Genomic DNA, 53,125 nt, shown 5'->3' on the forward strand with positions numbered 1-53,125 from the left:
CAGCGCGGCCTTCACTGCGGCCGGGATGCCGCGCAGCGACTTCAGCTTGGCCTTGTAACCGGCCAGCTCGGCGCGATTGGGCAGCTTGCCATGCACCAGCAGGTACGCGACCTCTTCGAACTCGCTGGTGGTGGCCAGGTCCAGGATGTCGTAGCCGCGGTAGTGCAGGTCGTTGCCGGTGCGGCCGACGGTGCACAGCGCGGTGTTGCCGGCGGCGGTGCCGGACAGGGCGACGGATTTCTTGGGCTTGAAGGGAACGCTCTCTGACATCTTCCTACTCCTCATCTTGATTTGGAGCCCCTCTCCCATTGGGAGAGGGGTTGGGGCGAGGGTTCGGCGGAGTCCGTGAGGTCGGAGCCATCCGGATTTCGCCGCACCCTCATCCGGCGCTTCGCGCCACCTTCTCCCGGCGGGAGAAGGGCCGGGGCTACTTCTTTGCGGAGAACAGGGTATCGAGCTTCTGCTCGAAGGCGTGGTAACCGATGCGGTCGTACAGCTCTTCGCGCGTCTGCATGGTGTCGACCACGTTCTTCTGGTGACCGTCGCGGCGGATCGCCTCGTAGACGTTTTCCGCCGCCTTGTTCATCGCGCGGAACGCCGACAGCGGATACAGCTGGATCGCAACGCCGACCGAAGCAAGTTCGTCGCGGGTGAACAGCGGCGTCTTGCCGAACTCGGTGATGTTCGCCAGCACCGGCACCTTCACCGCGTCGACGAAGCGCTGGTAGGTGGGCAGGTCGTAGGCGGCCTCGGCGAAGATGCCGTCCGCGCCGGCTTCGACGCAGGCGATGGCGCGCTCGATGGCGGCGTCCACGCCCTCGACCTGGATGGCGTCGGTGCGCGCGATCAGGAAGAAATCCGGATCGGTCTTCGCATCGGCGGCGGCCTTCACCCGGTCGACCATCTCGCCGGCCGACACGATTTCCTTGCCCGGACGATGGCCGCAGCGCTTGGCGCCGACCTGGTCTTCGATGTGGCAGGCGGCCGCGCCGGCCTTGATCAGCGTCTTCACGGTGCGCTCGATGTTGAACGCGCTGGGACCGAAGCCGGTGTCGATGTCGACCATCAGCGGCAGGTCGCAGACATCGGTGATGCGGCGCACGTCGATCAGCACGTCTTCCAACGTGTTGATGCCCAGGTCGGGCAGGCCCAGCGATCCTGCGGCGACGCCGCCGCCGGACAGGTAGATGGCCTTGTAACCGGCGCGCTTGGCCAGCAGGGCGTGGTTGGCGTTGATGGCACCGATCACCTGCAACGGCGATTCGGCGGCCAGCGCGGCGCGGAACTTGGCGCCTGCGGTCGGGTGGCTCATGCGACGGGACTCCTCTCGATCAGCGTGCCTGCCCGGCGTGATCGCCGGACGCCAGAGGTGCGCGAATGGTACGCCCCTCTTCGGGTCGCAAATCTGGCACCATCCGCCAGGTTGATCAATCTTGATCGAACGAATCAATATTTCCGCATGGCCGCCGCCACCGATCTGCTGTCCGCCCGCGATACCTGCCGCCTGCTCGGCATCAGCCGCGCCACGCTGTACGCCTACGTCAGCCGCGGCCTGCTGGAGTCCCGCCCCGGCAAGGATCATCGCAGCCGCCTGTACCTGCGCCAGGATGTGGAACGGCTGGCCCAGCGCAAGCAGGTGGGGCGTGGCGCGGCCCGTGGCGCCGCCCAGAGCCTGGACCGCGGGCTGCCGGTGCTGGAGACGCGCATCTCGCTGATCCGACCCGATGGCCCCTACTATCGCGGCCGCTCGGCGATCGCGATGGTGCACGAGGGCGCCACGCTGGAAGACGTGGCCCGCCACCTGTGGGACAGCAGCGCGGACGATCCTTTCGCGGCACCTTCGTTGACCCGATGGCCCGATGTGGTCGCGCCGCTCGCCGCCAACACCGTGCTGCCTCCGCTGGAGCGCGCGATGGCCGCCATCCCGTTGCTTGCGCTGGAGGTACGCCATTCCTTCAGTTCCGCGCCGCTCGTGCGCCATGAGATCGCCGCCGGCCTGCTGCGCCACAACGCCGCGCTGCTGGTCGCGCAGCCGCCGTCGGACGTACCGGTGCACCGCGTACTGGCGCAGGCCTGGCATCCCGGCGATGACGGCTTCGCCGAACTCGTGCGCGCCGCACTGGTGGTCTGCGCGGACCACGAACTCAATGTCTCCGCGTTCGCCGCACGCGTGGTCGCATCCACCGGTGCGCACCTGCACGCGACGGTATGCAGTGGGCTGGCCGCCTTGTCCGGCCCGCGCCACGGCGGCGCCACCGCTCGCGCGTATGCGTTGATCAGCGATGCACATGAGGCCGTGTCCGCACGCGCATTCATCGCCGAACGCTGGCAGCGCGGCGACGACCTGCCCGGCTTCGGCCATGCCCTGTATCCGCAGGGCGATCCGCGCGGTGCCGAACTGCTGGCGCGCGCACGCGAGCGCCATGCCGGCACGCGTGAAATGGCCGCATTGGAAAACCTCATCCTCGCCACCGAGGACGTCAGCGGCCTGCGCCCGAACATCGATTTCATGCTCGCCGCGCTTTGCCATCTCAACCGGTTGCCAGCCACGCCGGCCCTGGTGATGTTCGCCGCAGGACGCCTGGCGGGCTGGCTGGCGCATGCACTGGAACAGCAGGCACAGGGACGTCTGATCCGTCCGCGCGCACGCTATGCAGGCGTGACACCGCCAGCAACATCGCCATGATCTGCCCGCCATGCATGCACGCCTGCGTTTGACATCACCCGCGCATACGGGGACCCTGCCCTGGCCTGCTTTCCTCCTGTTGCCGCGATGCGCCCTGCCCTTGCCCTGTGCCTGCTGCTGACGATGATGACGCCGAACACCATCGCCCGGAACACCGATCACCCGTCCTCGCCAGCCACGGTGTCCACGCCCGTGCCGCCGCCTCCCGCATGGCTGCCCGCACTCGATGCGCTGTACGACGCCGAACTGCGCGTGGCCGGACTGGAGGACCGCACCTTCACTGCGGAACACTGGTGGTCGGTCGCCACACCGTTGCTGGAGCCGGGACGCGGCTTCCGCGTGGACGGGATCGGCCGCAGCGTGGAGGACCGTCCGCTGCAACATGTTCGTTGGGGCCAGGGCAAGAAGACGGTACTGCTGTGGTCGCAGATGCACGGCGACGAGAGCACGGCGTCGATGGCGCTCGCGGACCTGTTCCGCTTCCTCGGCGAACACCCCGACCATCCGTTGGTGAAGCAGCTGCAGGCGAATACCACGCTGCACGTCTTTCCCATCGTCAATCCCGATGGTGCCGCCCGCTTCCAGCGCCGCAACGTACAGGGCATCGACATCAACCGTGATGCGCGGATGCTGGCAACACCCGAAGCGCGCGCGCTGAAGGCGCTGCACGACCAGGTGAGGCCGATGTACGGATTCAACCTGCACGACCAGCGCGTGGGCTACCGTGCCGGCGATTCCGACCGCGGCACCGCCATCGCGCTGCTGTCGCCGCCGTACAACCACGCGGCCGATGTCAACGATGTGCGTACGCGCGCCATCGAGGTGGCCGGCGTCATCCGCTCCGCGCTGGAGCCCTATCTCGCCGGCCACATCGCGCGCTGGGATGAAACGTTCGATCCACGGGCGTTCGGCGACCTCACCACGCAGTGGGGCACCAGCACCGTGCTGATCGAGGCCGGCGGCATCGAAGGCGATGTGCAGAAGCAGCGCCTGCGCAAGCTGTACTTCCTCGGCCTGGTCGCGGCATTGGACAGCATCGCCAGCGGCAGCCATGCCGGCGTGTCGCCCGCGCTGTACCGCGACCTGCCGGAGAACGGCGATGTATGGCCGGACCTGCTGGTGCGCGGCGGTACGTTGTCCGTACCGGGACGCCCACCCGCCCGCGCCGACCTGCTGGTCAATTTCCGCAATCCCCTGACGGAAACCGACGGTGCCGTTGCCGATGTGGGCGACCTCGGTACGAAGAAGGCACGTCGCAGCATCGACGCACGCGGGCTGTTCATCGTGCCGATCCCGGGGCATGCCGGCGACCGCACGGTCATCGAAGCCAACGACGACGATGCCGAAGAGGCGCGGTCACCGTTGCCGCTCACGCCCGGCGCGACCGCACGCTTCGTGCTGAGTCGCGACCCGCAGGGCCGCGACGTGGTGTGGACACTGGATGGCAGCGTGGATCCGGCGACGCCTGCGCCGCCGGCCCGCTGACCTGCATCAGCTGCCGACCTCGGGCCCGCGCATCAGCGCGCGCCTCACCTCTTCCAGCGCGTTCGGGTCATCCAGCGTGGAAAGATCGCCAGGATCGGCGCCCTGCGCCAGCGCCTGCAGCGAGCGCCGCAACAACTTGCCCGACCGTGTCTTCGGCAACGCGTTGACGATGTAGACCCGCGCCGGACGCGCGACCGCGCCGAGGCTCTGCTCCACCATGCGACGCATGCCGTCGGCCGCCTGCACGCGCTCGTGCGGCTCGTCGGTGGCCTGCCGCAGCGTGGCGAACACCACCGGCACCTGCCCTTTCAGTTCATCCGCGACACCGATCACCGCCGCCTCCGCGACCGCGTGGAAGCCGGAGACGGACTCCTCGATCTCGCGCGTGCCCAGCCGATGACCAGCCACGTTGATGACATCGTCGGTGCGGCCAAGGATGAAGGTGTAGCCGTCCTCATCGCGGATCGCCCAGTCCAGCGAGCTGTACAACAGTTCCTTGAAATGACTGAAATAGCTCGACAGGAATCGCGCGTCGTCGTTCCAGATCGTCGTCATGCACCCCGGCGGCAGCGGAGGCTGCATCACCAGCACGCCCTTCCGGCCCGGCCCTACTTCTTCCCCCGTGGCCTCATCGATCACCTTCATCCTGTAGCCGAGGTTCGGGAACCCGGGCGAACCGAAACGCACCGGTTTCATGTCCAGCCCGGGCAGCAGCGTCAGCGCCGGCCAGCCGGTTTCGGTCTGCCAGTAGTTGTCGATCACCGGCTTGCCGATCGCATCGGTGATCCAGTGCGCCGTCGGCTCGTCCAGCGGCTCGCCCGCCAGGAACAGATATTTCAGCTCGGACAGGTCGTGCCGCTTGATGAAGTCGATGTCGTGCTTCTTCAGCACGCGCACTGCCGTCGGCGATGAGAACATCGTGCGTACACCGTACTGTTCGCACAAGGCCCACCAGATGCCGGCGTCGGGATTGATCGGCAGGCCTTCGTAGAGCACCGAGGTAGCGCCTACGATCAGGGGACCATACACGTTGTAGGAATGGCCAACGGCCCAGCCGACATCGGAGGTGGAGAACATCACCTGTCCCGGCCCGACATCGAACACGGTACGCATCGACAACGCCATCGCCACCGCATAGCCACCCACATCGCGCTGCACGCCCTTCGGCTTGCCGGTCGTGCCGGAGGTGTACAGCAGGTAGCTCGGTTCGTTCGACTCCAGCCACTCGACCGGTACGTCGACGTCGCCGACCTCGGCGCGCAACGCGGCGTAGTCTTCGTCGCGGCCCGCCACCTTCGGTTCGGCGGCATCCAGCCCGCGCGAGACGATCAGCACCTTGGCCGGCGGCGTGGCCGCCTTCGCGCAGGCTTCATCGACCAGCGCCTTGTACGGAATGACCTTGCCACCGCGGCTGCCGGCATCGGCGGCGATCAACAGCCTGGGTTGCGCGTCGTCGATCCGCAGCGCCAGGTTGTGCGCGGCGAATCCCCCGAACACCACCGAATGCACCGCGCCGATACGCGCGCACGCAAGCATCGCGAAGACCGCTTCAGCCATGTTGGGCATGTAGATGACCACGCGATCGCCACGCCCGACTTCGAGCCGCTTCAGCACGGCGGCGAACGCGTTCACTTCGCGATGCAGTTCGCGATAGGTCAGTTCACGCGTGACATCGGTTTCGGTGGACACCGCCACCAGCGCCAGCTGGTCGCCACGCTCGGCGAGATGCCGGTCCACCGCGTTGTAGCAGAGGTTGGTCTGCCCGCCGACGAACCAGCTCCGGAATGGCGGACGGGAATAGTCGAGGATCTGCTGCGGCGGCACGTGCCAATGGATGGCCTTCGCCTCCTCGCCCCAGAAGGCCTCGGGTTGCTCGATCGAGCGCCGGTAGACGTCTTCGTATGCCATGCGATCCTCCCAGATCCGACAGCCGGGACCAGCATAGACCCGCCCTGCCGCGGCCACCTTCCTACCTTGGTCGCATGGGACATTCCGTCGCACCCAAAAGAAAACGCCGGGCATGGGCCCGGCGTTTTCAGCACTGCGTGCGGCCTGCGGTCAGCCCAGCAGATGCGCCACACCGCTGCGCTCTTCTTCCAGCTCGCCCAGCGTCTTGTCGATGGCGGCCTGGCTGAAAGCGTCAACCGGCAGGTCCTTCACCATGGTGTACTCGCCGTTCTCGGTGGTGACGGCGAAGCCGAACATCACGCCTTCCGGGATGCCGTAGCTGCCGTCGGACGGGATGCCCATCGTCACCCACTTGCCGTTGCTGCCCAGCACCCAGTCGCGCACGTGGTCGATGGCGGCGTTGGCGGCCGAGGCGGCCGACGACAGGCCGCGCGCTTCGATGATCGCGGCGCCGCGCTTGCCGACCTGCGGGATGAAGGTGTTCGCGTTCCAGTCGGCGTCGTTGATCCTGTCCTTGAGCGACTGGCCGTTGACCGTGGCGAAGCGGTAGTCGGGGTACATGGTCGGGCTGTGGTTGCCCCACACGACCAGCTTGTCGATGTCGCCCACGGCCACGCCGGCCTTGTTGGCCAGCTGCGACAGCGCGCGGTTGTGGTCCAGGCGCAACATGGCGGTGAAGTTCTTCGCCGGCAGGTCCGGCGCGGACTTCATCGCGATGTAGGCGTTGGTGTTGGCCGGGTTGCCGACCACCAGCACCTTGACGTTGCGGCTGGCGACCTTGTTCAGCGCGGCGCCCTGGGCAGTGAAGATCTTGGCGTTCTCCAGCAGCAGGTCCTTGCGCTCCATGCCCGGGCCGCGCGGACGCGCGCCGACCAGCAGGGCCACGTCGGCGTCCTTGAACGCGACTTCCGGATCGTCGGTGCCGACCACGCCGGCCAGCAGCGGGAACGCGCAGTCTTCCAGCTCCATGATCACGCCCTGCAGCGCGGCCTGGGCCTTCTCCAGCGGCAGCTCGAGCAGTTGCAGGATGACCGGCTGGTCCTTGCCCAGCATTTCGCCGGAGGCGATGCGGAACAGCAGCGCGTAGCCGATCTGGCCAGCAGCGCCGGTGACGGCAACACGGACGGGGGTTTTCATGATGCGGATCCTCGGGGTTACGTAGGGCGGGCCCAGGCCCGCCGCGTGGGGGAAAGGTGGGCCAAGGCCCACGCGACGGTTACTTCAACTCGGCAAAGAATTCCTGGAAGCGTTGCAGCCCCGGCGCCAGCTGCGGCGTCGGACAGGTGTAGCTGATGCGCAGCGCGCGCGGCTCGCCGAACGCCGAGCCCGGCACGCAGGCCACGCCTTTGGCGTCGAGCAGCGCGTTGCAGAAGTCGACATCGTTCTCGATCTTCACGCCGTTGTGCGATTTGCCGAATGCGCAGCTGATGTCCGGGAACACGTAGAACGCGCCCTGCGGACGCGGGCAGACCACGCCCGGGATCGCTTCCATCGCCGCCAGCACCTGGTCGCGCTTGGCCTGGAACTCGGCGTTCTTCGCGACCGGCACGTCCTGCGGACCGGTCAGCGCGGCGATCGCCGCGGCGGTGACGACTTCCGGCACGTTGGTGATGTGGTTGGAGTTCATGGTCGTCAGCGCCTTGGCGACGACCTCGGGGCCCGCCATGAAGCCGACGCGCCAACCCGGCATGCCATAGGTCTTGGACAGCGAATCGACGAACACCGTGCGCTCGCGCAGTTCCGGCCGCGCCTGCACGAAATTGGTGTACGCCAGTCCGTCGAACAGCATGCGGTTGTAGATGTCGTCGGTGACGATCCAGGTGTCCGGATACTTCGCCAGCACGTCGGCCAGCGCGGCCACTTCCTCGCGCGTGTAGACCATGCCCGTCGGATTGGACGGGTTGTTGAACAGGAACACCTTGGGCGTGTGGACCGTCAGCGCTTCGTCGAGCTGCGCGGGCGTCAGCTTGTAGTCCTGGCTGGCCGGGCACGGCAGCGGCACCGCCTTCGCGTTGACGATGTCGGCGATGTCGGCATACGTGGTCCAGTACGGGGACGGATAGACGATGGTGTCGCCCTCGTCCAGCAGCGACTCGGCCAGGTTGTACAGGATGTGCTTGGCGCCGATGCCGGTGGACACGTTGGCGCGCGTGTAGCCGGTCAGGCCCAGTGCTTCGATGTGCTGCAGGAAGGCATCGAGCAGCGCATCGGTGCCGCGGTTGCTGCCGTACTGTCCGGAGTCTTTCGCCAGCGCATCGCGTGCGGCCTGATAGACATGGTCGCCGGGCAGGAAATTGGGGACGCCGATCGAGAAGCTGATGATGTCGCGGCCTTCGGCCTTGAGCTTCTTGGCCTTCTCGGCCACCGCCATGATCGCACTTGGCTTGGCGCGACCGATGCGCCGGGCAAGCAGGGGCATTGCACAACCTCGCGTGGAAACGGTTAGGGAGCGTCGCCGCCGTCTTTTTGCGGCGCAAAATGGTATCACGCCACCCCACTTTGACCGACTAGCCCATGGTCTACGTCGGCCGGGTCAGCACCCCGGCGTCATTGGTAGTCCACCACGTCGCCCAGGTCGTAGTTCTCGTCGAAATAGGCCTGCCACTGCGCGTAGGCGCCGCGCAGGCAGGCGGGGGTCTGGCAGGCGTCGAGTTGCCGGGTGGCGGCTTGGACCGTGCGGTCGCCGTCGGGGTAGCGATCGGCCAACTCCTTGAACTGCCGGCGCATGCCGGCATCCAGGGCACCGAACTCCTCGTGCCCGCAGACCAGCGCAGCGCGGACACTGCCGGCCGACGCGTCGGTATCGCACTCGGCGGGCGCGGGTGGCGCGTGGGCAGCCTCCACGGCCGCGGCGAGCTCGCTGCGATCGCGTTCGGTCAGCCGGCGCACGAAGCCCAGGTCATCGGTCTGGCCCGCGCCCCAGGTGATGCGCAGGGTGAAGCCGTTTCCGGCCGGGTCCGCCACCTTGCGCAGGGTCACCGTTTCGCTGGGCCCGGTCTCGGAGGTCAGGTGCAGGGCCAGCGTGCCGTTGTCCAGATCGACATCCTCGACCTTGCCATCCAGCCACGCACCGTCGCGTGCGATCCGCAGGCCCGTGTCCGGCTGCCACGCGATGGCGTACAGGGTTTCGGCATCGTCGCCTTCGCTGTGGTCCGTGCTCCAGAGGCCTTCCAGGCTCTGCTGGAAGCTCTCCGCCGATGCGTCGACGGCGGTCGCTGCGGCCGGATCGGTGGGCGGGATTGTGTCGTCGTTCTTGCAGGCGCCCAGCCCCAGGACGGTGGCGAGCAGCAGGGCCATGCGCGTTGCGCGCCGGCGGCGATCCTTCATCTGGAGCTCCTGACGGGGAAAGGGCCGGCCCATGTGGGCCGGCCCTTCATTCCATCACGCCGACAGGACGCGGTTCCACTCCGCCACGCGCTCGGCCTTGGCGGCCAGCACGGCATCGGCGTCGCCGTCGATGGTGACCTTGGTGATCAGGTCGCCCTGCTTCACCGCATCGACCACGTCCAGGCCCTCGGTGACCTTGCCGAACACGGTGTGCTTGCCGTCCAGCCACGGAGTGGGCACGTGGGTGATGAAGAACTGGCTGCCGTTGGTGCTCGGGCCGGCATTGGCCATCGACAGCACGCCGCGCTCGTGGCGCACGCCGTTGGTGGTCTCGTCCTCGAAGCGGTAGCCCGGGCCGCCGCGACCGGAGCCTTCCGGGCAGCCGCCCTGGATCATGAAATCGGGGATCACGCGGTGGAAATTCAGGCCGTCATAGAAGCCGCGCTTGGCCAGGTTGACGAAGTTGGCCACCGTCAGCGGGGCCTTGTCGGGATACAGCTCGATCGTGATCGGGCCGCGCGAGGTGTCGAAGGTGGCGGTCAGCTGACTCATGGAACGGTTCTCCAGGGGTGAAATGAGGAAACGGCAGGGTCCCGGCGCGGTCTCGCTCCGTGCCCACCCCGCGCTCAGGCGGCGGTGGCACAGGGAGGGGAAGCGCCAGGCCTGCCGCCCCAGCCAATAGTGGCCGGGGCTGCCAGGCGTGAAGCCGGCCCCCGTCATGCGGGTCCGGCCCTGTTGCCAGATCACGGCGCCGGGCGGGGATTTCAAGGGCAGGCCCCGGCGGCGGCGTTCATTACTGGCGTTTTTCGATAAATCAGGTGCTTAGCGCAACGCAGCCCGCTATAATACGCCGCTTCCTTTCCCCACTCTGAGCGCGCACGTTCGCGCCCCTTCGGCATGTCCATCCAAAACCTCCGCAATATCGCGATCGTCGCTCACGTCGACCACGGCAAGACCACCCTCGTCGACCAGCTGCTGAAGCAGTCCGGCACCCTCTCCGAGCGCACCGTGCTGGCCGAGCGCGTGATGGACAGCAACGACCAGGAAAAGGAACGTGGCATCACGATCCTGGCCAAGAACACCGCCATCACCTGGAATGGCAACCGCATCAACATCGTCGACACCCCGGGCCACGCCGATTTCGGTGGTGAGGTCGAGCGCGTGCTGTCGATGGTGGACACCGTGCTGATCCTGGTCGACGCGATGGACGGACCGATGCCGCAGACCCGCTTCGTGACCCAGAAGGCCTTCGCGATGGGCTTCAAGCCGATCGTGGTGATCAACAAGGTCGACCGCCCCGGCTCGCGCCCGGAGTGGGTCGTTGAGCAGGTGTGGGACCTGTTCGATCGCCTGGGCGCCACGCCCGAGCAGATGGACTTCCCGATCGTCTACGCGTCGGCCCTGAACGGCTACGCCGGCCTGGAAGACACCGTGCGCGGCGGCGACATGACGCCGCTGTACGAAGCGATCATGAAGCACGCGCCGAAGCCGGAAGTCGATCCGGATGGCGCCTTCCAGATGCGCATCAGCCAGTTGGACTACAACAACTTCGTCGGTGTGATCGGCATCGGCCGCATCCAGCGCGGCACGTTGAAGAAGAACATGCCCGTCGCCGTCATCGACCGCGAAGGCAAGAAGCGCCAGGGCAAGGTGCTGCAGGTGCTCGGCTTCCTGGGCCTGGAGCGCATCGAGCAGGACAGCGCCGAGGCCGGTGACATCGTCGCCATCTCGGGCATCCAGGACCTGACGATCTCCGACACCGTCTGCGCGCTGGACACCCCGGAAGCGCTGCCGGCGCTGACCGTCGACGAACCGACGATCTCGATGACCTTCCAGGTCAACAACTCGCCGTTCGCCGGCCACAAGGACCTGTCGGGCGGCAAGTTCCTGACCAGCCGCCAGCTGAAGGAGCGCCTGGAGCGCGAGACCGTGCACAACGTGGCACTGAAGGTCGAGCAGCTGGAAGACGCGGACAAGTTCCTGGTCTCCGGCCGTGGCGAACTGCACCTGTCGGTGCTGATCGAGAACATGCGTCGCGAGGGCTACGAGCTGGCCGTGTCGCGCCCGGAAGTGATCATCAAGGAAATCGACGGCCAGCTGATGGAGCCGATCGAGCAGCTCGTCGTGGACGTGGAAGAGACCCACCAGGGCGGCGTGATGGAGAAGCTGGGCGTCCGCAAGGGCCAGTTGAAGAACATGGAACCGGACGGCAAGGGCCGCGTGCGCCTGGACTACCAGATCCCGGCGCGTGGCCTGATCGGCTTCCAGAACGAGTTCAAGACCCTGACCCAGGGTTCGGGCCTGCTGTTCCATGTGTTCGACCATTACGGTCCGAAGGAACAGGGCGCCATCGCCAAGCGCCTCAATGGCGTGATGATCGCCAATGCGCCGGGCGCCACGCCGGCCTACTCGCTCGGCCCGCTGCAGGAACGCGGCAAGCTGTTCGCCGCCGAGGGCGACAACGTGTACGAAGGCCAGCTGATCGGCATCCACTCCAAGGACAACGATCTGACCGTCAACGCGATCAAGACCAAGCCGCTGACCAACATGCGCGCCTCGGGCAAGGACGATGCCATCCAGCTGACCCCGGCGATCAAGTTCTCGCTGGAACAGGCGCTGGACTTCATCGACGACGATGAGCTGGTGGAGATCACGCCGAAGGAAATCCGCCTGCGCAAGAAGTTCCTGACCGAGAGCGACCGCAAGCGCGCCTCGCGCGCCGCCTGATCGTCGCACCGCGCCTTGGAGACATCCGCGTACAACCCGGATCCCAGGGCGCACCCGGGCCTGCACGCCATCGCCCTGTTCGAGGGCGCCAAGGGCGTGCTGGCCCTGGCCTTCGCCGGCGGTCTGCTGGCGGTGGGTCCTGACCGCCTGCGCGAGAGCGTGCAGGCGGTGGTCACCCGCTTCATTCCCGACGCCGGCCCCGGCGTGGTGAGCCAGTGGCTCGACCGCATCAATCCCGAATCGATCCACGTCACCGTGCTGATCATCGCGGTGTACGCCGGCATGCGCCTGCTGGAAGGCTGGGGCTTGTGGCGCGCCCGCGCCTGGGCCTCGTGGCTGGGCTGCATCGGCTCGGCGGCCTACCTGCCGCTGGACATCTATGCCCTCTACCACCACCCCGGCTGGCACACCTGGGCGCTGCTGATCGTCAACCTGGTGATCGTCTGGGTGCTGTGGCGCGATATCCGGCGCCGCAAGCGGATTTGACGCGCGGGCCAGCGCCTGCGTAGCCTGCGGCAACTCCGTGAAGGTGTCCGCATGCGTCGATCCCTGCTGCCGCTTGGCCTGATGCTCGCCCTGGCAGCCTGCCAGCCGGCGACGCCGCCGGATGCAGCGGCACCGACCGCGCCCACCGATTTCATCTACGCCGAACTGGACATCGCCGACCTGCAGGCGCGCATGCAGTCCGGTGAACTGGACAGCCGCCGCCTGACGCAGGCCTATCTGGACCGTATCGCCGCCATCGACAAGGCGGGGCCGCAGTTGAACGCGGTGATCGAACTCAACCCCGATGCGTTGAAGGAAGCCGCCCTCCGCGATGTGGAGCGTCGCGCGAATGCGGCGCGCGGGCCCCTGCACGGCATCCCCGTGCTGCTGAAGGACAACATCGATGCGGTGCCGATGGCCACTTCCGCCGGCTCCCTGGCGCTGAAGGATTTCCGCCCCGGGAAGGATGCGTTCCTGGTGCGCCGCCTGCGTGAGGCAGGCGCCGTCATCCTGGGCAAGGCCAACCTGAGCGAATGGGCCAACTTCCGATCCATGCATTCCACCTCCGGCTGGAGCGGACGCGGCGGCCAGACCCGCAACCCGTACGCGCTGGACCGCAATCCGTGCGGCTCGAGCTCCGGCAGTGCCGTGGCGGTATCGGCCAACCTGGCGGCGATCAGCGTGGGCACCGAAACCGATGGCAGCATTCTCTGCCCTGCCGCGATCAATGGTGTCGTGGGGCTGAAACCCACGGTCGGCCTGGTCAGCCGGCAGGGCATCCTGCCGATCTCGCACAGCCAGGACACCGCTGGTCCGATCGCCCGCAGCGTTGCGGATGCGGCCCTCCTGCTGGCCACACTCGCAGGCCGGGATCCGGAAGACGCCGCCACGATGCAGGCCGCCTGGAACACCACGCTGGATTACAGCGCACGCCTCACGCCCGGCGCACTGAAGGGCGCGCGCATCGGCGTGCTGCGCAGCAAGGCAGCGATCCATCCCGACGCCGCAGCAGCCCTGGAAAGCGCCATCGAGGTGATGCGCGAAGCCGGTGCCGTCGTGGTCGATGCCGAGATTCCCACCGACGGGCAGTGGAACGCGGACGAACTGGAACTGATGCTCTACGAGTTCAAGCATGGCGCGGAGCGCTACCTCGCCGAACGCAATGCACCGTTGACCACGCTGACCCAGCTGATCGGCTACAACGAGCAATACCGGTTGTCCGAGATGCCCTATTTCGGCCAGGACCTGTTCGAGCGGGCCAACGCAAAGGGCGGCCTGGGTGAAGCCGCCTACATTGCCGCCCGCAGTCGCGCACGCCGGCTGGCGGGGCCGGAAGGCATCGACGCCGCGCTCAAGGCGCAGCAACTGGATGTGCTGGTGGCACCGACGACGGGGCCTGCCTGGCTGACCGACCACAAGGCCGGCGATCATTTCCCGGGGGCCGGGTACGGCGCCGCCGCCGTGGCGGGCTACCCCAGCCTCACCATTCCCATGGGCCACAGCGATGGCTTGCCGTTGGGGATCGTGTTCATGGGCCCCGCATGGAGCGAAGCGCGCCTGATTGCCCTGGGATACGACTACGAGCAGCGCACGCGGGCCCGCAAGCCACCGGAATACTGGCCCTCGCTGCCGCCCCGCACGACCCGTCGCTGAGGCGCATGCTGCCAATGTGAGTCATTCCGGACGCAAGAGTGCTTGCAGGCGCTCCGGGTTCGTGGCGTCATAGCCATCAACCAGCAGGCGGGGATTGCACGCGTGGAGTCAGGCGCGGACCGGGTATCGGAGCTGCGGGCCTTCAGTGGATCGGGATCCACGGCCCGCAGGCGGCAGCGCAACCTGAATTCGCTGGCGTGGGGCGTGCTGGTCATCGCCTGCCTGCTCTCGTTGTGGTCCGGGACGACAGCGTGGCAACAGGCACGCGACCACGCGCATGCGCGGTTCGACGCACGGGCCGACGCCGTCGCCACCGCCGTGTCCACCCACATGAACGCCTACGAAGACACCGTGCGTGCGGCGGCCGCCGTGCTGGAGGGGCGGCAGGACATCGAGCAGGACAGCTTCTATGCCTTCGTCGAGAAGCTGCAGGTGCCCACCCGGCAATCGGGCGTGCACGGGCTCGGCTTCGCACGCCGCGTGCGGATGGAAGAACGCGAGGCCTACGTCGCCGATCAGCGCACGCGCTACGGGGACGCGTTTGCGATCCATCCCGCCGGGGACCGCAGCGAATACGTCGTGATCGACCTGCTGTATCCCGATGTGCCTGGCATGCGCCCCCTGCTGGGCAAGGACGTGATGGCGGAGACCGTGCGCCGGGGCGCCATCGAAGCCGCGCGCGACACCGGCGAACTGGCCGCCGCCCCGCTGGTTGCACTGGGCGATGCCTCGAAGGGAAATACCGGACTGCCGGGCTTCCTGCTGTATGCCCCGGTTTATGCCGATTCTGTCGCCGCTCGCGGCGGTGTGGAGGCGCGCCGCAACCTGCTGCGCGGCTACGCCACCGCCGGCTTCGGCTGGCAACGGGTCATGGAGGACGCCATCGGTCGAACCGACGGGGACGAGTTCGACCTGCAGCTCCTCGCACTGGACCATGGCGACGAGCCGATCTTCCAGACCCGTACGTTGAGGGAGCGCTACGGAGAGGCGTGGAAACCCGCTTTCACCGCCCAGCGCGATCTCCATCTGCTGGGCAACGAATGGCGCCTGGTCCTGCATTCGCCGCCGCTGCGCCAGGCGCTGCCCGGCCAGGCATCCATCCTGCTGCTGACCCTGTGCGGGATCGGGCTGGGCTTGCTGCTCTTCCTGCTGTTGCACAACCTCGCACGCACCGAGCGTCGAAGCCGGGCACTGCTGGACGCCGTTGCCGATCACCTGCCCGCACTGATCGCCTACATTGACGGCGACGGCCGCTACGGCTTCGCCAATCGCGCATGCCGCGCCTGGTCAGGTACGCACGGGGCATGGAGCGAACGGCACGTGGAAGACGTGCACGCGACCGATCCCGAGTTCCTCGCGTCGCTCACGCGCGCCATGCAGAGCTGCACGCCGGACCATTGGATCGCGTGGGACGCCGACCTCGGGCAACCCCCGCGCCCGATGCACCTGTACCTGGTACCCGACGTCGAGTCCGGTTCGAAGATCGCCGGCTGGTACCTGATGGGCAATGACGTCAGCGAGCAGCGCCAGGCGCATCGCGAACTGGCGATGGCGCGCGACCACCTGAAGCGCGTCACCGACCGCCTGCCGGCGCTGATCGCGCAGTTCGATACGCAGCATCGCCTGGTCTTCCGCAACCGTGCGTTCGCCGAACAGGTCCGCTGGCGGATACCGCCACAGGCCGGCGTGCACATGCGGGACCTTTTCGGTGAGGAGGCGTACCTGCGGCGGATGCCGCAGATCGATGCCGCGCTCGGCGGGCGCGATGGCGAGTTCGAAAGCAGTTTCGCCACCGTCGACGGCACACGGAGCATGCACAGCTTCTACACGCCCGACATCGACGAGACCGGCAAGGTGTGCGGTTTCTTCGTCATGGCAATCGACATCACCGAGAAGGCGCGGCTGGAGCACGCGCTGCACAACGCGAACGAACTGGCCGAAGTGACGCTCACCGCCATCAGCGAGGCGGTCATCACCGTCAACGTCGAGAACCAGGTGACCTACATGAATCCCGCGGCGCAGTCCCTCTGTGCGTGGAGCCTGGAACAGGCGCTCGGCCAGCCGCTGGAACGCATCGCCCCGCTGGCGCTGGTGGAAACGCAGGATGCGCCCGACGAAGGGGCGCAGCCGCTGGGCCAGCCGGGCGATCTGCAGGTGCTGCGCCAGGACGGCACCCGCATGCTGGTGGAACGTTCGTTGTCCGCCATCCGCGACCGCGACGAGCGGCTGGTGGGCACCGTCATGGTGTTGCGCGACATCACCGAATCGCGTGCGTGGAGTTCGCGCATGACCTACCTCGCGCACCACGACGCGCTGACCGGGCTGCCGAACCGTCTGCAGCTCAACGAACGACTGAACCAGGCAATCACGCATGCGACCAACCACGGCAATGGCATTGCCGTGCTGTTCCTCGACCTGGACCTCTTCAAGCACGTCAACGACGCACTGGGGCATCACACGGGCGATGAACTGCTGCAGCAGGTGGCCCGCCGCATCCAGCGCAACATCGGCAACCTCGGCACGGTGTACCGCACGGGCGGTGACGAATTCGTGGTGCTGCTGCCCAACGTGGCCGCCCGGGACAATGTGCTGCAGGTCGCCGACCGTCTGCTCGCACTCGGCGGTACGCCCTACACCGTGGCCTCGCACGAACTGCACCAGGCCTTCAGCATCGGCATCAGCCTGTTCCCGGAAGATGGCTACGACGCCGCCACCCTGATGATGCGCGCCGACGCCGCCATGTACCTGGCCAAGCGCAACGGCCGCAACGCGACCCGCTTCTACACACGCGAGCTGGCGTCCAGCGTGGATGCTCGCATCGAACTGGAGAACAGCCTGCGCCGCAGCCTGCGCAACGGCGATCTCTCCCTGCACTACCAGCCACAGATCGATCGCATCAGCGGCCGCATCGTGGGCGTGGAAGGCCTTGCGCGCTGGCAACGCGGCGAGCGCCTCATGATGCCCGGCGAATTCCTGCCGATCGCCGAAGAGACCAACCTCATCGTCGACATCGATCAATGGGCCATCCGCGCCGCGTGCCGGCAGAACCGCATCTGGCAGCAGTCCGGCCTTCCGCCCATCCGGGTGTCGGTCAACATCGCCGCCGCCAATTTCGATACCGATGAGCTCGTGGACACCGTGACCGAGGCGCTGAAGGACAGCGGGCTGGCTGCCGAATTCCTTGAACTGGAGGTCACCGAAACCACGCTGATGCGCGACGTGCAGCGGACCGACCGCACGTTGCGCGCGCTGAAGGCATTGGGCGTGCGGATTGCCATCGACGATTTCGGCACCGGCTTCTCGAGCCTGAGCTACCTGGGCAACTATGGCTTCAACGTGCTGAAGATCGATCAGTCGTTCGTCCGCGACGTGGCGGAGCCCAACCAGGCCGCCATCACGCGCGCGATCATCAGCCTGGCCGCGCAATTGCAGTGCCGCACGATCGCCGAGGGCGTGGAAACACCGGAACAGGCGGCATGGCTGGCCGCCAACGGTTGCGACGAACTGCAGGGCAACTACTTCAGCAAGCCGGTGCCCGCTGCGGAGTTCGCACGCCTGTACGCACGCGGCAAGACCTGGCACATCCCGCAGGTGGCGCCCGCCATCCACGCCCACTGGTCGTGATGGCGGACGACGGCGGCGGGCCTATCGCGCCGTTGGCGTCGCCAGCTGGTTCTGCTTGCGCACGATGCACATCGCGATCTCCAGCGACTGCTCGTAGTTCAGGCGCGGATCGACAGTGGAACGATAGGCGCGCTCCAGATCCACGTCCGTGAGCTCCCGCGCACCCCCGGTGCATTCGGTGACGTCCTCGCCGGTCAGTTCCAGATGCACTCCGCCCAGGCGCGTGCCGGCCGCCGCATGCAGGTCGAACGACTGTTCCACCTCGCCACGCACATTGTCGAAGCGACGCGTCTTGAACCCGTTGCTCGTGCTTTCGGTATTGCCATGCATGGGATCGCAGACCCAGAGCACGCGACGGCCGTCGCGACGGACCGCGTCCAGCAAGGGCGGGAGCTTCTCGGCGATCTGCGCGGCGCCCATGCGATGGATGAAGGTCAGGCGACCCGCTTCGTCTTCCGGATTCAACACGTCAATCAGGCGCAGCAGCTGATCCGGCGTGACCGACGGACCGACCTTGATCGCGATCGGATTGCGCACGCCCCGCAGGTACTCCACATGCGCGCCATCCACCGCCGCCGTCCGCATGCCGATCCACGGATAATGGGTGCTGAGGTTGAACCAGCCCCACTGGCGGGGCACTTCGCGTGTCAGCGCTTCCTCGTAAGGCAGCAGCAGCGCTTCGTGCGAGGTGTAGAAGTCGATGCGGTTGAGGTTGTGCACCTCGGCGCCCGACAACGTCTCCATGAACCTTACCGCGTCACCGATCGAGGTGACCATGTGCTGGTATTCATTCGCCAGTGGCGAATAGCCCACCCAGTTGAGGTTCCAGTACTCCGGGTGGTGCAGGTCGGCGAAACCGCCGTCGATCAGCGCCCGCACGAAGTTCATCGTCATCGCCGAGCGCGCATGCGCCTTGATCATGCGGCGCGGATCGGGGCGGCGCGCTTCGGCCGTGAAGTCGGGCGCATTGACCACGTCGCCGCGATAGCTCGGCAAGCTGACGCCGTCGCGCGTTTCCATGTCGGCCGAACGCGGCTTGGCGTACTGGCCGGCGAAGCGGCCCACGCGCACGACTGGCAGGCGCAGGCCGTGCACCAGTACCAGGCTCATCTGCAGCAGCACCTTCAGCCGGTTGGAGATCAACCCGGATTCGCAGTCGCTGAAGTTCTCCGCGCAGTCGCCACCCTGCAGCAGGAAGCGCTTGCCTTCCTGCGCCTCGGCCAACTGCTTTTTCAGCGAGAAGATCTCCCACGACGTCACCAGCGGCGGCAACTGGCGCAACTCGCCGAGCGCCGCCTCGAGCGCGTCGGCATCCGGGTAAGTCGGCATCTGCATCGCCGTCCGCGCGCGCCAGCTGTCCGGCGCCCAATGGGGCGGCAAGGTGACGGCGCGCAGGTTGCGGTCGGACGAGTTCATGGCGGACTCCTGGGGGGCCACCATCGTGCCAGATTGGTGCGCCGCGTCAAATCAGCGGAAGGTCGAGGTCCTGCGCGCGCGGAATCCGATCCATAGCGCCCACACGGCCAGCAGCACGAACCACACCAGGCTCCACATCGGCATGGTCAGCCCAAGGAAACTCCAGTCGATGGTGCTGCAGTCTCCCTTGGCGGAGAGCACTTTCTGCACGACACCGAGCCAGGTGTTGTTCTCGATCATGTAGTCCCAGCCGGGACCGCAGCTTGGCATCAACGGCGGATACAACTGCACCCACACGTGCTTGCCCGCAATCCCGATGCCGGTGGCAGCACCGAGGAACGCCAGGAACCCGTAGACGCGCCGTCCCGTCGGGCGGCGGGGGCCATGCAGCGCGCCGAGCAGGAACAGTACGCCGGTCGCTGCAAAGGCGAGTCGCTGGAAGATGCAGAACGGACACGGTTCCAACTGGTGGACGAACTGCACGTACAGGGCATAGCCGAGCAGGCCCGCACAGATCGCGAAACCCAGGAAGCACTGCGCGCGGAAACTCCAGCGGAGAGGATTCATCGGCACCCATGACGTGAGGTCGTGCCCGCATTATCCATGCCCGCCGCCCCGCACGTCACCCTGCGACGTCCTGCCGCATCCGGGCCGGGTACGAAATGGCGCCTCAAAAACAAAAACCCCGGCGCTGGCCGGGGTTTCTGGTGTCCTGCAGGACGCGGAGCTTACTCGGCCGCCGCTTCCGGACGGTCGACCAGCTCGACGTACGCCATCGGGGCGTTGTCGCCGGCTCGGAAACCGCACTTCAGGATGCGCAGGTAGCCACCCGGACGCGACTGGTAGCGCGGGCCGAGCGTGGTGAACAGGGTGCCGACGGCTTCCTTGTCGCGCAGGCGGGCGAACGCCAGACGACGGTTGGCAACGCCATCGATCTTGCCGAGGGTGATCAGCGGTTCCGCGACGCGGCGCAGTTCCTTGGCCTTCGGCAGGGTGGTACGGATCAGGCCGTGCTTGATGAGCGAAGCAGCCATGTTGCGGAACATCGCTTCGCGATGGGCGCTGGTGCGGCTGAACTTGCGGCCGGCTTTCTGGTGGCGCATGGGTTGGATTCCTGGTGAATGTTGGGACGTTGGACTTCGTTGTCGCCATCCAGGCGCTGGAACAGTGGACTGCGGTTGGTCCTGACCGGCCATCCTTGACCGGAGTGCCGCGAGCCTTCAGGCCCGTCGACGAGGGTGCTGCTTCAGGGAGAATCCCGCGCGGACGCGGGAGCTCCGTATTGCTTCGATCAGCCGAGCATGCCGTGCTGGGCGACACCGGCCGGCGGCCAGTTCTCCAGCTTCATGCCCAACGACAGGCCGCGCTGCGCCAGGACTTCCTTGATCTCGGTGAGCGACTTCTTGCCGAGGTTGGGGGTCTTGAGCAGTTCGACTTCCGTCTTCTGGATCAGGTCGCCGATGTAGTAGATGCTCTCTGCCTTCAGGCAGTTGGCCGAACGCACCGTCAGTTCCAGGTCGTCGATCGGGCGCAGCAGCACCGGATCCACGCCGCTGGCAGCCTGCTTCGGCGCGCCGCGATCGCGGTGCGTGAAGTCGCCGAACACCGACAGCTGGTCGCTGAGGATGTCGGCGGCGGTGCGCACGGCTTCCTCGGCGTCGATCGTGCCGTTGGTTTCGATGTCCAGGACCAGCTTGTCCAGGTCGGTACGCTGCTCGACGCGTGCGGCTTCCACCGCATACGCGACGCGACGGACCGGCGAGAACGAGGCGTCCAGCACCAGGCGACCAATCGCACGGGTTTCTTCATCCGGACGACGGCGGGCGGCGGCCGGCTGGTAGCCGAAGCCGCGCTCGATCTTCAGGCGCATGTTCAGCGCCGTGTCCTTGGTCAGGTTGCAGATGACCAGTTCCGGGTTGAGGATCTCGACGTTGTGGTCGGTCTTGATGTCGCCGGCGGTGACCACGCCCGGGCCCTGCTTGGCCAGGCTGAGCGTGGAGGAGTCGCCGCTATGGATGCGGATGGCCACATCCTTCAGGTTCAACAGCACTTCCAGCACGTCTTCCTGCATGCCTTCGATGGTGCTGTATTCGTGCAGCACGCCATCGATCTCGACTTCGGTGATCGCGAAGCCGGGAATCGACGACAGCAGCACGCGGCGCAACGCATTGCCGAGCGTATGACCGTAACCACGCTCCAGCGGTTCGATGACCACTTTTGCACGATTGCCGCTCAGGCGCTCGATCTGCGGGCCGCGGGGGCGCAGCACTTGCTGAGTAATACCCGTCATGTTGCTTTGTCTCCTGCGGTCCCCCGGTCGCCCGGGGGTGCGTGAATGAATTACTTCGAGTACAACTCGACGATCAGCGCTTCGTTGATGTCGGCGGGCAGGTCCGAACGCGCCGGCACCGCCTTGAACACGCCGCTGAACTTCTTCGCATCGACTTCGACCCACGAGGGGTTCAGGTCAAGCTGCTCGGCGACCGTCAGCGACTCCTGCACGCGGAGCTGCTTCTGGGCCTTCTCCGACAGCGCGATCGCGTCACCGGCCTTGACCTGGTAGGAAGGCAGGTTGACCGGCTTGCCGTTGACCAGCACGCCACGGTGCGAGACCAGCTGGCGAGCGGCCGGACGGGTCACGGCGAAGCCCATGCGGTAGATGACGTTGTCGAGACGGGTCTCGAGCAACTGCAGCAGGTTCTCGCCGGTGTTGCCCTTCTTGGTCGAGGCCTTCTTGTAGTAGTTGCGGAACTGACGCTCCAGCAGACCGTAGATACGCTTGACCTTCTGCTTCTCGCGCAGCTGGGTGGCGTAGTCGGACAGCTTGCCCTTGCGGGCGGTCGCGCCATGCTGGCCGGGCTTCTGCTCCAGCTTGCACTTGGAGTCCAGCGCACGGGCCGGGCTCTTGAGCGACAGGTCGGCGCCTTCGCGGCGCGCGAGCTTACAGGTAGGACCGATATAACGAGCCATTTCTTATCGCCCCCTTTAGACGCGACGCTTTTTCGGCGGACGGCACCCGTTGTGCGGGATGGGCGTCACGTCGATGATGTTGGTGATCTTGTAGCCGACGTTGTTCAACGAACGCACGGCCGACTCACGGCCCGGACCCGGGCCCTTGATGCGCACTTCCAACGACTTCACGCCGTAGTCCAGCGCGGCACGGCCGGCCTTTTCGGCGGCGACCTGGGCAGCGAACGGAGTGGACTTGCGCGAACCACGGAAACCCGCGCCGCCCGACGTGGCCCACGACAATGCGTTGCCCTGACGGTCGGTGATGGTGACGATGGTGTTGTTGAAAGAAGCGTGGACGTGGGCGACGCCGTCGGTGATGACGCGCTTGATCTTCTTCTTGACTTTGGCAGCAGCTGGCTTGGCCATGATGGTCGCCCCTTACTTCTTGATGGCTTTGCGCGGACCCTTGCGGGTGCGTGCATTGGTGCGGGTGCGCTGGCCACGCAGCGGCAGGCCGCGGCGATGACGCAGACCGCGATAGCAACCCAGGTCCATCAGGCGCTTGATCGCGATGCCGACTTCACGGCGCAGGTCGCCCTCGACCACGTACTTGCCGACTTCGGCGCGCAGGCGCTCGACTTCCGGCTCCGACAGGTCGCGGATCTTGGTGGTCGAGGCGACGCCGGCGGCTTCGCAGACCTTCTTGGAACGGGTACGGCCAATGCCGAAAATGCTTTGCAAACCGACCCAGACATGCTTCTGGGCAGGCAGGTTGACACCTGCAATACGCGCCATGACGCGGTTCTCCAACTGTGAGTATTGGCCCGTGTACGATCGTCCCTTGCGGGATTCGCGCAGACAGGCGGAGTGAACTGGAAATTGTAACAAGATCCGGTGTTTGCGGGAAGCCCGTGCCGGCAGAGCCGAGCACGAACCGGCATGGGGAGTGTGCCCATGCTCCGGCGCCGGAACCTGCCTGGTGCGGGACCGGGGTTTCCCCCTGCCCCGCCCCGCCCGCGCTACTCTGGCGCAGGGACTGGCTGGTTCGCACCCCCGCACCGGATCGCTGCGGGGGCCGCCCATCTAAGACAGCCGGCCATGAGGGCCGGGCTGGTGCGGTAAGCCCGCGATTATACCTCAGCCACGGGGGGCAAGACCGCCCCGCGAACCGCCTTTCAGATTGGCCTTCTTCAGCAGGCTCTCGTACTGGTGGGACATCAGGTGCGCCTGGATCTGCGCAATGAAGTCCATCACCACCACCACCACGATCAGCAGCGAGGTGCCGCCGAAGTAGAACGAGGTGCCCAGCTGGGTGCGCATCACTTCGGGCAGCAGACAGACCGCCACCAGGTAGAGCGAACCGATCGCCGTCAGCCGGGTCAGCACGCCGTCGACGTAGTCGGCGGTAGCCTTGCCAGGACGGATGCCGGGGATCAGCGCACCCGACTTCTTCAGGTTCTCGGCCGTTTCCTGCGAATTGAAAACCAGCGCCGTGTAGAAGAAGGCAAACCCGATGATCATCGCCGCGAACACGATCATGTGCAGCGGTTCACCCGGGGCGAGCGCATTGGAAATACGCTGCAGCCACGTGGTGGCACCGCTGTTCTGGCCGGACCACATCGCCAGCGTGGCCGGGAAAGCCAGGATACTGGACGCGAAGATCGGCGGGATCACACCGGCCATGTTGAGCTTGAGCGGCAGGAACGAGGTCTGGTTCATGTACGCGTTGCGGCCACCTTGGCGGCGCGCGTAGTTCACGGTGATCCTGCGCTGCCCGCGTTCCACGAAGACCACCAGGAACGTGAAGCCCAGCACCACCACCGCAATGACCAGCAGCGAGATGAAGCTCAGCGTGCCGTCGCGGAAGGCGCCCACGGTCTGGATGACAGCACCCGGCAGGCCTGCCACGATGCCCGCGAAGATGATCAGCGAAACACCGTTGCCGATGCCGCGCTCGGTCACCTGCTCGCCCAGCCACATCAGGAAGATGGTGCCTGCCGTCAACGCGACCACGGCGGTCAGCACGAAACCCATGCCCGGCGCGTACACCACCGGCATGCCGCCCGGAGCGACCTGGTTCTGCAGCGCAGTGGCAATGCTGCCGCCCTGCACGACCGCCAGCAGCACCGCGCCGATGCGCGAGTACTGGGTGATCTTGCGGCGACCGGATTCGCCTTCCTTCTGCAGCGCCTTGAGGCTGGGGAAGATGTGCACGCCCAGCTGCATCACGATCGACGCCGAGATGTAGGGCATGACGTTCAGTGCGAAGATGCTGAAACGGTGCAGGGCGCCGCCCGAGAACATGTTGAACATGTCCACGATGCCGCCGCCCTGCGCCTGCATCATCGCAAGCATGGCATCGGGATTGACGCCCGGAACCGGGATGAAACAGCCGATCCGGTAGACAATCAGCGCGCCCAGCACGAACAGCAGGCGCTGGCGGAGTTCGGTGAACTTGCCTGCGCCTGCCAGCGCACCGGCGGCATTACCCTGCGCCATGCGTCCGTTACTCCTGCACGCTGCCGCCGGCAGCCTCGATGGCGGCCTTGGCACCGGCCGTGGCGGCCACGCCCTTCAGCACGAACTTCTTGGTCAGTTCGCCTTTCTTGACGATCTTGGCGCGCTTGGCAGTGCTGGGCACCAGCTTGGCGGCGCGCAGCGCGGCGAAGTCGATCTCACCGGCTTCCAGCTTCTCCAGCTGGTACGACAGCACTTCGGCGCAGTCCAGCTTCAGCTTGGAGCGGAAACCGACCTTCGGCAGTCGCTTGATCAGCGGCATCTGGCCGCCTTCGAACTTCGCCTTGATCTTGCCCTTGCCCGAGCGCGCGAACGAGCCCTTGTGGCCGCGACCGGCCGTCTTGCCCAGGCCGGAACCGATGCCGCGACCGACGCGGGTGCGTTCGGTGCGGGCGCCGTCGGCGGGCTTCAATGTATTGAGACGCATCTGAATTACTCCTCGACCTTGACGAGGTAGTGAACCTTGTTGATCAGGCCGCGTACCTGCGGGCTGTCCTTCAGTTCACGCACATCGTTCAACTTGTTCAGGCCCAGTGCCTTCACCGACAGGCGGTGCACGGCCCGGGAACCACGCAGGCCACGCACCAGGCGCACCTTGACGGTCTTGTTGGACTCGTTAGCCATTGAGGAGTTCCTCCACCTTCTTGCCGCGCTTGGCCGCGATGCGGGTCGGCGACTGCATGTCGCTCAGGCCCTTCAGCGTGGCGCGCACCAGGTTGATCGGGTTGCGTGAACCGACGGCTTTCGCCAGCACGTTCTTCACGCCCACCGCTTCCAGCACGGCACGCATGGCGCCGCCGGCGATCACGCCCGTACCTTCCGAGGCCGGCTGCATGAACACGCGCGCCGCACCGTGACCGGCCTTCACCGGGTGCCACAGGGTGCCGTTGTTCAGGTCGACGTTCAACATGCCCTTGCGGGCATATTCCATCGACTTCTGGATGGCGACCGGGACTTCGCGTGCCTTGCCGTAACCGAAACCGATCTTGCCGTTGCCGTCGCCCACTACCGTCAGCGCGGTGAAGGTGAACTGGCGACCGCCCTTGACCGTCTTGCTGACGCGGTTGACCGCGACCAGCTTCTCGATCATGCCGTCGTCGACTTTCTCTTCGCGGTTGCGGTCGCGATCACGACCCCGCGGTTGACGTTCTTCTGCCATTGCTTGAATTCCTTGGTTGATGAGGTATGTACGGCTTGGCCGCTTATGGTTGTGGTATGGAACGGTGACGCGACGGTCGCTGCAGAAGAGCGACCGCGCCCGGCGCAGCCCGCGCCGACAGGTCAGGGCATGGGGTTGCCCCCATGCCTTGCAAGGTTAGAACTGCAGGCCGCCTTCGCGGGCCGCATCTGCCAGGGCCTTGATGCGGCCGTGGTAGCGGTAGCCCGAACGATCGAATGCAACCTTCTCGATGCCCTCGGCCTTGGCGCGCTCGGCAATGAACTTGCCCACGCGGGCAGCGGCATCGCTGTTCTTGCCGTTCTTCAGGCCATCCTTGACATCGGACTGCAGCGTGTTCGCCGATGCGATGACCTTGGAGCCATCGGCGGTGAACAGCTGGGCGTAGATGTGCTGGCCGGTGCGCAGCACCGACAGGCGCGGCACGCCGAGTTCGCGGATGTGCGCGCGGGTCGACTTGGCGCGGCGCAGGCGGGCGGTGTTCTTGATGCTCATGATCTGGTTCCTCGAAGCCGAAAGCCCGGTTAGGCCTTCTTCGCTTCCTTGCGGATGATGGTTTCGTCGGAGTACTTCACGCCCTTGCCCTTGTAGGGCTCCGGCGGACGGAAACCGCGGATCTTGGCGGCGACTTCACCCACGCGCTGCTTGTCGGCGCCCTGCACCAGGATTTCGGTCTGGGTCGGGGTGGCGATGGTGATGCCTTCCGGCGTCTTGAACAGGATCGGGTGGGAGAAACCCAGCGACAGGTTCAGGTCCTTGCCCTGCATCGCGGCGCGGTACCCCACGCCGACCAGCTCAAGCTTGCGCTCGAAACCGTCCGACACGCCCTTGACCATGTTGGCCAGGATCGCGCGGATGGTGCCAGTGATGGCGTCGTCGGCCGGGGTGACCGGCGACAGGTTCACCGTACCGTTGTCGACATTGAGTTCGACGCCGGCCGGCTTGGCGATGGACAGGGTGCCCTTCGGGCCCTTGACGTTGAGGGTTTCACCCTGGGCATTCAGTTCGACGCCCTTGGGGAGATTGATCGGCTTCTTGGCTACGCGGGACATGTCTGGGCTCCTTCGCTTAGGCCACGAAGCACAGGACTTCACCACCGACGCCGGCCGCACGGGCCTGCGCATCGGTCATGATGCCCTTGGAAGTGGAGATGATGGCAACACCGAGGCCACCGAGGACCTTCGGCAGTTCCGCCTTGCCACGATACTGGCGCAGGCCCGAACGGGACACGCGGCTCAGCTTCTCGATGACCGGCTTGCCTTCGAAGTACTTCAGGACGATCTCGAGCTCGGCCTTGTTGTTCTCGGTCTTCGTCACGCGGACGTCGCCGATGTAGCCTTCCGCCTTGAGGACGTTGGCGATCGAGGTCTTGATCTTGGAGGACGGCATCTTCACCGTCGGCTTGCCAACAGCGGCGGCATTGCGAATGCGCACCAGCATGTCGGCGATGGGATCAGTCATGCTCATTAGAGTCTGCCTTATGAGTAGCACCGATATCCGCTTTCGCGAAAATCTTGCATTGTCCCTGGAAACCCCCCAGGCGGGCGGCCGGTTCCCCAGCCCTCCCCCAGCCTAGCTGCGGGAGCCGAACATTGTACAACAACGAGTCCGGCATGTGCCGGACTCGTCATTCAAGCCACTGGGACACCCCTTCTAGAAAGCGTCCCGGGCGGATTACCAGCTGGCCTTGCGCAGACCGGGCACGTCGCCGTTCATGGTGGCCTTGCGCAGCATGTTGCGACCGAGGCCGAACTTGCGATACACGCCACGCGAACGACCGGACAGCTCGCAACGGTTGCGCTGGCGGCTCGGCGAGGAGTCGCGCGGCAGCTTCTGCAGCTTGATGACCGCGTCGGCCTTCTCTTCGTACGACGCATTCTGGCTGGAGATGATCTTCTTCAGCGCGTCGCGCTTGGCGGCGTACTGCTTGGCCAGCTTTTCCCGCTTGATGTCGCGGTTGACCATCGAGGTCTTTGCCATGATGTCGGTTTCCTAGCGAATCAGTTGCGGAACGGGAACTTGAACGCTTCGAGCAGCGCCTTGGCTTCGGCGTCGTTCTTGGCGGTCGTCGTGATGGCGATATCCATGCCGCGGATCGCGTCGACGGCGTCGAAGTCGATTTCCGGGAAGATGATCTGTTCCTTCACGCCCATGTTGTAGTTGCCGCGACCGTCGAACGAACGGCCGGACACGCCACGGAAGTCGCGGACGCGCGGCAGCGAGATGCTGATCAGGCGATCCAGGAACTCATACATCTTGGCGCGACGCAGCGTGACCTTGCAGCCGATCGGCCAACCGTCGCGGATCTTGAACGAAGCCACCGAGACGCGGGACTTGGTCGTGATCGGCTTCTGGCCGGTGATCTTGGCCAGGTCGGCCACGGCGTTTTCCAGGATCTTCTTGTTGGTCGCCGCTTCACCCACACCCATGTTGATGGTGATCTTGGTGATCTTCGGCACTTCCATCGGATTGGTGTAGCCGAACTTCTTCATCAGAGCCGGCGCCACTTCTTCCTTGTAGATTTTTTCGAGACGGGTGGTCATAACATTCCTCAGGCGTCGAGCGCCTCACCGCTGGAGCGGAACACACGCAGTTTGCGTCCATCCTCCAGCACCTTGAAACCGATACGCTCGCCCTTGCCCGTTGCCGGGTTGAACAGCGCGACATTGGAAATGTGGATCGAGGCTTCGCGCTCGACCACGCCACCAGCCACGCCGGCCTGGGGGTTCGGCTTGGTATGGCGCTTGACGACGTTGACGTTGGAGACGACCACACGGTCACCATCCACGCGCACCACGTCGCCCTTCTTGCCCTTGTCCTTGCCGGCGGTGACGACTACCTGGTCGCCCTTCTTGATACGGTTTGCCATTTCTATGTCCTCCGCTCAAAGCACTTCAGGCGCGAGCGAAACGATCTTCATGAACTTCTCGGAACGCAGCTCGCGGGTCACAGGCCCGAAGATGCGGGTACCGATCGGCTCCTGCTTGTTGTTGAGCAGCACGGCGGCGTTGCCGTCGAAGCGGATCAGCGAACCGTCGGGGCGGCGGACGCCCTTGCGGGTACGCACGACCACGGCGTCGTAGACTTCACCCTTCTTGACCTTGCCGCGCGGAATGGCGTCCTTGACGGTCACCTTGATGATGTCACCGATGCCGGCGTAACGGCGCTTCGAGCCGCCCAGCACCTTGATGCACATCAGTTCCTTGGCGCCGGAATTGTCGGCCGCGTCAAGGTAGCTCTGCATCTGGATCATGATTCAGATCTCCTCTTATTCAGCCGCGCGGGTGATGATTTCCACCACGCGCCAGTTCTTGGTCTTGGACATCGGGGCGATCTCGGTCACACGCACCACGTCGCCTTCCTTGCAGCTGTTGTCCGCGTCGTGCGCGTGCAGCTTGGTGGAACGCTTGATGTACTTGCCGTACAGGGCGTGCTTGACCTGACGCTCCACCAGGATGGTGACCGTCTTGTCCATCTTGTTGCTGACGACGCGGCCTTCGATGGTGCGTTGCGCTTTGTCTTTGTTATCGCTCATCTTGGGCGCTCCTTACTTCTGGCTGCCGAGCAGCGTCTTGACGCGAGCGATCTCGCGGCGGACACGGCGGGTTTCGTGGGTCTTCGGCAGCTGGCCGGTGACCTTCTGCATGCGCAGGGAGAATTGCTCCTTGCGCAGCTCGGTCAGGTGGGCCTTCAGTTCGTCAGCCGACTTCTCGCGGAGTTGCTTGAGTTCCATTAGCGCACCGTCCGGGTCACGAAAGTGGTGGTGACGGACAGCTTGGCGGCGGCCAGGCGGAACGCCTCGCGCGCGATGTCCTCGCTGACGCCTTCGATTTCATAGATCATGCGGCCCGGCTGGATCTGGGCGACCCAGTATTCGACGTTGCCCTTACCGGAGCCCATGCGGACTTCGATGGGCTTCTTGGTGATCGGCTTGTCGGGGAACACACGGATCCACATCTTGCCGCCACGCTTCACGTAACGGCTGATGGAACGACGCGCTGCTTCGATCTGGCGCGCGGTCAGCTGACCGTGCGCCGTGGCCTTCAGGCCGTACTCGCCGAAACTGACGAGGTTACCGTTCCAGCTCAGGCCTTCATTACGGCCCTTGTGCATCTTGCGGTATTTGGTTCGCTTGGGTTGCAACATGACTGATTACCTCGCGTCGCGGTCACGGGCCGGGCGCGACGGACGTTCGCTGCGCTCGGGGCGCGCGTCGTCCTGCTTCTCCTGACCCACCTGGCTGAAATCGAAGATTTCGCCCTTGTAGACCCACACCTTGATGCCGATGATGCCGTAGGTGGTCTTCGCCTCGGCAAAACCGTAATCGATGTCGGCACGCAGCGTGTGCAGCGGCACGCGGCCTTCGCGGTACCACTCGGAACGGGCGATTTCCGCACCGTTCAAGCGGCCGGCCACGTTGACCTTGATGCCCAGGGCACCCAGGCGCATCGCGTTGCCCACAGCGCGCTTCATGGCGCGACGGAACATGATGCGGCGTTCCAGCTGCTGCGCGATCGATTCGGACACCAACTGCGCGTCCAGCTCGGGCTTGCGCACCTCGGTGACATTGATGTGCGCCGGGACGCCCATCAGGTCGCTCACTTCCTTGCGCAGCTTCTCGATGTCCTCACCGCGCTTGCCGATCACCACGCCCGGACGGGCGGTGTGGATGGTCACGCGGGCGGTCTTGGCCGGGCGCTCGATCAGGATCTTGGAAATGCCTGCCTGCGCCAGCTTCTTGCGAAGCATCTCGCGTACCTTGAGGTCCGCGGCCAGGTATTCGGCGTAGTCACGCTTGTTGGCGAACCACTTCGAATTCCAGTCCTTGGCGATGCCCAGGCGGATACCGGTCGGATGAACTTTGTGACCCATATTTATTTACCCTCGCCCACGACCACGGTGATGTGGCTGGTGCGCTTCAGAATGCGGGTACCACGACCCTTGGCACGGGCCATGAAACGCTTCAGCATCGGACCTTCGTCGACCATGATGGTCTTGACCTTCAGCTCGTCGACGTCGGCGCCCTGGTTGTTCTCGGCGTTGGCGATGGCGGACTCCACGACCTTCTTGATCAGGTGGGCAGCCTTCTTGTCCGAGAACTTCAGCAGGTTGACGGCGCGCTCGGCCGGCAGGCCCCGCACCTGGTCAGCGACCAGGCGGGCTTTCTGGGGGGAGATGCGCGCGGTGCGCAGGATGGCTTTCGCTTCCATGGTCATCTCCCTTACTTCTTGCCGCCGGCTTTCTTGTCGCCACCGTGACCCTTGAAGGTCCGGGTGACGGCAAATTCGCCGAGCTTGTGGCCGACCATGTTCTCGTTGACCAGCACCGGAACGTGGTTCTTGCCGTTGTGGATGGCGATCGTGAAGCCCACCATTTCCGGCAGGATCATCGAACGGCGCGACCAGGTCTTGATCGGCTTCTTGCTGCCGCCCGCGGCCTCCACCTTCTTGACGAGGTGGTGATCGACGAACGGGCCCTTCTTGAGTGAACGTGCCATGGTCGATTAGCCCCTACGATCGCGGACGATGAATTGCTGCGTGCGCTTGTTCTTGCGCGTCTTGTAACCCTTGGTCGGCACACCCCACGGGGTGACCGGATGCGGGTTGCCCTGGCCGGCCTTGGCCTCACCACCACCGTGCGGGTGGTCGACGGGGTTCATGGCCGCACCGCGGACGGTCGGCTTGACGCCGCGCCAGCGCTTGGCGCCGGCCTTGCCGAGCTTCTCCAGGCTGTGTTCGTCGTTGCCGACTTCACCGACGGTGGCGCGGCACTCGACCTGCACCTTGCGCATTTCGCCGGAGCGGAGGCGCAGCGTGGCGAAACCCTGCTCGCGAGCGACCAGCTGCACGGCGGCGCCGGCGGCACGGGCAATCTGCGCGCCCTTGCCCGGCTTCAGCTCGATGCCGTGGATCGTCGTACCGACCGGGATGTTGCGCAGCGGCAGCGTGTTGCCTGCCTTGATCGGCGCGTCGCTGCCGGCGATGACCTGGTCACCTGCCTTCAGGCCCTTGGGGGCGATGATGTAGCGACGCTCGCCATCGACGTAGCACAGCAGCGCGATGTGCGCGGTGCGGTTGGGATCGTATTCGATCCGCTCCACGCGCGCCGGGATGCCTTCCTTGTCGCGCTTGAAGTCGATGAGGCGGTAATGCTGCTTGTGGCCACCGCCGATATGACGGGTGGTGATGCGACCATGGTGGTTGCGACCGCCGGTCTTGCTCTGCTTCTCCAGCAGCGCAGCATGCGGGGCACCCTTGTGCAGGTCAGGCGTCACCACGCGGACCGCCGAACGGCGACCGGGAGAGGTGGGTTTGAATTTCATCAATGGCATGTGGGTCTACCTCAGGCCTTGGCCGACACGTCGATGGCTTGGCCATCGGCAAGACGCACGTACGCCTTGCGCCAGTCGCCGCGACGGCCGGCGCGGTTGCGGAAGGACTTGTTCTTGCCCTTCACGTTCACCACGTTGACCGCCTCGACCTTGACGTCGAACAGCTGCTCGACCGCGGCTTTGACATCGGCCTTGGTGGCTTCGTTCGAGACTTCGAAGACGTATTGGTTGGAGAGTTCCTGCAGGCGCACGGTCTTTTCGGAGACACGCGGAGCACGCAGCACGGCAAAAATCTTTTCGTTGCTGATCATGCCAGCCACTCCTCGATCTTCTTGACGGCATCGGCCGTGATCAGCACGGAGTCGGCACCCACCAGCGCAGCCGGGTCCAGGCCCTGCACGTCACGCACTTCCACGTAGGGAAGGTTGCGGGCCGACAGGTACAGGTGCTCGGAGGCATCCTCGGTGACGATCAGCGGGCGCTGACCCAGGTCCAGGCCCTTCAGCTTTTCGATCAGGGCGCTGGTCTTGGTGGCGTCCACATCGAACGCTTCCACGACCTTCAGGCGGTTCTGGCGGTTCAGCTCGGACAGGATCGAGCTGATGGCCGCGCGGTACATCTTACGGTTCACCTTCTGCGCGAAGCTGCGCGGCTTGGCCGCGAAGGTCACGCCGCCGCCGACGAAGATCGGCGCGGTCAGGGCACCGTGACGGGCACCGCCACCCTTCTGCTTCTTGGACTTCTTGGTGGTGCCGTTGACTTCGGCGCGCGTCTTCTGCGCCTTGGTGCCGGCACGACCGGCGTTGCGGTAGGCAACGACGACCTGGTGGACCAGATCCTCGCTGAATTCGCGGCCGAACACGTCGTCGGAGACCGACAGCTTGTTGGCGCTACCTGTAATGGCTAGTTCCATGGTCGTTCTCCTCAACCCTTGCTCGCCGGACGGACGATCACGTCGCCACCCGGCGCACCCGGCACGGCGCCGCGGACGGCGATCAGGCCGCGCTCGGCGTCCACGCGGACGACTTCCAGGTTCTGCGTGCTCTGCTGCGCGGCACCCATGTGGCCGGACATCTTCTTGCCCGGGAACACGCGGCCCGGCGTCTGGCGCTGACCCAGCGAACCCGGCGCGCGATGCGACAGCGAGTTACCGTGGGTGGCATCACCCATGCGGAAGTTCCAGCGCTTGATGGTGCCCTGGAAGCCCTTGCCCTTGGTGACGCCCTGGACGTCGACGATCTGGCCGACTTCAAAGATGTCGGCCTTGATCTCGCCGCCGACGCTGAAGTCGCCCAGCTTGTCGGCTTCCACGCGCAGCTCCCACAGGCCACGACCGGCTTCGACCTTGGCCTTGGCCAGGTGACCGGCGACAGGCTTGGTGATCAGCGAGGCACGACGGGTGCCCACGGCAACCTGCACGGCGCTGTAGCCATCGACTTCGGGGGTCTTGATCTGGGTGATGCGGTTCGGGGTTGCTTCGATCAGCGTCACCGGAATGGACTTGCCGTCCTCGGTGAACACCCGGGTCATGCCAGCCTTGCGGCCGACGAGACCCAACGAATATTTCTTCGCGGTCATGGTCGTTGGCCTCAGGTCAGCTTGATCTGGACGTCGACGCCAGCCGCCAGCTCGAGCTTCATCAGCGCGTCCACGGTCTTGTCGTTGGGGTCGACGATGTCGAGCACGCGCTTGTGCGTGCGGGTTTCGTACTGGTCACGCGCGTCCTTGTCGACGTGCGGGGAAACCAGGATGGTGTAGCGCTCGATCTTGGTCGGCAGCGGGATCGGGCCGCGCACTTGCGCGCCGGTCCGCTTTGCCGTCTCGACGATCTCGCTGGCCGAGCGGTCGATCAGACGATGATCGTACGCCTTGAGCCGGATTCGGATCTTTTGGTCCGCCATGACGGAATTTCCTTCGTTAAAGAGCGACGGGCGCGGCCTCTGGGATGCCTTGCCCCGGTTAGTCCAAGCTGTTCCAGTTCCCCACCGGCCGCGTGGACTCCACGGACGGGCAGCACCGGATCGGCTGGGGATTCTTCCTGAAAAACTAGGCAGGCCGGTAAACCGGCCCGCCCAGACATGAAAGTATAGAGCGCGTGACATATCCCGTCAACAACCGGGATACCCTGCCCGACCCGAAGGCCTTGCAGGCAGGCACGCGACACTCCGTGTCTGGCGAACACGAGGCGCTTCCTGCACCTCTTTTCGCGGTAGAACCAGCGGCCTCCCAGGGGGCGCTGGCGGATCATGCGATTCCCATCCAGCCAAGCGGCTATCAAGGGGCGCGCATCATAGCGCAGGTCTTGCTGTTTTGCAGCATTCCATCGCATGAAACCATGGAATTTCTGCAAAAAAGAGGCGGACCGAGGTTCCGGTCCGCCCTTGTCGCTGTCCGGCGAGTCCTCGCCGGGACCGCAGGGGCTTACTTGATGATCTTGGCCACCACGCCGGCGCCGACGGTACGGCCGCCTTCGCGGATCGCGAAGCGCAGACCTTCGTCCATCGCCACCGGGTTGATCAGGGTGACCACCATCTTGATGTTGTCACCCGGCATCACCATTTCCACGCCTTCCGGCAGGGTCACGGCGCCCGTGATGTCGGTCGTGCGGAAGTAGAACTGCGGACGGTAACCCTTGAAGAACGGGGTGTGGCGGCCGCCTTCGTCCTTGCTCAGCACGTAGACTTCGGCTTCGAACTCGGTGTGCGGGGTGATCGAACCCGGCTTGGCCAGCACCTGGCCACGCTCCACGTCGTCACGCTTGGTGCCGCGCAGCAGCAGACCGGCGTTGTCGCCCGCCTGACCCTGGTCCAGCAGCTTGCGGAACATTTCCACGCCCGTGACCGTGGTCTTCTGGGTCGGACGGATACCGACGATCTCGATTTCCTCGCCCACCTTGATCACGCCGCGCTCGATACGGCCGGTCACCACGGTGCCGCGGCCCGAGATCGAGAACACGTCTTCCACCGGCATCAGGAACGGCTTGTCGACGTCGCGCTCCGGGGTCGGGATCCAGGTGTCCAGCGCGTCCACCAGCTTCAGGATCGCCGGCACGCCGATCTCGCTCTGGTCGCCTTCCAGCGCCAGGCGGGCCGAGCCCGAGATGATCGGGGTGTCGTCGCCCGGGAACTCGTACTTGCTCAGCAGTTCGCGGACTTCCATCTCCACCAGCTCCAGCAGCTCGGCGTCGTCCACCATGTCAGCCTTGTTCAGGAACACGACGATGTACGGCACACCGACCTGACGCGAGAGCAGGATGTGCTCGCGGGTCTGCGGCATCGGGCCGTCAGCGGCCGAGCACACCAGGATCGCGCCGTCCATCTGGGCGGCACCGGTGATCATGTTCTTCACGTAGTCGGCATGGCCCGGGCAATCCACGTGCGCGTAGTGGCGCGCGGCAGATTCGTATTCCACGTGCGCGGTCGAAATCGTGATGCCGCGCGCCTTCTCTTCCGGCGCTGCGTCGATCGCGTCGTACGCCTTGAACTCGCCACCGAAACGCTCCGCGCCGATCTTCGTCAGCGCCGCCGTCAGCGTCGTCTTGCCGTGGTCAACGTGACCAATCGTGCCCACGTTCACGTGGGGCTTGGTGCGTTCGAACTTACCCTTTGCCATTGTCTTTACCTCTGTGATTCATGATTCGTGATTAGTGATTGGCTTGAAGCGGGATCCGTGTTCTTGCGAATCACGGATCCCGAATCACCAATCACGGCTTTTAGTTCTTCTTGACGACCGCGTCGGCGATGTTGGCCGGCGCTTCCGCGTAGTGATCGAACTCCATCGAGAACGTGGCGCGACCCTGCGACATCGAACGCAGCGTGGTGGCGTAGCCGAACATTTCGCCCAGCGGCACCATCGCGGCAATCACCTTGCCGGACGGACTGTCGTCCTGACCCTGCAGGATGCCGCGACGACGACTCACGTCGCCCATCACGTCGCCCAGGTAGTCTTCCGGCGTCACGATCTCGACCTTCATCATCGGCTCCAGCAGGACCGGCTGGGCCTTGCTGAAAGCTTCCTTGAAGGCCATCGAGCCGGCGACCTTGAACGCCATTTCGTTCGAGTCGACGTCATGGAACGAACCGTCGACCGCCTTGATGGCGATGTCGACCACCGGGAAGCCGGCCAGCGGACCGCTCTTCAATGCGTCCTCGATGCCCTTGCCTGCCGCAGCGACGTATTCCTTCGGCACCACGCCACCGACGATGGCGCTTTCGTACGAGAAGCCGACACCACGCTCGACCGGCGACATCTCGATGACGATGTGGCCGTACTGGCCGCGACCGCCCGACTGGCGCACGAACTTGCCTTCCTGCTTGACCGCCTTGCGGATGGTCTCGCGGTAGGCCACCTGCGGCTTGCCGACGTTGGCTTCCACGTTGAACTCGCGCTTCATGCGGTCCACCAGGATTTCCAGGTGCAGCTCGCCCATGCCGGAGATGATCGTCTGGCCGGATTCCTCGTCGGTCTTGACGCGGAACGAGGGATCTTCCTGCGCCAGGCGGCCCAGGGCCAGACCCATCTTCTCCTGGTCGGACTTGGTCTTCGGCTCCACTGCCATCGAGATGACCGGCTCCGGGAACACCATGCGCTCCAGGGTGATGATGTGGTCGAGCGAGCACAGGGTGTCGCCCGTGGTGACGTCCTTCAGGCCCACGGCGGCGGCGATGTCGCCCGCGCGCACTTCCTTGATTTCGTCACGCTGGTTGGAGTGCATCTGCAGGATGCGGCCTACGCGCTCCTTCTTCGACTTGACCGGGTTGTACACCGCATCGCCGGAATTCAGCACGCCCGAGTAGACGCGGAAGAACGTCAGCGAGCCCACGAACGGGTCGGTCATGATCTTGAACGCGAGCGCGGAGAACGGCTCGTTGTCACCGGCCTTGCGGGTGTCTTCCTTCTCGTTCTCGTCGATGCCCTGCACCGGCGGACGATCCGTCGGCGACGGCAGCAGCTGGATCACGCCGTCCAGCATGGCCTGCACGCCCTTGTTCTTGAACGCGGAGCCGCAGTAGACCGGGATCACTTCCACCTTCAGCGTGCGCTCGCGCAGACCGGCGATGATTTCGGCCTCGGAGAGGTCGCCTTCGTTGAGATACTTGTCCATCAGCGCTTCGCTGGCTTCGGCCGCAGCCTCCACCATGAAGGCACGATCCGCCGCCGCCTTGTCAGCCAACTCGGCGGGGATGTCGCGGTACTCGAACTTGGTGCCCTGCGATGCCACATCCCAATGGATGTACTTCATCTTCAGCAGGTCGATGACGCCCTCGAAGCCATCTTCGGCGCCGACCGGGACCTGCATCGGCACCGGGTAGGCGCCCAGGCGCGACTTCAGCTGGTCGACGACCTTGGCGAAGTCGGCACCGGTACGGTCCATCTTGTTGACGAATGCGAGGCGCGGCACGGCGTACTTGTTGGCCTGGCGCCACACGGTCTCGGACTGCGGCTGCACGCCACCGACGGCGCACAGCACGAACACCGCGCCATCGAGCACGCGCAGCGAACGCTCGACTTCAATGGTGAAGTCGACGTGGCCGGGGGTGTCGATGATGTTGAAGCGGTGCTGCGGCAGGGACTTGTCCATGCCCGTCCAGAACGCCGTGGTGGCGGCGGACGTGATGGTGATGCCGCGCTCCTGCTCCTGCTCCATCCAGTCCATGGTCGCGGCACCATCGTGCACTTCACCGATCTTGTGGCTGACGCCGGTGTAGAACAGGATGCGCTCGGACGTGGTGGTCTTGCCGGCGTCGATGTGCGCCATGATGCCGAAATTGCGGTAACGCTCGATGGGAGTGGTGCGAGCCACGACAGTCTCTCTTTTCTGATGGAGGGCCGGCGGGATGCCTGGGCCTTCCGTGGAGGGCGGATCTTCAGATGGCCGAATGCCGCCTTTCGGCGGCCTTCGGGGAGGAGCGCGGGAGCGCGCTCCAAGGGCACCTACATGGTGCCAAAGGCCCTTGTTTGCAAGGGCCCGGAGGCCGTTACCAGCGGTAGTGCGCGAACGCCTTGTTCGCTTCCGCCATGCGGTGGGTCTCTTCACGCTTCTTGATGGCGCCGCCGCGGTTCTCGGAGGCATCCAGCAGTTCGGCAGCCAGCTTGCGCGGCATGGAGTTCTCGCCGCGCTTGCGGGCGGACTCGATCAGCCAGCGCATCGCCAGGGCCATGCGGCGCGAGGAACGCACTTCGACCGGCACCTGATAGGTGGCGCCACCGACGCGACGCGACTTCACTTCGACCGCCGGGGACACATTGTCCAGCGCCTTCTCGACCAGCTCGAGGGCATTGGGGTTCTTCTCGCCGATGACGTCCATGGCACCGTAGACGATCTTCTCGGCAACGGACTTCTTGCCGCTCAGCATCACCATGTTGATGAAGCGGGCGATCGTCTGGCTGCCGTGCTTGGGATCCGGCAGGACTTCACGTTGGGGGGCAGAGCCTTTACGCGACATGATTCTTTTTCCTTAAGCCTTGGGACGCTTGGCGCCGTACTTGGAACGGCCCTGGCGGCGCTTGGCGACGCCGGAGGCGTCGAGCGAACCGCGCACGGTGTGGTAGCGCACGCCCGGCAGATCCTTCACGCGACCGCCGCGCACGAGCACCACGGAGTGCTCCTGCAGGTTGTGGCCTTCACCGCCGATGTAGCTGATGATTTCTTCCTGGTTGGTCAGGCGCACCTTGGCGACCTTGCGAAGGGCCGAGTTGGGCTTCTTCGGGGTGGTCGTGTAGACGCGGGTGCACACGCCGCGACGCTGCGGGCAGTTGTCCAGCGCGGGCGACTGGCTCTTGTACGTGGGGGCCTGCCGCGGCTTGCGGACCAGCTGATTGACGGTTGCCATAGTGGGTTCTTCGTGTGAAGGCCGGAGCCTTGTTTGACATGAAAACGAAGGCAGGCCGCAATACGGCCCACCTAGACGGAAAAGTATAGCCGGCAACCTGCCCGACCGTCAACGCGACGGCGGCAAGTGCCTGCCAACTGACTGCGATCCCGCCCATCCTGGGCCGAAAACGAGGCGCATCCTGCGCCTCTTTTCGTGGTCTGGGACGGCCCGGAGGCCGTCGGGTAGTACGGTTTAGCTGGCGCTGGACTCCTCGCCCGCTTCGTCGGTGGTGGTCACGGCGGCGGCCGGAGCGGCCTCGACGCTGCCACCCGACAGGGCGTTCACTTCGGCCTCGGTCAAGCCGGAGGCATTGCGGCGGCGCTGGTTGTGGTACGCCAGACCGGTGCCGGCCGGGATCAGTCGACCCACGATGACGTTCTCCTTCAGGCCGCGCAGGGTGTCACGGGTGCCGCGAACGGCCGCCTCGGTCAGTACACGGGTGGTCTCCTGGAAGGAGGCCGCCGAGATGAACGACTCGGTCGCCAGCGAGGCCTTGGTGATGCCCAGCAGCACCGGATCGTACTTCGCGAGCAGTTCGTTGCGGGCCGCCAGCTTGGCGTTTTCTTCGATCAGGCGCTGCTTCTCGACCTGCTCGCCGGCCAGGAACTTGCTGTTGCCAGCGTCGGTGATCTCGACCTTGCGCAACATCTGGCGGGTGATCACCTCGATGTGCTTGTCGTTGATCTTCACACCCTGCAGGCGGTAGACGTCCTGGATTTCCTTGACCAGGTAGGCCGCCAGCGGCTCGACGCCCAGCAGACGCAGGATGTCCTGCGGGCTCGGCTCGCCGTCCACGATGGTTTCGCCCTTGGCCACGTGCTCGCCTTCGAACACGATGATTTGGCGGAACTTCGGGATCAGCTCCTCGTGCTCCGAACCATCGGTGTCCTTGATGATCAGGCGCTGCTTGCCCTTGGTGTCCTTGCCGAAGCTGATGATGCCGGAGCGCTCGGCCAGGATCGCCGGATCCTTCGGCTTGCGTGCTTCGAACAGGTCGGCGACGCGCGGCAGACCGCCGGTGATGTCGCGGGTCTTGGACGCTTCCTGCGGCACCTTGGTGACCACGTCGCCCACGCCGACGGGCGCGCCGTCCTGCAGGTTGACGATCGAGCGCGGCGGCAGCAGGTACTGCGCCGGCAGGTCGGTACCCGGGATGCTCAGGTCCTTGCCGTCCTTGTCCACGATGCGGACGATCGGACGCAGGTCCTTGCCCTGCGAACCGCGACGCTTCGGATCGGTGATCTCGCGCGAGGCCAGGCCGGTCAGGTCATCGGTCTTCTCGATGACGGTGACGCCATCGACGAAGTCGACGAAGCGCACGAAGCCGGCCACTTCCGACACGATCGGGTGGTTATGCGGATCCCAGTTCGCCACGGCCTGGCCGGCCGTGATCTGGTCGCCGTCCTTGACGTTGATGGTGGCGCCGTAGGGCAGCTTGTAACGCTCGCGCTCACGGCCGTGGCCATCGAGTACCGACAGTTCGCCCGAGCGCGAAACCGCGACCAGGCTGCCATTGGCGTGTTCGACGAACTTGAGGTTGTTGAACTTGATCGAGCCGGTGGTCTTGACGGTGATGTTGTCGACCGCCGCCGCACGCGATGCCGCACCACCGATGTGGAACGTACGCATGGTCAGCTGGGTGCCGGGCTCGCCGATCGACTGCGCGGCGATGACGCCGACCGCTTCGCCGATGTTGACGATGTGGCCACGGGCCAGGTCACGGCCATAGCAGTGCGCGCAGACGCCGAAATCGGATTCGCAGGTGATGGTGGAACGCACCTTCAACGCCTGCACGCCGGCATCTTCCAGCTTCTGCACCCAGGCTTCGTCCAGCAGCGTGTTGCGGGTGACGATCGGATCCTCGTCGTTGCCCGGCAGGAACACGTCCTCGGCCACGATGCGGCCCAGCACGCGGTCGCGCAGCGGCTCGACCACGTCGCCGCCTTCCACGATCGGGGTCATCATCAGGCCTTCCGACGTACCGCAATCGACCTCGGTGATCACCACGTCCTGCGCCACGTCGACCAGGCGACGGGTCAGGTAACCGGAGTTCGCCGTCTTCAGCGCGGTATCGGCCAGGCCCTTTCGGGCACCGTGGGTGGAGTTGAAGTATTCCTGGACGTTCAGGCCTTCGCGGAAGTTCGCCTTGATGGGCGTCTCGATGATCGAACCATCGGGACGGGCCATCAGGCCGCGCATGCCGGCCAGCTGGCGGATCTGCGCCTGGCTACCACGGGCGCCGGAGTCGGCCATGATGTACAGCGAGTTCATCGACTTCTCGTTGATGGTCTCGCCCTTGGCGTTCTGCACCTTGTCGGTACCGATGGTCTCCATCATCGCCTTGGCGATGCGCTCATTGGTGCGCGACCAGATGTCGACCACCTTGTTGTAGCGCTCGCCGGCGGTGACCAGGCCGCTCTGGTACTGCTCCTGGATCTCCAGCACTTCCTGCTCGGCTTCGCCCAGGATGCCCTTCTTCTCGGCCGGGATCAGCATGTCGTCGATGCCGATGGAGACGCCGGCGCGCGTGGCGTACGCGAAGCCGGTGTACATCAGCTTGTCGGCGAACACGACCGTGTCCTTCAGGCCCAGCATGCGGTAGCTGGAGTTGATCAGGCGGCTGATGGCCTTCTTGTTCAACTCGGTGTTGACCAGGGCGAACGGCAGACCTTCCGGCAGGATCTCGGCCAGCAGGGCGCGACCGATCGTGGTGTCCACGATGTTGGTCTGCTTGCTGCGGCCACCTTCCTCGTCGATCACGGTACCGCTGATGCGGACCTTGACCTTCGCGTGCAGTTCGACGGCGCGGTTGTCGTAGGCGCGCTTGACCTCGGCGATGTTGGCGAAGGCCATGCCCTCGCCCTTCTTGTTCTCCAGCGCGCGGGTCATGTAGTACAGGCCCAGCACGACGTCCTGCGACGGCACGATGATCGGCTCGCCGTTGGCCGGCGACAGGATGTTGTTGGAGGACATCATCAGCGCGCGCGCTTCCAGCTGCGCTTCCAGCGACAGCGGCACGTGGACGGCCATCTGGTCACCGTCGAAGTCGGCGTTGAACGCAGTACAGACCAGCGGGTGCAGCTGGATGGCCTTGCCTTCGATCAGGACCGGCTCGAACGCCTGGATGCCCAGGCGATGCAGCGTCGGCGCGCGGTTCAGCAGAACCGGGTGTTCGCGGATGACCTCTTCCAGGATGTCCCAGACTTCGGCTTCTTCGCGCTCGACCAGCTTCTTGGCGGCCTTGATGGTGGTGGCCAGGCCGCGACGCTGCAGCTTGGCGAACACGAACGGCTTGAACAGCTCCAGCGCCATCTTCTTCGGCAGGCCGCACTCGTGCAGGCGCAGGGTCGGGCCGACCACGATGACCGAACGGCCGGAGTAGTCGACGCGCTTGCCCAGCAGGTTCTGGCGGAAGCGACCCTGCTTGCCCTTGATCATGTCGGCCAGCGACTTGAGCGGGCGCTTGTTGGTACCGGTGATGGCGCGGCCACGACGACCGTTGTCCATCAGGGCGTCAACGGACTCCTGCAGCATGCGCTTTTCGTTGCGCACGATGATGTCCGGCGCATTCAGTTCGAGCAGGCGGCGCAGGCGGTTGTTGCGGTTGATGACGCGGCGGTACAGGTCGTTCAGGTCGGAGGTCGCGAAGCGGCCGCCGTCCAGCGGTACCAGCGGACGCAGGTCCGGCGGCAGCACCGGCAGCACGGTCATGACCATCCATTCCGGACGGTTGCCCGATTCCAGGAACGCTTCCATCAGCTTGATGCGCTTGGTGAGGCGCTTGAGCTTGGTCTCCGAACCGGTGCTGGCGATTTCCTCGCGCAGGTTCACCATCTCGGCCTGCAGGTCGATCGTGCGCAGCAGGTCGTAGACGGCCTCGGCGCCCATGGCGGCGTCGAAGTCGTCGCCGTGTTCCTGGCGCGCCTGCATGAACTGCTCTTCGGTCAGCAACTGGCGGCGTTCGAGCGAGGTCAGGCCCGGCTCGGTGACCACGTAGGCTTCGAAGTACAGCACGCGCTCGATGTCGCGCAGGGTCATGTCCAGCATCAGGCCGATGCGCGACGGCAGCGACTTGAGGAACCAGATGTGCGCGACCGGGCTGGCCAGGTCGATGTGGCCCATGCGCTCGCGGCGCACCTTGGCCAGCGTCACTTCCGTGCCGCACTTCTCGCAGACCACGCCACGGTGCTTCATGCGCTTGTACTTGCCGCACAGGCACTCGTAATCCTTGATCGGCCCGAAGATGGCCGAGCAGAACAGGCCGTCGCGTTCCGGCTTGAAGGTACGGTAGTTGATGGTTTCCGGCTTCTTCACTTCGCCGAAGGACCACGAACGGATCAGGTCCGGCGAGGCCAGCGCGATCTTGATCGCGTCGAAATCCAGCGTCTGGCGCTGCTGGTTGAAGAGGTTGAGCAGGTCTTTCATTTTGTTTCTCCGTCAGGAGGAATCTTTGTCGAGGGCGGGTTGACCGTGTTCGGAAGGCGCGGAGGCCGTTGAGTGCCGCCGCGCCGTTGCGATCAGTCTTCCAGTTCCATGTTGATGGCGAGCGAGCGGATTTCCTTCACCAGCACGTTGAAGGATTCCGGCATGCCCGCGACCATCTCGTGAGCACCATCGACGATGTTCTTGTACATCTGGTTGCGGCCCTGCACGTCGTCCGACTTGACCGTCAGCATTTCCTGCAGGGTGTGCGCCGCGCCATAGGCTTCCAGCGCCCAGACTTCCATTTCACCGAAGCGCTGGCCACCGAACTGCGCCTTGCCGCCCAGCGGCTGCTGGGTGACGAGCGAGTACGGACCGGTGGAACGCGCGTGCATCTTGTCGTCCACCAGGTGGTTCAGCTTCAGCATGTGCATGTAGCCGACCGTGGTGTGGCGGTCGAACGCCTCGCCGGTACGGCCGTCGTACAACTGAGTCTGGCCGCTGATCGGCAGGTCCGCGAGTTCGAGCATGTGCTTGATCTCGGTTTCCGCCGCGCCGTCGAACACCGGGGTGGCCATCGGCACGCCGTCGGTCAGGTTCTCGGCCAGCGCGATCAGTTCCTTGTCGCTGAACTGGTCCAGGTCCACGCGGTCCTCGCCCAGCTTCTGGTCGTGGTTGTAGATCTGGGTCAGGAACTTGCGCAGGTCGGCGACCTTGGCCTGGGCTTCCAGCATGTTCTGGATCTTGCGACCCAGCCCCTTGGCGGCCCAGCCCAGGTGCACTTCCAGCACCTGGCCGATGTTCATGCGCGACGGCACGCCCAGCGGATTCAGCACGATGTCCACGGTCTCGCCGGTGGCCATGTAGGGCATGTCCTCGACAGGAACGATCGTCGACACGACACCCTTGTTGCCGTGGCGGCCGGCCATCTTGTCGCCCGGCTGGATGCGGCGCTTCACGGCCAGGTACACCTTGACCATCTTCAGCACGCCCGGGGCGAGGTCGTCGCCGGCGGTGATCTTGCCGCGCTTGTCGGCGAAGCGACGCTCGAACTCCTTCTCGTGCGCCTGGATCTGCATCTGGGCGCGCTCGATGGCGTCGGACGCGTCATCGTCCTTCATGCGCAGGGTGAACCATTCCGACTTCTTCAGGCCGTCGAGGTAGGCGTCGGTGATCGCGTCGCCCTTCTTCAGCGTGCCCGGGCCACCGTTGGCGACTTTGCCGACCAGCTGCGAACGCAGGCGGGCGTAGATGGCGCCTTCGAGGATGCGGAACTGGTCGTCGAAGTCCTTCTTGACGCGCTTGATCTCGTTTTCCTCGATCTGGCGCGCACGCTTGTCCTTCTCGATGCCGTCGCGGGTGAAGACCTGCACGTCGATGACGGTGCCGTCCATGCCCGGCGGCACGCGCAGCGAGCTGTCCTTCACGTCCGAGGCCTTCTCGCCGAAGATCGCGCGCAGCAGCTTCTCTTCCGGGGTCAGCTGGCTCTCGCCCTTCGGCGTGACCTTGCCCACCATGATGTCGCCGGCGCGCACTTCCGCACCGATGTACACCACGCCGCTCTCGTCGAGGCGGTTCAGTGCCTGCTCGGAGACGTTCGGGATGTCGGCGGAGATTTCCTCCGGTCCCAGCTTGGTGTCGCGCGCGACGCAGGTCAGCTCTTCGATGTGGATCGTGGTGTAGCGATCCTCTTCCACCACGCGCTCGGAGAGCAGGATGGAGTCTTCGAAGTTGTAGCCGTTCCACGGCATGAACGCGATCAGCATGTTCTGGCCCAGCGCCAGCTCGCCGATGTCGGTCGAGGGACCGTCGGCCAGCACGTCGCCGCGCGCGACCACATCGCCCACGTTCACCAGCGGACGCTGGTTGATGCAGGTGTTCTGGTTGGAGCGCGTGTACTTGATCAGCGAATAGATGTCGACGCCGGCATCGGTTTCGCCGGAGATCTCGACTTCATTGACCTTGACCACGATGCGGCCGGCGTCGATCTGCTCGACCACGCCGCCACGACGCGCGTTCACGGTCACGCCCGAGTCGCGCGCCACGGCGCGCTCGATGCCGGTACCGACCAGCGGCTTCTGCGCGCGCAGCGTGGGCACGGCCTGGCGCTGCATGTTGGCGCCCATCAATGCGCGGTTGGCGTCATCGTGCTCCAGGAACGGGACCAGCGCCGCGGCGACCGACACGGTCTGCATCGGCGAGACGTCCATGTAGTCGACTTCGCTCGGCGGCTTCAGCAGCGATTCGCCCTGGTAACGGCACGGCACGAACTGCTCGGTCAGGCGGCTTTTGGCGTCATGCAGCGCGTTGGCCTGCGCGATGACGTACTCGTTCTCCTCGATCGCCGACAGGTACTCGATCTCGTCGGTGATCATGCCGTCCACGACCTTGCGGTACGGCGTCTCGAGGAAGCCATAACCATTGGTGCGGGCATACACGGCCAGCGAGTTGATCAGGCCGATGTTCGGGCCTTCCGGCGTCTCGATGGTGCAGACGCGACCGTAATGGGTCGGGTGCACGTCGCGGACTTCGAAGCCGGCGCGCTCGCGGGTCAGGCCGCCCGGGCCGAGGGCCGAGACGCGACGCTTGTGCGTGACTTCCGACAGCGGGTTGTTCTGGTCCATGAACTGCGACAGCTGCGAGGAGCCGAAGAACTCCTTGATCGCGGCGGCCACCGGCTTGGCGTTGATCAGTTCCTGCGGGGTCAGGCCTTCGGACTCGGCCATCGACAGGCGTTCCTTCACGGCGCGCTCGACGCGGACCAGGCCCACGCGGAACACGTTCTCGGCCATTTCGCCGACCGAACGCACGCGACGGTTGCCCAGGTGATCGATGTCATCGACGGTGCCGCGGCCGTTGCGGATCTCGGTCAGGACCTTGATGACGTCCAGGATGTCCGAGGTCTCGCCCAGGCTGGCGACCAAGCGCTTGGCTTCTTCATCGTTGCGCGCGCCGAAGTACTTCTTGTCGTACAGCACGGCTTCGCCGGTGGTTTCCTTGCGGCCCACGCGACGGTTGAACTTCATGCGGCCGACGTTGGAGAGGTCGTAGCGCTCGAAGGTGAAGAACAGGTTGTGGAACAGGTTCTGCGCAGCGTCCTTGGTCGGCGGCTCGCCGGGACGCATCATGCGGTAGATCTCGACCAGCGCTTCCAGCTGGGTCTTGGTCGGATCGATGCGCAGCGTGTTGGACAGGTACGGACCACGGTCCAGGTCGTTGACCCACAACGTACCCACGGCGTCCACGCCGGCCTTGCGGAACTTGGCCAGCTGGTCGTCGGTGATTTCGTCGTTGGCGGAAGCCAGCAGCTCGCCGGTGTTGGCGTCGATCACGTCGTGCGACAGGATGCGGCCGACCAGGTATTCATCGGGCACGGCCAGTGCGGCGATGCCGGACTGTTCCAGCTGCTTCACGTGGCGCGCGGTGATGCGCTTGCCGGCTTCCACGATGACCTTGTCGCCATCGGCCAGGTCGAAGTTCAGCGTTTCGCCGCGCAGGCGCTCGGCGACCAGCTCCAGCTGCACGCCTTCCGGCAGGATGTGGAACGTGTTGACGTCGAAGAACTCGTTGAGCATCTCCTCGTTGGAGTAGCCCAGCGCGCGCAGCAGGATCGAGACCGGCAGCTTGCGGCGACGGTCGATACGCGTGAACAGCGCGTCCTTCGGGTCGAACTCGAAGTCCAGCCAGGAGCCGCGATAAGGAATGATGCGTGCGCTGTACAGCAGCTTGCCCGAGCTGTGGGTCTTGCCACGGTCGTGGTCGAAGAACACACCCGGCGAGCGGTGCAGCTGCGAGACGATGACGCGCTCGGTGCCGTTGACGATGAAGGTGCCGTTGTCGGTCATGAGCGGGATCTCGCCCAGATAGACCTCCTGCTCCTTCACGTACTTGATGGCCTTGGTGGACGACTCGCGGTCGTAGATCACCAGGCGGACGGTGACGCGCAGCGGTGCGCCGTAGCTCAGGCCACGGTTGCGGCACTCGCGCTCGTCGAACACCGGCTCGCCGAGCTTGTAGCCGACATATTCCAGCGCGGCGTTGCCGCTGTAGCTGGCGATCGGGAAGACCGACTTCAGCGCGGCATGCAGGCCACGGTCTTCGCGCTTGGCGGCGTCGGTGTGCTCCTGCAGGAACTCGCGGTAGGAGTCGACCTGGATGGCGAGCAGGAACGGGACCTCGAGGATCGACCGCTGCTTGCCGAAATCCTTGCGGATGCGCTTCTTTTCGGTGAACGAATATGTCGTCATGTGACTGTGCCTTTGGCAGCGTGGGGCGCGCGTCCGCGACCACACGGGGGACATTCTTTCGAACGGGGGAATTTTCAGTTGGAAGTCGCTGGTATTGCCGGCACCAGCACGCCTTCTGCCGCTACTTCCAACTACAAACTCGCGTTTACATCGCTACGTCTTGAAACGACCGAAGGCCAGGGGCTTTCGCCCCCGGCCTCGGGTTGTCGCCTGGGTGAACCGGCGACGGATACGACTTACTTGACTTCGACGCTCGCACCAGCGGCTTCGAGGTCCTTCTTGAACTTCTCGGCATCTTCCTTCGACACGCCTTCCTTCAGCACGCCGCCGGCCTCGGTGAGGTCCTTGGCTTCCTTCAGGCCCAGGCCGGTGATGGCGCGGACAGCCTTGATGACGTCGACCTTCTTGGCACCGGCGTCCTTCAGGACGATGGTGAACTCGGTCTGCTCTTCGACCGGGGCGGCGGCGGCGGCCGGACCGGCAGCGGCGACGACCGGGGCGGCGGCGGAGACGCCGAACTTCTCTTCGATGGCCTTGACCAGCTCCATCACTTCCATCAGGGTCTTGCCGGCAATGGCGTCGACGATCTGTTCGTTGGAAAGGGACATTGTGTTTACCTTTGGAAATTATCTGGGATTAGGGTTCGTAGAACCGTAAAGACGTCGAACTCAGGCTTCAGCCGGGGCTTCCGCGACGGCTTCCGCCGGCGCTTCGCCACCACCCTGCTTGTCGGCCACGGCCTTGACGGCACGGGCGAACATCGCGGCGGGTTCGGCCAGAACGCGGGCCAGCATGGCCAGCGCCTGATCGCGGGTCGGCAGCGACGCCAGGACTTCAACATGGCTGGCCGGATACAGCTGGCCACCCACGGAGACGACCTTCGGCTGCAGCTTGTCGTTGCCCTTGGCGAATTCCTTGATCAGGCGACCGGCGGCGCCGGGCTCCTCGGTCGAAAACGCATACAGCAGCGGACCGACGAGCTTGTCCTGGACAACCTCGAACTCGGTACCGGCCACGGCACGCACGGCCAACGTGTTCTTGACAACTTTCAAGTACACGCCGGTCTCGCGGGCCTTCTTGCGCATCGCGGTCATCTGACTGACCGTGGTGCCTGCGTATTCGGCGGCGACCAGGGAGTGCGCCTTGGCGGCGACGTCTGCCAGTTCGGCGACTACTTCTTGCTTCTGGGACAGATTGAGAGCCATACACTCCTCACTAATTGACTCCGCTTGCGGCTCCTGCCGCTCGCGGTCCTGGACGGCATCCGTCCTGGATGCCGGGGACGCAGAGGTCCCGGCGGTGGCCTGTCTGACTGGCGACCTTGCGGTCGGACTCCAGAAAACTTCCAGAAGGCGGCACCATCTACGCAGGCGCATTCCCGGGGGAATGAATTAAGCGATCCCGCTAGCCACGACGGCGATTCCCTGCCAACACGAGCCTCCGTGCCCGTCGTCATGGCGCGCTGACCGCACCTGCGGTCTTTGACGGCTGTCGCTTGCACCGTTATCCGGCCTGGGCGACTGCCCTCAAAATTCGTTGCGCCCTGCCCCGCGTCGCGGGACAGGGTGATGCGATTACTTCAGGGACAGCGAGGACTGGTCCACGGTCACGCCGGGGCCCATGGTCGAGCTGACCGAGATTTTCTGCAGGTACTGACCCTTGGAGGTGGCCGGCTTGGCCTTCACCAGGTCGATCAGCAGCGCCTGCAGGTTCGACTTCAGCGCTTCGTCGTCGAAGCTGGCCTTGCCGATGGTGCAGTGGATGATGCCGGCCTTGTCGGTGCGGTAGCGCACCTGGCCCGACTTGGCGTTCTTCACCGCCTCGGCCGGGTTCGGCGACACGGTGCCGACCTTCGGGTTCGGCATCAGGCCGCGCGGGCCCAGGACCGTACCCAGCTTGCCGACCACGCGCATCGCGTCCGGCGTGGCGATGACCACGTCGTAGTTGATGTCGCCGGCCAGCATCTTCTCTGCCAGGTCGTCCATGCCAACGGCTTCGGCGCCGGCAGCAGCGGCTTCGTCAGCCTTGGCGCCAGCCGGGGCGAACACCGCCACGCGGACCGACTTGCCGGTACCGGCCGGCAGCACGGTGGAACCGCGCACCTGCTGGTCGGACTTCTTGGCATCCACGCCCAGGCGCACGGCAACGTCGACGGACTCGACGAACTTCGCCTTGGTGGCGGTCTTGACGATCTTCAGGGCCTCGTCAATGGCGTACGCCTTGCCGGGCGTCACGGCGGCCAGGATGGCCTTCTGTCGCTTGTTCTGTGCCATCTCTTAACCCTCTACCGTCAGGCCCATGGAGCGGGCGGAACCCGCGATCGTACGCACCGCAGCGTCCAGATCGGCCGCGGTCAGGTCGGGTTCCTTCGCCTTGGCGATGTCCTCAAGCTGCTTGCGGGTGACCTTGCCCACCTTCTCGGTGTTCGGGCGCTTGGAGCCGGACGTGATGCCGACGGCCTTCTTCAGCAGGATCGACGCCGGGGGCGTCTTCGTGATGAAGGTGAAGGTACGGTCGGAATAGGCCGTGATGACCACCGGAATCGGTAGACCCGGCTCCAGCTTCTGCGTGGCGGCATTGAACGCCTTGCAGAATTCCATGATGTTCAGGCCGCGCTGACCCAGCGCAGGACCGACCGGCGGCGAGGGGTTGGCCTGACCGGCCTTCACCTGCAGCTTGATGTAACCGACAACTTTCTTTGCCATGTGAGTACTCTCCGGGTGCTAGCGCCTGGGTAACAGGCTCCCCATCGGACCGGGAAAATCACGCGTCCCGGCATCGCGTTTTCTTGAACGCGCCAATGGCCACCCGAGGGCGGCCATGGCTCCTGTCCGGCATCGCCGTCAGGGAGCCGCGCAGTATATCAGGGTTTTACGGGCCCGGCTGAATCTGCCGGACCGCCGGATCAGGCCTTCTCGACCTGTCCGAATTCCAGCTCCACCGGGGTGGACCGGCCGAAGATCAGCACCGCGACGCGCAGGCGGCTCTTCTCGTAGTTGACTTCCTCGACCACGCCGTTGAAGTCGTTGAACGGACCGTCGGTGACGCGGACCATCTCGCCCGGCTCGAACAGCACCTTGGGCCTGGGCTTCTCGACACCTTCCTGGACGCGATCAAGGATGGCAGCCGCTTCTTCGTCGCGGATCGGCAGCGGACGGTCGGCGGTGCCGCCGATGAAGCCGAGCACCTTCGAGGTGTCCTTCACCAGATGCCAGCTTTCGTTGTCCATGCGCGGGATGCCACCCTCGTCATGGGTCTCGATCTGGACCAGCACATAACCGGGGAAGAACTTGCGCTCGGAACGGCGCTTCTGACCGGAGCGCATTTCCACGACCTCTTCGGTCGGGACCAGCACGTCGCCGAACTTCTCCTGCATGCCGTCGCGGACGATGCGGTCGCGCAGGGCCTGGGCTACCGACTTCTCGAAGCCAGAATAAGCATGGACGACATACCAGCGCTTCACTGAGCGACTCTCCTCAACGGCCAAAATTCAGAAACCATTCGATCAGCGCCTGGATGGCGAAGTCGAAACCGGCCAGGATCAGGCTGAGCACGATCACCACGATGATCACCACCCACGTCGTGCGGGTAGCCTCTTCGCGGGTCGGCCACACGACCTTGCGCAACTCGAAGCGGGATTCCGCCAGGAACTCGCGCGTGTCACGGCCCTTGCCCGTCTGCAGGAATACCAGCGCACCCAGCACCAGGCCGGCAACGACCGCCAGCGAACGCAGCGGCGTGGCCCACTGGCCATTGAACCACCACCATGCGACCAGGCCAGCCACGACCAGCGCCAGCGCCAGGACGTACTTGGCGATGTCGCCCGCGGAAGTGGCGGCTTTCGATTGTTCGACCTTGCTGTTCACGTCAGTGTCGCTCTTTGCTCTGGGGGAGTACCGGAGATCCGGACTCCGCGAGGAAGGAAGTGGCACGCCAGGAGGGACTCGAACCCCCAACCTGCGGTTTTGGAGACCGCTGCTCTGCCAATTGAGCTACTGGCGTATCGATTTGCTACAACCTTCCCTTAGACGGCGAAGGCGGACCGAGGTTCCGGTCCGCCCTTGTCGCTGTCCGGCGAGTCCTCGCCGGGACCGCAGGGGCTTACTTGATGATCTTGGCCACCACGCCGGCGCCGACGGTACGGCCGCCTTCGCGGATCGCGAAGCGCAGACCTTCGTCCATCGCCACCGGGTTGATCAGGGTGACCACCATCTTGATGTTGTCACCCGGCATCACCATTTCCACGCCTTCCGGCAGGGTCACGGCGCCCGTGATGTCGGTCGTGCGGAAGTAGAACTGCGGACGGTAACCCTTGAAGAACGGGGTGTGGCGGCCGCCTTCGTCCTTGCTCAGCACGTAGACTTCGGCTTCGAACTCGGTGTGCGGGGTGATCGAACCCGGCTTGGCCAGCACCTGGCCACGCTCCACGTCGTCACGCTTGGTGCCGCGCAGCAGCAGACCGGCGTTGTCGCCCGCCTGACCCTGGTCCAGCAGCTTGCGGAACATTTCCACGCCCGTGACCGTGGTCTTCTGGGTCGGACGGATACCGACGATCTCGATTTCCTCGCCCACCTTGATCACGCCGCGCTCGATACGGCCGGTCACCACGGTGCCGCGGCCCGAGATCGAGAACACGTCTTCCACCGGCATCAGGAACGGCTTGTCGACGTCGCGCTCCGGGGTCGGGATCCAGGTGTCCAGCGCGTCCACCAGCTTCAGGATCGCCGGCACGCCGATCTCGCTCTGGTCGCCTTCCAGCGCCAGGCGGGCCGAGCCCGAGATGATCGGGGTGTCGTCGCCCGGGAACTCGTACTTGCTCAGCAGTTCGCGGACTTCCATCTCCACCAGCTCCAGCAGCTCGGCGTCGTCCACCATGTCAGCCTTGTTCAGGAACACGACGATGTACGGCACACCGACCTGACGCGAGAGCAGGATGTGCTCGCGGGTCTGCGGCATCGGGCCGTCAGCGGCCGAGCACACCAGGATCGCGCCGTCCATCTGGGCGGCACCGGTGATCATGTTCTTCACGTAGTCGGCATGGCCCGGGCAATCCACGTGCGCGTAGTGGCGCGCGGCAGATTCGTATTCCACGTGCGCGGTCGAAATCGTGATGCCGCGCGCCTTCTCTTCCGGCGCTGCGTCGATCGCGTCGTACGCCTTGAACTCGCCACCGAAACGCTCCGCGCCGATCTTCGTCAGCGCCGCCGTCAGCGTCGTCTTGCCGTGGTCAACGTGACCAATCGTGCCCACGTTCACGTGGGGCTTGGTGCGTTCGAACTTACCCTTTGCCAT

At 65.3% G+C, this 53,125-nt stretch carries 55 protein-coding genes and 1 tRNA gene (1 of these 56 running past the window's edge); 6 read left to right on the plus strand and 50 right to left on the minus strand.

Features of this window, described 5'->3' with window-relative positions; genetic code table 11:
- A protein-coding gene (gene prpC, locus ACIPRS_RS12490; RefSeq protein WP_446538776.1) for a bifunctional 2-methylcitrate synthase/citrate synthase crosses the window boundary here: on the minus strand, positions 1-270 show its 5' portion. The gene continues 876 nt to the left of window position 1, outside the view; only the first 270 of its 1,146 coding nucleotides appear in the window; the start codon lies at positions 268-270; the stop codon falls past the left edge of the window.
- A gap of 157 nt (positions 271-427) precedes the next feature.
- Positions 428-1,312, minus strand: a complete 885-nt coding sequence (prpB, locus tag ACIPRS_RS12495; protein ID WP_446538777.1) for a methylisocitrate lyase — start codon at positions 1,310-1,312, stop codon at positions 428-430.
- A gap of 147 nt (positions 1,313-1,459) precedes the next feature.
- On the opposite strand from prpB, the gene ACIPRS_RS12500 reads away from it, so the two are divergent.
- Entirely contained in the window at positions 1,460-2,686 is a 1,227-nt protein-coding gene (locus tag ACIPRS_RS12500) for a citrate synthase family protein (RefSeq protein ID WP_446538778.1), read from the plus strand.
- 87 nt (positions 2,687-2,773) lie between these two features.
- On the plus strand, positions 2,774-4,171 hold the full coding sequence (locus tag ACIPRS_RS12505; protein WP_446538779.1) for a M14 family zinc carboxypeptidase: 1,398 nt from the start codon (positions 2,774-2,776) through the stop codon (positions 4,169-4,171).
- 6 nt (positions 4,172-4,177) lie between these two features.
- On the opposite strand, the gene prpE is transcribed toward ACIPRS_RS12505, so the two are convergent.
- The 5 genes from prpE to ACIPRS_RS12530 form a co-directional block, all read right to left on the minus strand.
- On the minus strand, positions 4,178-6,079 hold the full coding sequence (gene prpE / locus ACIPRS_RS12510) for a propionate--CoA ligase (RefSeq protein ID WP_446538780.1): 1,902 nt from the start codon (positions 6,077-6,079) through the stop codon (positions 4,178-4,180).
- Positions 6,080-6,229: 150 nt separating this feature from the next.
- Complete coding sequence (locus ACIPRS_RS12515) at positions 6,230-7,216, minus strand: malate dehydrogenase (protein ID WP_446538781.1); 987 nt, start codon at positions 7,214-7,216, stop codon at positions 6,230-6,232.
- 79 nt (positions 7,217-7,295) lie between these two features.
- Complete coding sequence (locus ACIPRS_RS12520) at positions 7,296-8,498, minus strand: pyridoxal phosphate-dependent aminotransferase (RefSeq protein ID WP_446538782.1); 1,203 nt, start codon at positions 8,496-8,498, stop codon at positions 7,296-7,298.
- 128 nt (positions 8,499-8,626) lie between these two features.
- Positions 8,627-9,406, minus strand: coding sequence for a hypothetical protein (locus ACIPRS_RS12525; RefSeq protein WP_446538783.1), 780 nt, complete (start codon positions 9,404-9,406; stop codon positions 8,627-8,629).
- A 54-nt stretch (positions 9,407-9,460) separates the two neighbouring features.
- Entirely contained in the window at positions 9,461-9,958 is a 498-nt protein-coding gene (locus ACIPRS_RS12530) for a peptidylprolyl isomerase (protein ID WP_298126628.1), read from the minus strand.
- Positions 9,959-10,303: 345 nt separating this feature from the next.
- Between ACIPRS_RS12530 and typA the strand changes: the two genes are divergently transcribed.
- The 4 genes from typA (at position 10,304) to ACIPRS_RS12550 (ending at position 17,896) form a co-directional block, all read left to right on the plus strand.
- Positions 10,304-12,133: a translational GTPase TypA gene (typA, locus tag ACIPRS_RS12535; protein WP_192201761.1), complete on the plus strand. Its 1,830-nt coding sequence runs from the start codon at positions 10,304-10,306 to the stop codon at positions 12,131-12,133.
- A 15-nt stretch (positions 12,134-12,148) separates the two neighbouring features.
- Positions 12,149-12,619: a DUF2127 domain-containing protein gene (locus ACIPRS_RS12540; protein ID WP_337731289.1), complete on the plus strand. Its 471-nt coding sequence runs from the start codon at positions 12,149-12,151 to the stop codon at positions 12,617-12,619.
- A gap of 66 nt (positions 12,620-12,685) precedes the next feature.
- The gene (locus ACIPRS_RS12545) at positions 12,686-14,272 is read left to right on the plus strand and encodes an amidase (RefSeq protein ID WP_446538799.1); all 1,587 of its coding nucleotides are present in this window, start codon (positions 12,686-12,688) and stop codon (positions 14,270-14,272) included.
- 102 nt (positions 14,273-14,374) lie between these two features.
- Positions 14,375-17,896: a bifunctional diguanylate cyclase/phosphodiesterase gene (locus tag ACIPRS_RS12550; protein WP_446538784.1), complete on the plus strand. Its 3,522-nt coding sequence runs from the start codon at positions 14,375-14,377 to the stop codon at positions 17,894-17,896.
- A gap of 21 nt (positions 17,897-17,917) precedes the next feature.
- Here the strand turns inward: ACIPRS_RS12550 and ACIPRS_RS12555 are convergent, their stop codons facing one another.
- From ACIPRS_RS12555 to tuf (ACIPRS_RS12765), 43 genes are all read right to left on the minus strand, one after another.
- Positions 17,918-19,312, minus strand: coding sequence for a class II 3-deoxy-7-phosphoheptulonate synthase (locus tag ACIPRS_RS12555; protein WP_446538785.1), 1,395 nt, complete (start codon positions 19,310-19,312; stop codon positions 17,918-17,920).
- A 51-nt stretch (positions 19,313-19,363) separates the two neighbouring features.
- Complete coding sequence (locus ACIPRS_RS12560; protein ID WP_337731293.1) at positions 19,364-19,879, minus strand: disulfide bond formation protein B; 516 nt, start codon at positions 19,877-19,879, stop codon at positions 19,364-19,366.
- 161 nt (positions 19,880-20,040) lie between these two features.
- On the minus strand, positions 20,041-20,415 hold the full coding sequence (rplQ, locus tag ACIPRS_RS12565; RefSeq protein ID WP_192201773.1) for a 50S ribosomal protein L17: 375 nt from the start codon (positions 20,413-20,415) through the stop codon (positions 20,041-20,043).
- Positions 20,416-20,603: 188 nt separating this feature from the next.
- The gene (locus ACIPRS_RS12570; protein ID WP_142124588.1) at positions 20,604-21,602 is read right to left on the minus strand and encodes a DNA-directed RNA polymerase subunit alpha; all 999 of its coding nucleotides are present in this window, start codon (positions 21,600-21,602) and stop codon (positions 20,604-20,606) included.
- A gap of 50 nt (positions 21,603-21,652) precedes the next feature.
- Positions 21,653-22,282, minus strand: coding sequence for a 30S ribosomal protein S4 (gene rpsD / locus ACIPRS_RS12575; protein WP_055941309.1), 630 nt, complete (start codon positions 22,280-22,282; stop codon positions 21,653-21,655).
- Between the two features lie 15 nt (positions 22,283-22,297).
- A complete protein-coding gene (gene rpsK / locus ACIPRS_RS12580; protein ID WP_055941307.1) occupies positions 22,298-22,690 on the minus strand; it encodes a 30S ribosomal protein S11 in 393 nt (130 codons plus the stop codon).
- 12 nt (positions 22,691-22,702) lie between these two features.
- Positions 22,703-23,059: a 30S ribosomal protein S13 gene (rpsM, locus tag ACIPRS_RS12585; protein WP_062352394.1), complete on the minus strand. Its 357-nt coding sequence runs from the start codon at positions 23,057-23,059 to the stop codon at positions 22,703-22,705.
- Between the two features lie 342 nt (positions 23,060-23,401).
- On the minus strand, positions 23,402-24,763 hold the full coding sequence (gene secY, locus ACIPRS_RS12590) for a preprotein translocase subunit SecY (RefSeq protein ID WP_192201776.1): 1,362 nt from the start codon (positions 24,761-24,763) through the stop codon (positions 23,402-23,404).
- 7 nt (positions 24,764-24,770) lie between these two features.
- Positions 24,771-25,214 carry a 50S ribosomal protein L15 gene (gene rplO / locus ACIPRS_RS12595; RefSeq protein WP_185742067.1) on the minus strand — a complete coding sequence of 148 codons (444 nt, stop codon included), beginning with the start codon at positions 25,212-25,214 and terminating at the stop codon, positions 24,771-24,773.
- Positions 25,214-25,405: a 50S ribosomal protein L30 gene (gene rpmD / locus ACIPRS_RS12600; RefSeq protein ID WP_142124590.1), complete on the minus strand. Its 192-nt coding sequence runs from the start codon at positions 25,403-25,405 to the stop codon at positions 25,214-25,216. Before rpmD ends, rplO begins: the two co-directional genes overlap by 1 nt.
- Positions 25,398-25,940, minus strand: a complete 543-nt coding sequence (gene rpsE, locus ACIPRS_RS12605) for a 30S ribosomal protein S5 (protein ID WP_055941300.1) — start codon at positions 25,938-25,940, stop codon at positions 25,398-25,400. The genes rpmD and rpsE overlap by 8 nt, the downstream gene beginning before the upstream one ends.
- Before the next feature lie 156 nt (positions 25,941-26,096).
- On the minus strand, positions 26,097-26,453 hold the full coding sequence (gene rplR, locus ACIPRS_RS12610) for a 50S ribosomal protein L18 (protein WP_192201777.1): 357 nt from the start codon (positions 26,451-26,453) through the stop codon (positions 26,097-26,099).
- Positions 26,454-26,482: 29 nt separating this feature from the next.
- Complete coding sequence (gene rplF, locus ACIPRS_RS12615; RefSeq protein ID WP_192201780.1) at positions 26,483-27,010, minus strand: 50S ribosomal protein L6; 528 nt, start codon at positions 27,008-27,010, stop codon at positions 26,483-26,485.
- A 16-nt stretch (positions 27,011-27,026) separates the two neighbouring features.
- On the minus strand, positions 27,027-27,425 hold the full coding sequence (gene rpsH, locus ACIPRS_RS12620; RefSeq protein ID WP_162109785.1) for a 30S ribosomal protein S8: 399 nt from the start codon (positions 27,423-27,425) through the stop codon (positions 27,027-27,029).
- Positions 27,426-27,632: 207 nt separating this feature from the next.
- Positions 27,633-27,938 (minus strand): 30S ribosomal protein S14, encoded by a 306-nt coding sequence (gene rpsN / locus ACIPRS_RS12625; protein WP_192201782.1) that lies wholly within the window; start codon positions 27,936-27,938, stop codon positions 27,633-27,635.
- A gap of 20 nt (positions 27,939-27,958) precedes the next feature.
- Complete coding sequence (gene rplE, locus ACIPRS_RS12630; protein WP_055941290.1) at positions 27,959-28,501, minus strand: 50S ribosomal protein L5; 543 nt, start codon at positions 28,499-28,501, stop codon at positions 27,959-27,961.
- 8 nt (positions 28,502-28,509) lie between these two features.
- The gene (gene rplX / locus ACIPRS_RS12635) at positions 28,510-28,827 is read right to left on the minus strand and encodes a 50S ribosomal protein L24 (protein WP_142124593.1); all 318 of its coding nucleotides are present in this window, start codon (positions 28,825-28,827) and stop codon (positions 28,510-28,512) included.
- Positions 28,828-28,842: 15 nt separating this feature from the next.
- Positions 28,843-29,211, minus strand: coding sequence for a 50S ribosomal protein L14 (gene rplN / locus ACIPRS_RS12640; protein ID WP_013535986.1), 369 nt, complete (start codon positions 29,209-29,211; stop codon positions 28,843-28,845).
- A 15-nt stretch (positions 29,212-29,226) separates the two neighbouring features.
- Positions 29,227-29,493 carry a 30S ribosomal protein S17 gene (rpsQ, locus tag ACIPRS_RS12645; RefSeq protein ID WP_055941286.1) on the minus strand — a complete coding sequence of 89 codons (267 nt, stop codon included), beginning with the start codon at positions 29,491-29,493 and terminating at the stop codon, positions 29,227-29,229.
- A 12-nt stretch (positions 29,494-29,505) separates the two neighbouring features.
- Positions 29,506-29,691: a 50S ribosomal protein L29 gene (gene rpmC, locus ACIPRS_RS12650; RefSeq protein ID WP_055941284.1), complete on the minus strand. Its 186-nt coding sequence runs from the start codon at positions 29,689-29,691 to the stop codon at positions 29,506-29,508.
- Positions 29,691-30,104, minus strand: a complete 414-nt coding sequence (gene rplP, locus ACIPRS_RS12655) for a 50S ribosomal protein L16 (RefSeq protein ID WP_056878822.1) — start codon at positions 30,102-30,104, stop codon at positions 29,691-29,693. The genes rpmC and rplP overlap by 1 nt, the downstream gene beginning before the upstream one ends.
- A 6-nt stretch (positions 30,105-30,110) precedes the next feature.
- Complete coding sequence (gene rpsC / locus ACIPRS_RS12660; RefSeq protein WP_142124596.1) at positions 30,111-30,830, minus strand: 30S ribosomal protein S3; 720 nt, start codon at positions 30,828-30,830, stop codon at positions 30,111-30,113.
- A gap of 2 nt (positions 30,831-30,832) precedes the next feature.
- The gene (rplV, locus tag ACIPRS_RS12665; protein WP_055943295.1) at positions 30,833-31,168 is read right to left on the minus strand and encodes a 50S ribosomal protein L22; all 336 of its coding nucleotides are present in this window, start codon (positions 31,166-31,168) and stop codon (positions 30,833-30,835) included.
- Positions 31,169-31,179: 11 nt separating this feature from the next.
- Positions 31,180-31,455, minus strand: coding sequence for a 30S ribosomal protein S19 (rpsS, locus tag ACIPRS_RS12670; protein ID WP_055941277.1), 276 nt, complete (start codon positions 31,453-31,455; stop codon positions 31,180-31,182).
- A gap of 6 nt (positions 31,456-31,461) precedes the next feature.
- On the minus strand, positions 31,462-32,289 hold the full coding sequence (gene rplB / locus ACIPRS_RS12675; protein ID WP_093296347.1) for a 50S ribosomal protein L2: 828 nt from the start codon (positions 32,287-32,289) through the stop codon (positions 31,462-31,464).
- A gap of 11 nt (positions 32,290-32,300) precedes the next feature.
- A complete protein-coding gene (gene rplW, locus ACIPRS_RS12680; RefSeq protein WP_192201784.1) occupies positions 32,301-32,600 on the minus strand; it encodes a 50S ribosomal protein L23 in 300 nt (99 codons plus the stop codon).
- On the minus strand, positions 32,597-33,202 hold the full coding sequence (gene rplD, locus ACIPRS_RS12685) for a 50S ribosomal protein L4 (protein ID WP_093296344.1): 606 nt from the start codon (positions 33,200-33,202) through the stop codon (positions 32,597-32,599). Before rplD ends, rplW begins: the two co-directional genes overlap by 4 nt.
- An 11-nt stretch (positions 33,203-33,213) precedes the next feature.
- The gene (gene rplC / locus ACIPRS_RS12690) at positions 33,214-33,867 is read right to left on the minus strand and encodes a 50S ribosomal protein L3 (RefSeq protein WP_192201786.1); all 654 of its coding nucleotides are present in this window, start codon (positions 33,865-33,867) and stop codon (positions 33,214-33,216) included.
- A gap of 11 nt (positions 33,868-33,878) precedes the next feature.
- On the minus strand, positions 33,879-34,190 hold the full coding sequence (gene rpsJ / locus ACIPRS_RS12695) for a 30S ribosomal protein S10 (protein WP_027070119.1): 312 nt from the start codon (positions 34,188-34,190) through the stop codon (positions 33,879-33,881).
- A gap of 520 nt (positions 34,191-34,710) precedes the next feature.
- Positions 34,711-35,901: an elongation factor Tu gene (gene tuf / locus ACIPRS_RS12700; RefSeq protein ID WP_056879796.1), complete on the minus strand. Its 1,191-nt coding sequence runs from the start codon at positions 35,899-35,901 to the stop codon at positions 34,711-34,713.
- Positions 35,902-36,001: 100 nt separating this feature from the next.
- Positions 36,002-38,092: an elongation factor G gene (fusA, locus tag ACIPRS_RS12705; RefSeq protein ID WP_337731294.1), complete on the minus strand. Its 2,091-nt coding sequence runs from the start codon at positions 38,090-38,092 to the stop codon at positions 36,002-36,004.
- 175 nt (positions 38,093-38,267) lie between these two features.
- Entirely contained in the window at positions 38,268-38,735 is a 468-nt protein-coding gene (gene rpsG / locus ACIPRS_RS12710; RefSeq protein ID WP_192201789.1) for a 30S ribosomal protein S7, read from the minus strand.
- Positions 38,736-38,747: 12 nt separating this feature from the next.
- Positions 38,748-39,122: a 30S ribosomal protein S12 gene (gene rpsL, locus ACIPRS_RS12715; protein ID WP_055945224.1), complete on the minus strand. Its 375-nt coding sequence runs from the start codon at positions 39,120-39,122 to the stop codon at positions 38,748-38,750.
- 234 nt (positions 39,123-39,356) lie between these two features.
- Positions 39,357-43,589, minus strand: a complete 4,233-nt coding sequence (gene rpoC / locus ACIPRS_RS12720) for a DNA-directed RNA polymerase subunit beta' (RefSeq protein WP_337731295.1) — start codon at positions 43,587-43,589, stop codon at positions 39,357-39,359.
- Between the two features lie 92 nt (positions 43,590-43,681).
- Positions 43,682-47,833 (minus strand): DNA-directed RNA polymerase subunit beta, encoded by a 4,152-nt coding sequence (gene rpoB, locus ACIPRS_RS12725; protein ID WP_337731296.1) that lies wholly within the window; start codon positions 47,831-47,833, stop codon positions 43,682-43,684.
- Positions 47,834-48,069: 236 nt separating this feature from the next.
- Complete coding sequence (rplL, locus tag ACIPRS_RS12730; protein WP_142126299.1) at positions 48,070-48,441, minus strand: 50S ribosomal protein L7/L12; 372 nt, start codon at positions 48,439-48,441, stop codon at positions 48,070-48,072.
- A 60-nt stretch (positions 48,442-48,501) separates the two neighbouring features.
- Positions 48,502-49,038, minus strand: coding sequence for a 50S ribosomal protein L10 (rplJ, locus tag ACIPRS_RS12735; protein WP_192201795.1), 537 nt, complete (start codon positions 49,036-49,038; stop codon positions 48,502-48,504).
- Between the two features lie 369 nt (positions 49,039-49,407).
- Positions 49,408-50,106, minus strand: coding sequence for a 50S ribosomal protein L1 (gene rplA, locus ACIPRS_RS12740; RefSeq protein ID WP_142126301.1), 699 nt, complete (start codon positions 50,104-50,106; stop codon positions 49,408-49,410).
- A 3-nt stretch (positions 50,107-50,109) separates the two neighbouring features.
- Complete coding sequence (gene rplK / locus ACIPRS_RS12745; RefSeq protein WP_055945202.1) at positions 50,110-50,538, minus strand: 50S ribosomal protein L11; 429 nt, start codon at positions 50,536-50,538, stop codon at positions 50,110-50,112.
- A 200-nt stretch (positions 50,539-50,738) separates the two neighbouring features.
- The gene (gene nusG, locus ACIPRS_RS12750) at positions 50,739-51,296 is read right to left on the minus strand and encodes a transcription termination/antitermination protein NusG (protein WP_142126302.1); all 558 of its coding nucleotides are present in this window, start codon (positions 51,294-51,296) and stop codon (positions 50,739-50,741) included.
- A gap of 13 nt (positions 51,297-51,309) precedes the next feature.
- Positions 51,310-51,699: a preprotein translocase subunit SecE gene (secE, locus tag ACIPRS_RS12755; RefSeq protein ID WP_337731297.1), complete on the minus strand. Its 390-nt coding sequence runs from the start codon at positions 51,697-51,699 to the stop codon at positions 51,310-51,312.
- Between the two features lie 60 nt (positions 51,700-51,759).
- Positions 51,760-51,835, minus strand: a tRNA-Trp gene (locus ACIPRS_RS12760).
- 99 nt (positions 51,836-51,934) lie between these two features.
- Positions 51,935-53,125, minus strand: a complete 1,191-nt coding sequence (tuf, locus tag ACIPRS_RS12765; RefSeq protein ID WP_056879796.1) for an elongation factor Tu — start codon at positions 53,123-53,125, stop codon at positions 51,935-51,937.

It is taken from the genome of Pseudoxanthomonas sp. LARHCG66 (assembly GCF_052871755.1).

Bases quoted from the DNA above. Each gene is read 5' to 3' on its own strand.
- prpB (WP_446538777.1), bottom strand. From the start codon at position 1,312: ATGAGCCACCCGACCGCAGGCGCCAAGTTCCGCGCCGCGCTGGCCGCC.
- ACIPRS_RS12500 (WP_446538778.1), top strand. From the start codon at position 1,460: ATGGCCGCCGCCACCGATCTGCTGTCCGCCCGCGATACCTGCCGCCTG.
- ACIPRS_RS12505 (WP_446538779.1), top strand. From the start codon at position 2,774: ATGCGCCCTGCCCTTGCCCTGTGCCTGCTGCTGACGATGATGACGCCG.
- prpE (WP_446538780.1), bottom strand. From the start codon at position 6,079: ATGGCATACGAAGACGTCTACCGGCGCTCGATCGAGCAACCCGAGGCC.
- ACIPRS_RS12515 (WP_446538781.1), bottom strand. From the start codon at position 7,216: ATGAAAACCCCCGTCCGTGTTGCCGTCACCGGCGCTGCTGGCCAGATC.
- ACIPRS_RS12520 (WP_446538782.1), bottom strand. From the start codon at position 8,498: ATGCCCCTGCTTGCCCGGCGCATCGGTCGCGCCAAGCCAAGTGCGATC.
- ACIPRS_RS12525 (WP_446538783.1), bottom strand. From the start codon at position 9,406: ATGAAGGATCGCCGCCGGCGCGCAACGCGCATGGCCCTGCTGCTCGCC.
- ACIPRS_RS12530 (WP_298126628.1), bottom strand. From the start codon at position 9,958: ATGAGTCAGCTGACCGCCACCTTCGACACCTCGCGCGGCCCGATCACG.
- typA (WP_192201761.1), top strand. From the start codon at position 10,304: ATGTCCATCCAAAACCTCCGCAATATCGCGATCGTCGCTCACGTCGAC.
- ACIPRS_RS12555 (WP_446538785.1), bottom strand. From the start codon at position 19,312: ATGAACTCGTCCGACCGCAACCTGCGCGCCGTCACCTTGCCGCCCCAT.
- ACIPRS_RS12560 (WP_337731293.1), bottom strand. From the start codon at position 19,879: ATGAATCCTCTCCGCTGGAGTTTCCGCGCGCAGTGCTTCCTGGGTTTC.
- rplQ (WP_192201773.1), bottom strand. From the start codon at position 20,415: ATGCGCCACCAGAAAGCCGGCCGCAAGTTCAGCCGCACCAGCGCCCAT.
- ACIPRS_RS12570 (WP_142124588.1), bottom strand. From the start codon at position 21,602: ATGACGGGTATTACTCAGCAAGTGCTGCGCCCCCGCGGCCCGCAGATC.
- rpsD (WP_055941309.1), bottom strand. From the start codon at position 22,282: ATGGCTCGTTATATCGGTCCTACCTGTAAGCTCGCGCGCCGCGAAGGC.
- rpsK (WP_055941307.1), bottom strand. From the start codon at position 22,690: ATGGCCAAGCCAGCTGCTGCCAAAGTCAAGAAGAAGATCAAGCGCGTC.
- rpsM (WP_062352394.1), bottom strand. From the start codon at position 23,059: ATGGCGCGTATTGCAGGTGTCAACCTGCCTGCCCAGAAGCATGTCTGG.
- secY (WP_192201776.1), bottom strand. From the start codon at position 24,763: ATGGCGCAGGGTAATGCCGCCGGTGCGCTGGCAGGCGCAGGCAAGTTC.
- rpmD (WP_142124590.1), bottom strand. From the start codon at position 25,405: ATGGCTAACGAGTCCAACAAGACCGTCAAGGTGCGCCTGGTGCGTGGC.
- rpsE (WP_055941300.1), bottom strand. From the start codon at position 25,940: ATGGCAGAAGAACGTCAACCGCGGGGTCGTGATCGCGACCGCAACCGC.
- rplR (WP_192201777.1), bottom strand. From the start codon at position 26,453: ATGAGCATCAAGAACACCGCCCGCCTGCGCCGCGCCAAGTCGACCCGC.
- rplF (WP_192201780.1), bottom strand. From the start codon at position 27,010: ATGTCCCGCGTAGCCAAGAAGCCGATCAATCTCCCCAAGGGCGTCGAA.
- rpsH (WP_162109785.1), bottom strand. From the start codon at position 27,425: ATGAGCATGACTGATCCCATCGCCGACATGCTGGTGCGCATTCGCAAT.
- rpsN (WP_192201782.1), bottom strand. From the start codon at position 27,938: ATGGCAAAGACCTCGATGGTCAACCGCGACATCAAGCGGGAAAAGCTG.
- rplE (WP_055941290.1), bottom strand. From the start codon at position 28,501: ATGACCACCCGTCTCGAAAAAATCTACAAGGAAGAAGTGGCGCCGGCT.
- rplX (WP_142124593.1), bottom strand. From the start codon at position 28,827: ATGGCAAACCGTATCAAGAAGGGCGACCAGGTAGTCGTCACCGCCGGC.
- rplN (WP_013535986.1), bottom strand. From the start codon at position 29,211: ATGATCCAGATGCAGAGCTACCTTGACGCGGCCGACAATTCCGGCGCC.
- rpsQ (WP_055941286.1), bottom strand. From the start codon at position 29,493: ATGAGCGATAACAAAGACAAAGCGCAACGCACCATCGAAGGCCGCGTC.
- rpmC (WP_055941284.1), bottom strand. From the start codon at position 29,691: ATGGAACTCAAGCAACTCCGCGAGAAGTCGGCTGACGAACTGAAGGCC.
- rplP (WP_056878822.1), bottom strand. From the start codon at position 30,104: ATGTTGCAACCCAAGCGAACCAAATACCGCAAGATGCACAAGGGCCGT.
- rpsC (WP_142124596.1), bottom strand. From the start codon at position 30,830: ATGGGTCACAAAGTTCATCCGACCGGTATCCGCCTGGGCATCGCCAAG.
- rplV (WP_055943295.1), bottom strand. From the start codon at position 31,168: ATGGAAGCGAAAGCCATCCTGCGCACCGCGCGCATCTCCCCCCAGAAA.
- rpsS (WP_055941277.1), bottom strand. From the start codon at position 31,455: ATGGCACGTTCACTCAAGAAGGGCCCGTTCGTCGATCACCACCTCGTC.
- rplB (WP_093296347.1), bottom strand. From the start codon at position 32,289: ATGCCATTGATGAAATTCAAACCCACCTCTCCCGGTCGCCGTTCGGCG.
- rplW (WP_192201784.1), bottom strand. From the start codon at position 32,600: ATGATCAGCAACGAAAAGATTTTTGCCGTGCTGCGTGCTCCGCGTGTC.
- rplD (WP_093296344.1), bottom strand. From the start codon at position 33,202: ATGGAACTAGCCATTACAGGTAGCGCCAACAAGCTGTCGGTCTCCGAC.
- rplC (WP_192201786.1), bottom strand. From the start codon at position 33,867: ATGACCGCGAAGAAATATTCGTTGGGTCTCGTCGGCCGCAAGGCTGGC.
- rpsJ (WP_027070119.1), bottom strand. From the start codon at position 34,190: ATGGCGGACCAAAAGATCCGAATCCGGCTCAAGGCGTACGATCATCGT.
- tuf (WP_056879796.1), bottom strand. From the start codon at position 35,901: ATGGCAAAGGGTAAGTTCGAACGCACCAAGCCCCACGTGAACGTGGGC.
- rpsG (WP_192201789.1), bottom strand. From the start codon at position 38,735: ATGTCGCGTAAAGGCTCTGCCCCCCAACGTGAAGTCCTGCCGGATCCC.
- rpsL (WP_055945224.1), bottom strand. From the start codon at position 39,122: ATGGCAACCGTCAATCAGCTGGTCCGCAAGCCGCGGCAGGCCCCCACG.
- rpoC (WP_337731295.1), bottom strand. From the start codon at position 43,589: ATGAAAGACCTGCTCAACCTCTTCAACCAGCAGCGCCAGACGCTGGAT.
- rpoB (WP_337731296.1), bottom strand. From the start codon at position 47,833: ATGACGACATATTCGTTCACCGAAAAGAAGCGCATCCGCAAGGATTTC.
- rplL (WP_142126299.1), bottom strand. From the start codon at position 48,441: ATGTCCCTTTCCAACGAACAGATCGTCGACGCCATTGCCGGCAAGACC.
- rplJ (WP_192201795.1), bottom strand. From the start codon at position 49,038: ATGGCTCTCAATCTGTCCCAGAAGCAAGAAGTAGTCGCCGAACTGGCA.
- rplA (WP_142126301.1), bottom strand. From the start codon at position 50,106: ATGGCACAGAACAAGCGACAGAAGGCCATCCTGGCCGCCGTGACGCCC.
- rplK (WP_055945202.1), bottom strand. From the start codon at position 50,538: ATGGCAAAGAAAGTTGTCGGTTACATCAAGCTGCAGGTGAAGGCCGGT.
- tuf (WP_056879796.1), bottom strand. From the start codon at position 53,125: ATGGCAAAGGGTAAGTTCGAACGCACCAAGCCCCACGTGAACGTGGGC.